The organism is Streptomyces sp. NPDC004609 (assembly GCF_042873655.1).
In the GTDB taxonomy this organism is placed as follows: domain Bacteria; phylum Actinomycetota; class Actinomycetes; order Streptomycetales; family Streptomycetaceae; genus Streptomyces.
This window is the reverse complement of sequence record NZ_JBIALS010000029.1, coordinates 1-56,926: the sequence shown is the minus strand read 5'-3', so window position 1 is coordinate 56,926 and position 56,926 is coordinate 1. Positions and strand designations below refer to the sequence as shown.

Sequence of the window (56,926 nt, the reverse complement as noted above, 5' to 3'; positions counted from 1 at the left end):
AGATCGCGGGCGACGCGATACCCCCCGTCGAATCGGCGCATAAAACCCAGTTGGAGCAGTGTTCCGGCGGACTCGACCTCCCGCAGGGCGCCGAGCGTGCCCGGCAGATCCAGCGCGATCGGCTTCTCGCAGAACGCGGGGAGCCCGGCGCGGGCCGAGCGCCCGATCAGCTCGGCGTGCGCGGCGGTCGCCGAGGCGATCACCACGGCGTCCACGCCCCACGCGAAGATCTCATGCGCGCTGGGCGCCGCCGTCGCTCCCGTCCGCTCGGCGACGGCCGCGGCCCGCGCCGGGTCGGCGTCCGCCACGACCAGCGAGCCGACCTCCCGGTGGCGGCTGAGTACGCCCGCGTGGAAGGTGCCGATCCGGCCCGTACCGATGAGTCCGATGCGCATGCGCCAAAAATGATGCCGGGCCGACCACCCTGTCAAGACTTTGTCCTGACAACCGAACTTCACGACTTCCCGTCAACATGAGAGGCGATTACGCTCACCCCGTGCCCAAGCAGCCCAGATCAGAGACGGACGCGTCCCTGTCGCTCCAGCTGAGCGTGGACCGCACCAGCCCGGTCCCGCTCTACTTCCAGCTGTCCCAGCAGCTGGAATCGGCCATCGAGCGCGGGGCCCTCACTCCCGGCAGCCTGCTCGGCAACGAGATAGAGCTGGCCGGGCGGCTCGGGCTGTCCCGCCCGACCGTGCGCCAGGCCATCCAGTCACTCGTCGACAAGGGCCTGCTGGTGCGGCGCCGAGGGGTGGGCACCCAGGTCGTGCACTCCCAGGTCAAGCGCCCGCTGGAGCTGAGCAGCCTCTACGACGACCTGGAGGCCGCGGGACAGCGGCCCGCGACGGTCGTCCTGCGCAACACCGTCAACCCGGCGGGCACCCGGACCGCCGCCGCCCTCGGTATCGCCGAGAGCGGCGAGGTCCGGTCGATCGAACGGCTGCGGTACGCCCACGGGGAGCCCATGGCCCTCCTGGCGAACCAGCTGCCCGCCGGACTGCTGGCCTGTGGCACCGAACAGCTGGAGGCCACGGGCCTGTACCGGATGATGCGGGCCGCCGGGATCACCCTGCACAGCGCCCGGCAGTCCGTCGGCGCGCGGGCGGCCACCGCCGGCGAGGCCGAGATCCTCGGCGAGGAGGAGGGCGCACCGGTGCTGACGATGGAGCGCGTCACGTTCGACGACACCGGACGGGCCGTCGAGTTCGGCTCGCACATCTACCGCGCCTCGCGGTACGCCTTCGAGTTCCAGCTTCTCGTACGCCCCTGAGCGCGCGCTGTCCCTGAGCGCACCCGCACTGTTCGTAAGCGTGTGCTGCCCGTCAGCTCGCCTGCCCCCTGCGCGCGCTGCCCGTGGGCGCGCCGCCCCCGCCGGTGAGCGCACCGCCGCCGCTCCGGGCCCATCCGGCACCCCGTTGCGCATCGGCCCCGGAAGCCCCCCGCCCCGGTGGGCACGGGCACGAGCGGCCCGGTGTGCGGGAGGATCGGCGCTCCGGCGTGTGGGGGAACGCGTGTGCGACGGTGCCGTACGAGGCGCCCCGCGCACCCCATGCCAACCCTCCGACCTGCCGTGACACATACTTGGGCGGCCGGGGCGCGACCTCTCGCCCCCGGCCGCATCAAGAAGTACGGCAAGAAGGGCACGGCAGCGTGGCAAGGGCAAGAACAGGGGCACGCGTGCTGGGCGCGCTGCTGGCGACGGTGCTCGGGGCAGCTCTCGCGGGATGCAGCAGCACCGGCGGCAAGCGCGCGGCGGACGCCCGTAAGGCCCAGACCACCGCCGGAAAGGCCGCGGTGAGCACGCCCCGCTGGACCTTCGCCATGGTCACCCACTCGGGTGAGGGCGACACCTTCTGGGACATCGTCCAGAAGGGCGCCACCGAGGCAGCGGCCAAGGACAACATCAACTTCCTCTACTCCAAGAGCGACGAGGGCCAGCAGCAGGCCCAGCTCGTCCAGACCGCGATCGACAAGAAGGTCGACGGGCTGATCGTCACCCTCGCCAAGCCGGACGCGATGAAGGACGCCGTGAAGAAGGCGGTCGCCGCCGGAATCCCCGTGATCACGGTGAACTCCGGCTCGCAGCAGTCCGCGGCCTACGGCGCGATCACCCACATCGGCCAGGACGAGACCGTCGCGGGTGAGGCCGTGGGCGACGAGCTGGACGAGCGCGGCCGGAAGAAGGCCCTGTGCGTCCTGCACGAGCAGGGCAACGTCGGCCATGAGCAGCGCTGCGCCGGTGCGAAGAAGACGTTCGGCGGGGAGATGCAGAATCTGTACGTCGACGGCACCAACATGCCCGACGTCCAGGCGTCCATCGAGGCCAAGCTCCAGACCGACCGCTCCATCGACGCGGTCGTCACCCTCGGCGCGCCCTTCGCGGACACGGCCGTCCGGGCGAAGGAGACCGCCCGCAGCAAGGCCGAGATCGCCACCTTCGACCTCAACCCCAAGGTGGCGGCTGCCCTCAAGGCCGGCACCCTCGGCTTCGCCGTCGACCAGCAGCCCTATCTCCAGGGGTACGAGGCCGTCGATCTGCTGTGGCTCCACCGCTACAACGACGATGTCCTCGGCGGCGGGCGGCCCGTCCTCACCGGACCCGAGATCGTCACCAGGAACAGCGCGGCCCGGTTGGAGGACTACACGAAGCGGGGGACCCGATGAGCGCGACCGCACCACCGGCCGGCACGCGTGACACGGGCGGCGACGAGCGCCTGCTGCGGACCTCGCCCCTGCGCGGGCTGATGGGCAGACCCGAGCTGGGCTCCGTCGTCGGAGCCGTCGCCGTCTTCGTCTTCTTCTCGCTCGTCGCCGACTCCTTCCTCCAGGCGTCCAGCTTCTCGACCGTGCTGTACGCGGCCTCCACGATCGGGATCATGGCCGTACCGGTCGCCCTGCTGATGATCGGCGGCGAGTTCGATCTCTCGGCCGGTGTGCTGGTCACCAGCTCCGCCCTGATCTCCTCGATGTTCAGCTATCAGATGACGGCGAACGTCTGGGTCGGCGTCCTGGTGTCCCTGCTGGTCACACTGGCGATCGGCGTCTTCAACGGAGTTCTGCTCGCCCGGACGAAGCTGCCCAGTTTCATCATCACGCTCGGTACGTTCCTGATGCTGACCGGCCTCAACCTCGGCTTCACCAAGCTGATCACCGGCCGGGTCTCCACGGACTCCATCAGCGACATGGCGGGCTTCGCGTCGGCGAAGAAGATCTTCGCCTCCGAACTGGTCATCGGCGATGTCACCCTCAAGGTGACCATCCTCTGGTGGTTCGCCCTGGTCGCGCTGGCGACCTGGATCCTGCTGCGTACCCGGTTCGGCAACTGGATCTTCGCCGTCGGCGGCGGCGCGGACGCGGCGCGCGCGGTCGGTGTTCCGGTCGCCAGGACCAAGATCGGCCTCTATACGGGCGTCGCGTTCGCCGCCTGGGTCTCCGGCCAGCATCTGCTGTTCTCGTTCGACGTGGTGCAGTCGGGCGAGGGCGTCGGCAATGAGCTGACGTACATCATCGCGGCGGTCATCGGCGGCTGTCTGATCACCGGCGGGTACGGCTCCGCCATCGGCTCGGCGGTCGGGGCGTTCATCTTCGGCATGACCAGCAAGGGGATCGTCTACGCGGAGTGGAACCCCGACTGGTTCAAGTTCTTCCTGGGAGCGATGCTGCTCCTGGCCACCCTGCTCAACGCATGGGTCCGCAAGAGGTCGGAGGCGACACGATGAGCGACCGGCCCGCACTGGTCGAACTGGACCGGGTCAGCAAGTACTACGGGAACATCCGTGCCCTGGAGGGTGTCTCGTTGGAGGTCCACGCCGGGGAGATCACCTGCGTCCTCGGCGACAACGGCGCCGGCAAGTCCACGCTCATCAAAATCGTCGCGGGGCTGCACCGGCACGATGCGGGCAGGTTCTCCATCGAGGGCGAGGAGACCGGGCTCTCCTCGCCGCGCGAGGCCCTCGACCGGGGCATCGCCACCGTTTACCAGGACCTGGCGGTGGTCCCCCTGATGCCGGTGTGGCGGAACTTCTTCCTCGGCTCCGAGCCGGTGAAGGGGGCGGGGCCCTTCAGACGCCTCGACGTCCGCACCATGCGGGAGACCACGCGCGCGGAACTGCTCCGGATGGGGATCGACCTCCGCGATGTCGACCAGCCGATCGGAACGCTCTCCGGCGGAGAGCGGCAGTGCGTCGCGATCGCCCGCGCGGTGTACTTCGGCGCGAAGGTCCTCGTGCTGGACGAGCCCACGGCGGCGCTGGGGGTGAAGCAGTCCGGGGTCGTCCTGAAGTACGTCGCGGCGGCGCGGGACGCGGGGCTCGGCGTCGTCCTGATCACGCACAACCCGCATCACGCGTACATGGTCGGCGACCGCTTCGTCCTGCTGAAGCGCGGGACGATGTCGGGAAGCCATACGAAGGACACCGTGACCCTGGACGAGCTCACACGCCAGATGGCGGGCGGCAGCGAGCTGGAGGACCTCCGCCACGAGCTCTCGCGCGCCCCGGCCCCCCGCCAGCTCGGCGGCTCCGCATAGCCCGCGTCCCTCGTCCCGCTACGGGCACGCACGCCCCGCTCCCCGCCTCCCCCCACCCCGGCCCGCCCGGAATCCGAGGACGCACCCGGGCCCCGGGTGCGGGTGGCTCGGGTTGCTCCTCGCTCGGGCCCTGAGAGGGCTGTCCCGCACTCCCCGGCGGGCGCACGACGACAGCTACGGCATCTCGCTGCACTACTGAATCGCCCAGATACGCCCGGTATGAGGTCGACCCGACGCCTTGCGACGCACCGCATCCGACGCCGCGCGCTGATCCACCAGGGATCGCGGGACAGCCCTTAGTGGCAGAATCAGGGCTCCGGTGGGCCCACCCACCACCTACCCCCGACCCCGAGACCCCGCAGGGACATGAGCACCTACCGCGACCTCTCGCACCGCGGCTCCGCCCGCGCAACCGTCCTGCGTACCGTCGGGACGCGCGAGCGGCGGTCGCATCTGACCGCGCCGCGCGTGCCCACCGTCGGGATCGACATCGGCGGGACGAAGGTGATGGCGGGAGTCGTCGACGCCGACGGGATCATCCTGGAGAAGGTCCGTACGGAGACACCGGACAAGTCCAAGAGTCCCAAGGTCGTCGAGGACACGATCTGCGAACTCGTCCTCGATCTCTCCGACCGCCACGACGTCCACGCCGTCGGCATCGGCGCGGCGGGCTGGGTGGACGCGGACCGCTCGAAGGTGCTGTTCGCCCCCCATCTGGCCTGGCGCAACGAGCCCCTGCGCGACGCGCTCTCGGCCCGCCTCGCCGTGCCCGTACTCGTCGACAACGACGCGAACACCGCCGCCTGGGCCGAGTGGCGCTTCGGCGCCGGCCGGGGCGAGGACCATCTGGTCATGATCACGCTCGGTACCGGTATCGGCGGCGCGATCCTGGAGGACGGTCGGGTCAAGCGGGGCAAGTACGGAGTCGCGGGCGAGTTCGGGCATATGCAGGTCGTGCCCGGGGGCCATCGCTGCCCCTGTGGCAACCGGGGCTGCTGGGAGCAGTACAGCTCCGGCAACGCCCTGGTGCGCGAGGCGCGGGAGCTGGCCGCGGCCGACTCACCGGTCGCGCACAGCCTGATCGACCGGGTCGGCGGCAATGTCGGTGACATCACGGGACCGCTGATCACGGAGCTGGCCCGCGAGGGCGACGCCATGTGCGTGGAGCTGTTCCAGGACATCGGGCAGTGGCTGGGCGTCGGTATCGCCAATCTGGCCGCCGCGCTCGACCCGTCGTGCTTTGTCATCGGCGGCGGGGTCAGCGCGGCGGACGACCTGCTCATCGGGCCCGCGCGGGACGCCTTCCGCCGGCATCTGACGGGCCGGGGCTACCGTCCCGAGGCCAGGATCGCCAAGGCGCAGCTGGGCCCCGAGGCCGGTATGGTCGGCGCGGCCGATCTCGCGCGACTGGTGGCCCGCCGCTTCCGCCGCGCCAACCGCCGCCGGGTCGAACGCCATGAGCGGTACGAGCGCTATGCCCAGGCCCTGCGCAACTCCACCACCCCCCGCCCGGCCCGGGAGCCGTAGCCCGTCGGGCGGCCCGCGCCCCGGCGCCGCGGAGCGGCCCCGCCCCGCCCCGGCGCCTCAGCCCCGGAGCGCCCCGCCTCTGGAGCACCCCGGCGCCCCTGCCCGAGCGGCTCGCGTGGACCCCGGTGAACACCCCGGTCGGGAGCCCTCCCCGGGAGCGACGGCGGGAACCGCGCCCGTCTCGCTCGCGCGCTCCCCGTAGACTTCACTTCCACCCGCTCCCACGCAGGAACCCCCCGTCATGACCGTGCCCCGACAGTCCGCGCCGCCCGACGACGGCTTCCGGCCGCCCGAAGGACGGCGGCACATGATCATCCGCCGCTGGCTGACGGCGATCATCATCGTGCTGCTGGTCGGCATTCCGGCCGGATATCTCGTGGTCTCCGCCGAGCAGAGCCGCGCCAGCGGGCGGGACAAGGCGGCCGAGTCCTCGGCCACCGGCCTGGTGGGCAAGTGGCCGTCGCAGATGAAGCGACGGGTCTTCGAGGTCCCGATCCCCCCGAACTCCAAGAAGGTCAAGTACTACGAGACCAGCAACTGGAAGACCAGCAGGCTGTACGTGCAGTTCAGGACGACCTCCGCGGGGCTCGACCTCTTCCTGGAGGACATCGGCAGCAGCCGGGCCGCGCTCCAGGAGGGGGTGGTCGCCATCGCCCCGCGTGACGCGGAGAAGGCGGGCTGGGACTTCTCGCCGGGCCGCCGGGACTGGTTCGGGACCACCAATCCGCAGAAGAAGCCGCGGCCGACCCAGCACATCACCGTCGATCTGACCGAAACCGACCGCCCCTGGGTGTATGTCGTTTCCACCACCACTCCCTGATCGAGTACGACCGTAAGCGATCGGGGATGACCGAGGGGTGGCCTCCGCGCTCCACACCATGAGTCACTACCGTGGAGCGGGTGAGTGAGACGCAGACGCACCCGAAGACCCTGCAGTACCGGATCGACGGCCCCGACGACGCACCCGTGCTCGTCCTCGGGCCCTCGCTCGGGACGACGTGGCACATGTGGGACAGGCAGATCGCCGATCTGGCCCGTGACTGGCGGATCCTGCGGTACGACCTGCCGGGCCACGGTGGTGCCCCCGCCCATCCGGCCGGCGCCGTCGCCGAACTCTCCGACCGGCTGCTCGCGACCCTCGACGGTCTCGGAATCCAGCGCTTCGGCTACACGGGCTGTTCCATCGGTGGCGCGATCGGGATGGACCTGGCGCTGCGCCATCCGCACCGGGTCGCCTCCCTCGCCCTGGTCGCCGCCTCGCCCCGGTTCGGGACGGCCGACGAGTTCCGCCAGCGCGGGGTGGTCGTGCGGACGAACGGCCTCGAACCGATGGCCCGCAGCGCCCCGGAGAACTGGTTCACCGGGGGCTTCGCCGCCGCCCAGCCCGCGATCGTCGAGTGGGCCGTCCAGATGGTGCGGACGACCGACCCCGGCTGCTACATCGCCGCCTGTGAGGCGCTCGCGGCCTTCGACGTCCGGGCCGAGCTCGGGCGTATCGGGGTCCCGACCCTCGTCCTCGTCGGCTCCGAGGACCAGGTGACCGGCCCGGCCGAGGCCCGCACGCTGGTCGCCGGGATCCCGGACGCGCGGCTCGCGCTGGTGCCCGGTGCGTCGCATCTCGCGCCGGTGGAGCAGCCGGCCGCCGTCACCGACCTGCTGGTGGGGCACTTCGCCGGGTCCCCGCAGGACACCCTGTCCGCGATCCCGGTCCAGCAGGGCGTCTCCGTCCCGGTGCCCGCGGTCTCCGCGCCGGTGACCCCGATCGCGGAGATCGCGCCCGCCGCGCCCGAACCGGTGGTGTCCGGCCGCCCGGACCCGTACGAACCGGGCATGAAGGTACGCCGGGAGGTGCTCGGCGACGCCTATGTGGACGGCGCGACCGCCGGGGCCGAGGGGTTCACCGCCGACTTCCAGGACCTGGTCACCCGCTATGCCTGGGGCGAGGTCTGGAGCCGCGAGGGCCTCGACCGGCGCACCCGCAGCGTGATCACCCTGACCGCGCTGGTCTCGGGCGGACATCTGGACGAGCTGGCGGTCCACACCCGCGCCGCCCTGCGCAACGGGCTCACCCCCGGCGAGATCAAGGAGATCCTGATCCATACGTCCGTCTACTGCGGTGTCCCCGCGGCGAACTCCGCCTTCGCCGTCGCCCACGCCGTGATCCAGGAGGAGACCACCCCCAGGCCGTAGCAGGATGGAGGCATGAGGCTCACCAAGAAGAAGCACTCGTGTGTCCGGCTGGAGAAGGACGGGGCGACCCTGGTCGTGGACCCCGGGGGGTTCAGCGAGGAGGACGCCGCAGCGGGCGCGGACGCCGTGCTGATCACCCATGAGCACGCCGACCACTACGACGAGGGCCGGGTCCGCGCGGCCCTGGAGGCCGGGGCCGAGGTCTGGACCCTGCGGAGCGTCGCCGGGAGTCTCTCGGCGGCCTTCCCGGGGCGTGTCCACACCGTCGGCCACGGCGACACGTTCACGGCGGCGGGATTCGACGTCCAGGTCCACGGCGAACTGCACGCGGTCATCCACCCGGATCTCCCGCGGATCACCAACATCGGTTTCCTGGTGGACGGTTCGCTCTTCCACCCCGGGGACGCCCTCACCGTGCCCGGTCACGCGGTGGACACGCTGATGGTCCCCGTGCAGGCGCCGTGGAACAAGATCTCCGAGGTGATCGACTACGTACGGGAGGTGAAACCCCGCCTCACCGTCGACATCCACGACGCCCTGCTCACCGATCTGGCCCGGCCCGTGTACGACCGGCACCTGGGCACCCTAGGCCGCGCGGACCACGAGCGGCTGGACCCGGGGCAGAGCACCGACGTCTGACCGCCCGCGTCGGCCCGTCCGTCCTCCGCCCGCACGGTCGCGTCCCGCGCGCCCGCCGTCTGCCCCGGGCGACCCGGACCCGTCGCCCGGACCCGGCGGTCGGCCCGCCGCCGGACGTGACTGTCGGACCCCGGCATTAGGCTTCACCCATGCGCATCGCCACATGGAACGTCAACTCGATCACCGCCCGGCTGCCCCGCCTGCTGGCCTGGCTGGAGAGCAGCGGCACCGATGTGCTCTGCGTCCAGGAGGCCAAGTGCACCGCCGAGCAGTTCCCCGGCGGTGAGCTGCGCGAGATCGGTTACGAGTGCGCGGTCCAAGCCGACGGCAGGTGGAACGGTGTGGCGCTGATCTCCCGCGTCGGCCTGGAGGACGTGGTCAAGGGCCTGCCCGGCGGTCCGGAGTACGGGGGAGTACAGGAGCCGCGCGCGATCTCCGCGACCTGCGGCCCGGTCCGTCTCTGGTCGGTCTACGTGCCCAACGGGCGCGAGGTCACCCATGATCACTACACGTACAAGCTGAAGTGGCTGGACGCGCTGAAGTCCGCGGTGGGCGAGGACGCGTCCGGCGCCCGCCCGTTCGCGGTGCTCGGCGACTTCAACATCGCCCCGGCCGACGAGGACGTGTGGGACCGCTCCGTCTTCGAGGGCAGTACGCATGTCACCGAGCCCGAGCGGGCCGCGCTCGCCGCGCTGCGGGGGACCGGCCTGTCGGACGTGGTGCCCCGGCCGCTCAAGTACGACCACCCGTTCACGTATTGGGACTACCGTCAGCTGGCCTTCCCGAAGAACCGGGGCATGCGCATCGACCTCGTGTACGGCAACGGACCGTTCGCCGGAGCGGTCAAGGACGGCTATGTGGACCGCGAGGAGCGCAAGGGCAAGGGTGCCTCGGACCATGCGCCGGTCGTGGTGGATCTGGACATCTGACGTTTCCCGGCGCGCGTCCTGTGGTGCGCAGGGCTTGGTGGATGCGAGGCTGACTGGTATGAACATCCCTTTCTTGGACAACTGGCTCAAGCGGCACGGCACCGAGGAGGAGCGTGCCGCTGCCCAGGACGACCCGGAGCGCGCGGCGGCCATCGCCGAACTCTTCGCGGAGTGTGAGCTGCTGCGTGTCCGAGTGGAGCGGCTCGGCCTCGAACTGGACGACTCCCCGGCCTCGTTGGCCGCCCTGGACCAGCTGCCGCCGCGCTGGCGCGACGACCCGGAGGAGCTGCCCTGGATCGGCAATGACGCGGGCCTGTATCTGGGCACCGTGATCGTCCGTACGATCCCGGGCGCTTCCTGGTACGTCTGGCCGGGCGGCCATCCCGTGGTGCGGCTCGCCTCCGGCCGGGAGATCGGCGTCGTCGAGGCCGGACTGGACTGGGCGGTCCACGGCGCGCCCGAACTGTCCCAGGTCTACGCCGAGGCCGCGGAGGCCTGACCCGCCGCGCGCGTGCCCCCGGGCCCTTGCGCGAGCTGCCCGGCCCGTACACGAGCTGATGACGCCCGTGCACGCGCTGATACGGCAGCCAATAAATACGGCTTATGCCCCATTTATGCGTGTCGTGCGTGAAGTCCCTTATTGGGGTGGATAGTTTGCGCTGACCTCGACACCAGCGAGAGTGGGGCAGGGCAGCGTATGGCCGTCGTCGATCCGTTGATCGAGCTGCGGGATGTGAACAAGTACTACGGGCAGTTGCACGTGCTCCAGGACATCAACCTCTCCGTCGGGCGCGGGGAGGTGGTGGTGGTCATCGGCCCCTCCGGCTCGGGCAAGTCGACGCTGTGCCGCACGGTGAACAGGCTGGAGACGATCGAGTCGGGCCGCATCACCATCGACGGAGAACCGCTGCCCGAGGAGGGCAAGGGCCTCGCCCGGCTCCGCGCCGACGTCGGAATGGTCTTCCAGTCCTTCAACCTCTTCGCCCACAGGACCGTGCTGGCCAATGTCTCGCTCGCGCCGGTCAAGGTCCGGGGCCGGCGGAAGGAGGACGCGGACCTGCGCTCCCGCGAGCTGCTGGAACGCGTCGGACTGGCCTCGCAGGCCGACAAGTACCCCGCCCAGCTCTCCGGCGGCCAGCAGCAGCGCGTGGCCATCGCCCGCGCCCTCGCCATGGAACCCAAGGTCATGCTCTTCGACGAGCCCACCTCGGCGCTCGACCCCGAGATGATCAACGAGGTCCTGGAGGTGATGCAGCAGCTCGCCCGGGACGGGATGACCATGGTCGTCGTCACCCACGAGATGGGCTTCGCGCGTTCCGCCGCCAACCGGGTCGTCTTCATGGCCGACGGCCGCATCGTCGAGGACCGGGCCCCGGAGGACTTCTTCACCCACCCGGAGAGCGACCGTGCCAAGGACTTCCTCTCCAAGATCCTCAAGCACTGACGGGGTGGACCGACGATGTTCCGTACCCGACGCGCCCCGCACACCGGACGCGCGCCGCGCGCCCCGCACACCCGGCGCGCCTTCCGCGCACTCGTGACGGCGGTGCTCATCCTCACCGCACTGGCCGCCGTCGCCTGCGGCAAGGAAGGCAGCCCGCCCGTCAAGGGCCCGCAGACCGACAAGCTGCCGCAGTACCAGGTCGACACCTCCTTCCGGCTCGACGACTCCCCGACCTGGCGCGCGGCGAAGAAGCGCGGCTACTTCGTCGTCGGCGTCAAGGAGGACCAGCCCTATCTCGGCGAGAAGGACCCGGCGACCGGCCGCTACTCCGGCTTCGACATCGAGATCGCCCGCATGGTCTCCGCCTCGCTCGGCCTCGACCCCGCGAGGATCAGGTTCCGCACGATCGCCTCGGCCAATCGCGAGACCGCGCTCCAGAACGGCCAGATCGACTACTACGTCGGCACGTACACGATCAACGACAACCGCAAGAAGCTCGTCGGATTCGCGGGCCCGTACTACATGGCCGGACAGTCCCTGCTGGTACGGGCGGACGAGAACGACATCAACGGCCCCCAGGACCTCGCGGGCAAGCGGGTCTGCTCGGCCTCCGGGTCGACCCCCTACCAGCGCATCCAGCAGGACTATCCGCAGGCCGAGCTCGTCTCGTACGACACCTACTCCATCTGCGTCGACAATCTGCTGACCTACCAGGTCGACGCCGTCACCACCGACGACGCCATCCTCATCGGATACGCGGCCAAGGCGCCGAAGGAGCTGAAGGTCGTCGGCAAGCCCTTCTCCGAGGAGCCGTACGGCATCGGCGTCCCGCGCGGTGACAACGCCCTGCGGTTCGCCATCGACGACGCCCTGGAGGCCAACGAGAAGAACGGCAACTGGAAGAAGGCGTACGAGGCGACCCTCGGCCTCTCCGGAGTGCCGGCACCGCAGCCGCCCCCGATCGACCGCTACCCGGCGAGCTGAGGAGAGCCGTGTACGTACTGACCGACAACTTCTCCCTGTACTGGGAGGGCTTCCTCGGCACCGTAGAGCTGACGTTCTACTCCTCCCTGCTCGCCCTGTTCCTCGGCTTCGTGATGGCCTCCTTCCGGGTCGCGCCCGTCGGCTCGCTCCGCGCCTTCGGCACGGTCTGGGTGACCGTGCTGCGCAACACCCCGCTCACCCTGCTGTTCTTCGCCGTGGTGCTGGGGCTGCCCCGCTTCGGGGTCGTCCTGCCCTTCCAGCTCTTCGCCATCCTCGCGCTCGGCTGCTACACCTCCGCCTTCATCTGCGAGGCGCTGCGCTCCGGCATCAACACCGTGCCCACCGGCCAGGGCGAGGCCGCGCGCAGCCTCGGGATGACCTTCGGGCAGACACTGAGCGGTGTCGTCCTGCCGCAGGCGTTCCGCAGCGTCATTCCCCCGATCGGCTCCACGCTCATCGCGCTCGCCAAGAACTCCGCGATCGCGGGCGCGTTCAGCGTCACCGAGCTGCTCGGCACCTACAAGACCCTGAGCGAGCTGGGCTACAACATCATCTGGACCTTCGTCTGGATCGCCGTGGGCTATCTGATCATCACCCTGTCCATCAGTGCGCTGTTCAACGTGCTGGAGAAGCGCTACGGAGTCGCCGGATGACCGATTCCACCGCCCTCTACGACATCGCCGGCCCCAGGACCCGACGGCGGCACCGGCTCTACGGGATCGTCTCGACCCTCGCCATCCTGGCGCTGATCGGCTGGATCCTGTACCTCCTGTTCGACACCGGGCAGTTCACCGCTGCCAGGTGGAGTCCCTTCGAGTACAAGGGAATCCAGGAGCTGTTGCTGAAGGGACTCGGCAACACCCTCAAGGCGTTCGCGTACGCGGCCGTGCTCTCCCTGGCGCTCGGCGGGATCCTCGCCACCGGCAGGCTCTCCGACCACCGGGCCGTGCGCTGGGTGTCGACGGTGGTGGTGGAGTTCTTCCGCGCGATGCCCGTCCTGGTGATGATCTTCTTCATCTTCGTGGCGCTGAAGGTACAGCCGCTGCCCGCGCTCGTCGCCGGGCTGACCCTGTACAACGGGTCGGTGCTCGCCGAGGTCTTCCGCACGGGCGTCAACGCGGTGGACCGGGGCCAGCGGGAGGCCGCGTACGCGCTGGGCCTGCGCAAGACCCAGGTCATGACGTATGTCCTGGTGCCGCAGGGAGTCCGCGCCATGCTCCCCACGATCATCAGCCAGCTGGTGGTCGCGCTCAAGGACACCTCGCTCGGCTATCTCATCACCTACGAGGAATTCCTCCACGCGGGCAAGCTCATCGCGTCGAACCTCGACTACGATTTGCCGTTCATCCCCGTGGTGATGGTGATCTCGCCGATCTACATCGGGATGTGCATGCTGCTCTCCTGGTTCGCCAACTGGATGGCCAGGAGACAGCGCCGCAGTCCGAAGACGGAGGCCGTGGACATCGCCCCGGCCGAACCAGGGACGCTGCTGCCCGGGGGTCCCCCCGCGCCCGGGAGGATGTAGGGGGCAGGACAGCAGTTCATGGGGCACGGCTCAACTCCCCCTGTCACGGGGACCCCGGCGGCAGCCGGTGATCACTTCCGGCGCGGCGGACCGACCGACAAGGCGGTACGCGGCGCACGGGGAGAAGGTCAGCTGCGCGCCGGGCCGGGACGTGCCCGATGGAGAGCGGGTCGACGGTGCCGACGACCACGGCGGGACGGTGGCCGGCCGGGATGCCGCGGACGGTGGGGCACGGCTCCGGGTCCGTGGTGGACGGCCGCCCCCGGCGCCCTGCCGCGGTCGTGTACGGCGCGCGGCCGACCGGCTTGCCGGGGCCGAGCGGGCCCGCGTCGCGTGAGAAGCGACGCGGGTGCCGCTCTCCTTGGTGCCGCTCTCGCTGTCGTCGCTTTTGTTGTCGCCGCTCTCCCCGGTGCCGGTGAGCGGGGTGCGTCTCCGTGCGGTGACCCGTGACCCGTGACCCGGGCCCCTGACCGTACGCCCGGGGCGGTCGCTGCCGGATACCGCCATGCATATGCCGTCATGTGCGGACGCACAGGGCCGCGGTGGCGGACATGTCGTCCGGGGCGGTCCTGACGGCGCCCACGCCGTGCCACTACGCTGCGCCCACTTGCGCCTACTGGAGGTACGGATGCGTCGCTCCACCGCACGGAACGTCTCGGTCCTGGCCGTCGCCGCGGCCGTGATGTCGATCGGTGCCGCTGCCCCGCCGGCCCACTCCCCGCCGCCCGGACCGCCGGTGAAGTCCCCGGTCGCCGTCGGATACGGCGGTGCGATCGCAAGCGTCGACGCCGACGCGTCGGCCGCGGGGATCGAGATCCTGCGCCGCGGCGGGAACGCCGTGGACGCCGCCGTGGCCACCGCCGCCGCGCTCGGTGTCACCGAGCCCTACTCCGCGGGCATCGGAGGCGGCGGCTACCTCGTCCTCTACGACGCCGCGTCCCGGACGGTCCACACCGTCGACGGCCGGGAGACCGCCCCGCGCTCCGCCGACTCCTCGCTCTTCCTGGAGAACGGGCGGCCCATCCCGTTCGAGGAGGGCCAGACCAGCGGACTGGGCGTCGGTACGCCGGGCACCCCGGCCACCTGGGCCGCCGCACTCGACGCCTGGGGCTCCCGGCCACTCGCCCAGCTGCTGAAACCGGCCGAGCGGCTCGCGCGCCACGGCTTCACGGTCGACGCGACCTTCCGCGCCCAGACCGAGGCCAACCAGGCACGTTTCGCCGACTTCCCCGACACCGCCGACCTGTTCCTGCCGGGCGGCCGGCCGCCCGCCGTGGGCTCCGTGCTCAAGAACCCGGACCTGGCCCGTACCTACCGGGAGATCGCCCGCGAAGGCGTCGGCACGCTCTACCGCGGCGCCCTCGCCCGCGACATCGTACGGACCGTCCGCACCCCGCCCGTGGCCGACGGCGCCACCCGGGTCGTACGGCCCGGTGATCTGACGGCCCGTGACCTCGGTGAGTACCGGACGATCCGGCGCGCGCCCGTCAAGGTCTCCTACCGGGGCCTCGACGTCTACGGGATGGCGCCGTCCTCGTCGGGCGGCACAAGCGTCGGCGAGGCGCTCAACATCCTGGAGCGCACCGATCTGTCGAAGGCCGGCCCGGCGGGATATCTGCACCGCGTCATCGAGGCGAGCCGGATCGCCTTCGCGGACCGGGGGCGCTGGGTGGGCGACCCCGCGTTCGAGGACGTACCCGTGAAGGGGCTGCTCTCCCAGCGGTTCGCCGACACGCGCGCCTGCCTGATCAAGGACGACGCGGTGCTCACGAGCCCGCTCGCGCCCGGTGACCCACGAGATCCCCGGGCCTGCGGCACCTCGGGAGCGGCCGCACCCACGACGTACGAGGGGGAGAACACCACCCATCTGACGGCCGCCGACAAGTGGGGCAACGTCGTCGCCTACACGCTGACGATCGAGTCGACCGGCGGCAGCGGCATCACGGTGCCGGGCCGGGGCTTCCTCCTCAACAACGAACTCACCGACTTCTCCTTCGCCCCGGCGAGGGAGGGGGTCCACGACCCGAATCTGCCGGGCCCCGGCAAGCGCCCCCGCTCCTCCATGTCTCCCACAATCGTCCTCGACCACGGCCGCCCGGTGCTCGCCCTGGGCTCGCCGGGCGGCGCGACCATCATCACCACCGTGATCCAGTCGCTGACGGGCCGTCTGGACCGGGGCCTGCCGCTGGTGGAGGCGATCGCCGCGCCGCGCGCCAGCCAGCGCAACCAGGCGACGACGGAGCTGGAGCCGGAGCTGTGGAACAGTCCGCTGCGCGCCGAACTGGAGCGGATCGGCCACGGATTCCGCCGGAACCCGGAGATCGGCGCGGCCACCGGCATCGAACGGCTGCCCGACGGGCGGTGGCTCGCGGCGGCCGAGAAGGTCCGCAGGGGAGGCGGCTCGGCGATGGTCGTCCGCCCCGTCGGCACGGCTCCCTGACGTCGCATCAGCCGCTCCGGCCCCGGGGCGAACCGCGCCGGACGGTACGACCGCCACGACCCGCCCCGCGGCCGGTCCGCCGGACCGCGCAGGTCCGCCACCGGTCCGTGCCGGCCTGCGGATCACGCCGGGCACAAAGGGGGTCCGCGCCGCCGCAGGAACCGCGCGGATCCCCGTACGCCCGTACCCCGTTCGGCCCCCTGTGCGGCGGCGGCCCGTGCGGCATCAACTGCCGGGCGGGCCGTCCCCGTTCGGCCGGGGGCCCGGTCCCGCACCCTCATCAGGGGGGATCGGTTGTTCGGGGGAGGGGGTAAGGACGCTTTTCCGCGCGGAATCCGCACAGAAAGGCGAACCTCCATGCACTCTCGTATGCTCGCCCTCGCCGCCGCCTCCGGCGCAGCCCTTCTCGCCGCCGCACTGCCCGCCACGGCGAGCCCCGCCACCCATGACGTGGTGACACCCGGAGCCGGTGAACCCGTGGAAGGAACGGTCGGCGCCGCCGAACTGCTGGCCAGGGTCAAGGGCTGCACCCAGATCTCCGCCGGTACGTACCGCAAGGACGCCGGGAGCGCGGCGAACGTGCCGGTCTGCGGCATGAACGGTGCCGTCTTCTGGAAGGCCGACATGGACATCGCCTGCGACGGCCAGGTCACCGGCAAGTGCAACAGGAAATCCGACCCCTGGTTCCTCCCCGATACCGCGTTCCACCAGTCCAGCGGCAAACCGCTGAACTCCGAGAAGCTGCCGTACATCGTCGTCCCGAGCCCCAGCGGCATCTGGAGGTACCCCGCGTCCGGCATCAGGGGCGGCGGTGTCGTCGCCGTCGTCCACGACGGCAAGGTCCGCTACGGAGTCGTCGGTGACACCGGCCCCAGCGAGATCATCGGCGAGGCGTCCTACGCCATGGCCGAGTCGCTCGGCGTCAACCCCCACCCCGTCTCCGGCGGAGTCGCCTCCGACGTCACCTACATCCTGTTCAAGAACTCCAGGGTGTCGCCGATCGAGAGCCACAGCGCGGCCGTGACCCTCGGCGACTCGCTGGCGCGGCAGTTCCTGCGGGAGAATGAGCCCACGTCCGCAGACGGGGGAGCGCATGACGGGGTCCGGCAAGACCGGTGACGAAACGCTGGAGCGGCTGCGGATCCTGACGGAACGCCATGTCGTCGGGATCCACGCCGCCGGAGTGTTCTGCGGCACCGGCTTCCTGGCCGCCCCGGACACCGTGCTCACCTGCGCCCATGTCGTCGCGGGACGCCGGGACCTCACCGCCGCCGTCGAGGGGGTGCCCGTCACCGCCGAAGTGGTGCGCATGGCACCGCCGACGCGGGGCGCGGGCGGCATCCACGGCTACCCGGACCTCGCGGAACTGCGGCTGAGCGAACCGGTGGACGGGGCGGCCGGGGTGTGGCTCGACCGCGCGGCCCCCCTCCAGTCGGCGTCCGTCTCCGTGCACGGCTTCAGCGGCCACACCCTGGAGCCCGGGGTCCAGCCCGACACCCTGCGCCTCCAGGTCGCCGGGCGCAGCGGCCGCTATGTGCGCCTCCAGGGGGACCAGGTCGTGCAGGGCTTCAGCGGCGGACCCGTGCTCAACACCGCGACGGGCCGCGTCTGCGGCATCCTCAAGGCGTCCCGCAGTGAGAAGGGCACCCTCGGCGGCTGGCTCATCCCCGTCGAGGCGCTGGAGGAGTGCTCACCGGGGCTCCTGGAGCGCAACCACCGGGCCCACGGGCCCGGCACGGTCTGGTTCGACACCGCCGGCGACCGCGCCCGGCGCCAGAGCGAACTCTTCGGCCCCGACCCCGCCGGCGGCACCGCGGCACACACCACCCCGGCCCGGATGCTCTCGCTCGGCGCGATGCCGTTCGTCGAGCGCCCGGAGCTGGGCGAGCTGCACCGGTGGTGCCGTGAGGCCCCCGGCCAACTGCTCCGGCTGCTGTACGCGCCGGGGGGATCCGGCAAGACCCGGCTGAGTGCCGAACTCGGCCGTGAACTGCGCAACGACGGCTGGATCGCCGGATTCGCCGCCCGGGACACCTTCAAGGACCCGCTCGACCGCGCCCGCTGGCTGGAGACCCTCACCGACACCCTCGCCACCGGATTCCCGGTCCTCGTCGTCTTCGACTACGCCCAGGCACGCCTCGGCGACATCAGCGCCCTGCTGGCCCACGTCCACCGCAACCGGCCCCCGGCCGCGTACACCCTGCGCGTCCTGCTCCTCGCCCGCTCCGAGGAGCCCCTGTGGTCCGCGCTCCGTGAAGAGCTGGAGGAACGGCACATCGAGGACACCGCGCTGCGCGGCGCCAGTGTGCGCGGGCTCCCCGGCCGCATCCCCGGCAAGGAGCCCGGGGCGCTGGCCACGGAGGCGTTCGACGCGTTCTCCCGGCTGCTGGACTGCGCCGGGGTGTCCCGGCCGGCCTCGCTCGCCCGCCGGGCCCGGGAGCAGGACTCGCTGCTCGGAGTGCTGGCGACGGCGCTCGACGCCGTACTGACCCTGCGCCAGGGCGACACCTGGGACGAGAGCGACGATCCGCTCGACCGGATCTGCAGCCACGAGATCAGGGGCTGGCACGCCCTGCTGGAGGACCGGCTCGGCGGCGGACCCTTCGCGGGCCGCGCCGGGCGGGGGCTCGCCCAGGGCATCCTGCTCGTTCCCACCCTCGCCCAGCGGCGCGGGCGCCGCCCGCTCACCCGGCTGCTCGCGCGGGTGCGCGAGGCGGCCTTCCCCGGGCAGCCCGCGCTCAACACCCCCGCTCTGTACGCCTGCTTCCGCGAGCTGTACCCCTCGGACGGGGACCGGGTGGCCCCGCTGGAGCCCGACCGGATCGGCGAGATCCTCGTACGGCGGGTGTTCCGGCAGCCCGAGAGCAGCGGTGACGAGGTCGCCTACCTCCGGGCCGTACTGGACACGGGGGACCTGCGCGCCGACCGTACGGAGAGCGGGTCCGGCGACCGTACGGGATCCGGGGCCGCGACCGGCGCGGGGTCCGACGAGCGTACGGCGGCCGTGCTGGACACCCTCGACGTCCTGGCCCGCGCCCGGGGCTGCACCGCCGTGGGCCGCGTCGCCGAGCACCCCGCGCACCGGATCCTCGACGAGGCGCTGGAGGACGTCCTGCGGGAGAACCCGGAACTCCTGCCCGCCCTGACCGCCACCGGGGCGCGGGTACCGCACGCGGAACCGCTCGCCGAGCTGATGCGGCCCCTGCTGGCGGACTGCGACACCGGGCTGCTCCACCGGATCGAGGACGAACTGCCCGGCTACCCCTCCAGTCTGTCCTCGGTCTCCGCCCTCGTCCTCGCACGGCTGCTCGCGCTGCCCGACGACACCGTCACCGAGGACAACCGTCTCGTCCGGCTGCGCCGGCTGCTGCGCCACAGCCTCCGCCTGGAGGAGTGCGGGCGCGGCCCCGAAGCGCTGAGCGCGGCCGACGAAGCCGTTCTGCTCAGCCGCGATCTGGTCCGGTACGCCGAGAGGCACCGGCCGCACTACGCGGCGGCGCTGCACAATCTCAGCCTGCTGCGCCACCGTGCCGGCGAGACCGAGGCCGCCCTCGAACTCGCCGTCGAGGCCGTCTCCCTCTACCGGCAGGTCACCGACGGCCATCCGATGGAGACCGCAGGGGCCCTCAGCACCCTGGCCCTGCTGCGGCTGATCGACGGTCAGGTCAACGGCGCCGCGGCCGATGCCGCCGAGGGCGTCATGCGCTGTGCGCAGGTGCCCCCGGGCGAGCGCCAGGAGGACGTCCTGCTGACGTGCCTCGAAGTCCTCGCCGAGTGCCGCCACCGCACCGGGCTGCCGGACGAGGCCCTCACCTCCGGTGCCGAAGCGGTGGAGCTGCTGCGCGAGCTGGCCGAACGCAGGCCGGGCCGCTATCTCGCCCGGCTGCCCGACACCCTCCAGCGCCACGGCGTCGGACTCATCAGGGCGGGCCGCCTCACCGAGGCGTATCTCACCCTGAGGGAAGCGGTCCACCGGCGCGCCGCTCTGCCCCTGAGCACCTCACCACGGCTGCGCGACCAGCAGGCGACAGCACTGTCCGTACTGACACAACTGAGCGCCGAACTCGACGGATTCGCACATGAACGCTCATCCTGGCTGGAGATGCAGGCCGCGACCGACGGCCTCTGCAGGTGAGAGGAGCGCTCCCGCATGGGTGACGCCATGTCAGAACACGCCGTGCCCGCCCCCATCAGGCGCCGGCGGGCCGTCAAGGTGTTCGGCAACCGCTTCGGCACGCTGTACGACGACGAGGTGGAGTCGCCCTCCGGCACTGCGGGCCGCTATCTGCGCTGGCAGTGGGCCCAGGAGGGGGTCGTCGTCGTCCCCACCGGACCCCGGGGCTACGCCTTTGTGCCGACCTACCGCTACCCCATCGGCGAGGTCTCCCTGGAATTCCCGCGCGGCGGCTGCGAGCCGGGCGAGGCGCCGGCCCGCGCCGCCGAGCGGGAGATGCGCGAGGAGACCGGCTACGCGTGCGAAGGGCAGCTGCGCCCCCTGGGCGTGATCCACGCGGAGACCGGCCTCATCGAGTCCAGGGTCCATGTGTTCGCCGCCCGGGTCGCCGACGGACCCCCGGCCGCCGCCACTTCGGACCCGATGGAATCGGTCACCGAGCCGGTGTGGGCCTCCCCCGACGAGGTGCTGACCTGGCTCCGCAAGGGCGCGGTCACCTGCGGTGTCACCCTCGCCGCCCTCGCGCTCGCCCAGGGCTCAGCCGCCGTATGACCCGGTGATCACCCGCTGTCTGAGCTGTCTGCCCTCCAGCTCCTCGATCCCGGCCGCGCCGTCCGCGGCCGGGACGCTGCGGTCCACGACCCGCAGATCGAGGAAGGTGTCCCCGTCCCCGTCGCCGTTCCGCAGCGCGGCCGGCACATCGAGCCCGGCGCCGAGCGCCCCCGTCACGGAGTCCTCGGAGATACCGAAGCGCATCAGATTCCGCCGCCCCTCCAGAACGGCCCTCGCCCGCTCGTCCGTGTCCCCGAAGGCACGGGCGAACGCCTCCTGCATCCAGGCGCTGAACTCCGTCATCGCCTCCGCCAGCCGGGCCGGGTCGGGCGAGTCCCCGCGGCGCAGCAGCGCGAACTCCTGGACGACGGCCCTGCGGGACGCCTGCTCGGTCGCCTCCAGAAGCACCTCCACGGGCAGCCGGCCGAGCAGAAACCCGTCGAGCATCCCCGCGGGCAGCCCGGCCCGCTCCAGCAGCGTCCGGTTCGTGGGGGCGGTGGCCTGCGTCCGCGTACTGCGGGGCGCCGCCGTGCCCGCGCCCAGCACGGTGGGCAGCGCCTGCCGGTACGCCTCCCCGGCGGCCCGGTCGACCGCCCCCAGCGCGAGCACCACCTCCGTGCTCCGGTGGCCGGACGCCGCCTGGTAGCTGTCGGCCCAGTCCCTGATGCCTTTGTAGAACAGGGGCTCCTGGCCCGCCATGAACTCCCGCGCGGCCTCCAGGGTGGCGCGGGTCTCCCCCTCGGCCGTCCGTACCTGCCCGTCCATCAGCCGCAGCACCCCCGACTTGAACGCGGCGGCCACCGACCCCAGGTCGTAGGCGACGGCGTGCGCCGCCGTCCGTCGCTCCGTCTCCCGCGCGTACGCCTCGCTCGGCGCGTGCTCCACCCCGCGCGCCACCTGTGAGGCCCGCACCTCGGGCAGCGGCTGACCGTCCCTGCGCGCCACCCGGATGCGCCCGCCGTCCAGCAGCTGCCCCAGGTCCGACCGTACGGACGCGTCCCCCTCGTCCGGCGACACCAGCGCCCGGAACAGGGGGGTGTTGAGGCACTGCGAGTCCCCGATCAGCAGGACGTCCGAGAGCAGGACGTGGAAGAGCACCCTGGCCCGCAGGTCCTCGGCCCTGGCGATGGGGGACTGGCGGTGGATCTCGACGTCCGAAAGGTAGATCTTCTCCATGAACTGCTCCCCGTGCGCAGTGAGTTGACGGACCCCAGCATGACCGTTCGGCACACCCGCCACCCATACTGATCGACAGAAAATGCCGTCTTGTTACGAGGAGACTCACGTGTCCGAGCTTGTCCAGGCCGAGATGCCCGACGGAACGACGATGTGGGTCCGGGTCGGGGACGGCGACGAGGGTCCCCGGGACACGAGCTTCGGCGGAGCGCTGTCCCGGCGGCTGGACGACCTTCCCCGCACCCTGGAGTCCGTGACCCGCAGCGTCCGGGAGGGCCTGCGCAACGCGTCGCCCGACGAGGTCGCGCTGGAGTTCGGCATCGAGGTCGCGGTCAAGAGCGGCCAGTTGGTCAGCGTCCTCACCGAAGCCGGCGGCTCCGCCACACTCAGGGTGACGGTCACCTGGCGCAAGGACGAGCACCCGCAGACCGCGGTGGCGCCGGCGCCCGGAGCGTGACCGGGCGGGTGGGGGGTACGGGGCGCTCGCGGAGGGGCGGCCGCACCCGCCGGCCCGCCGGGCGCGCTCTCCGGTGACGCGGACCCGGTGGACGCCCTCGTCGGGGCGCCCACCGGCCGGTGATCGACCGCCGGGTCGGGCACGACGGCCGGGGCCGGGGGAACGGGCGCCGCGGGCTCGGGTGCCGGCGGAGACCGGGGCGCGGGAACGGCGGGTCCGCGCCGGCGGCCGGGGAGTTCGCGCGGCCCCGGGCCGGGCGCGGGATCTCAGAGCGCCGTCAGTATCCGCGGTCCCGCGTCGGTGATCGCCACCGTGTGCTCCGCGTGCGAGGCGCGGCTGCCGTCGATCGTCCGTACCGTCCAGCCGTCCCGGGCCGTGTAGTGGCCGTCGGTGCCGCCCGCGATCACCATGGGCTCGATCGCCAGCACCATGCCGTGCCGCAGGGGCATGCCGCGCCCGGGGCGCCCCTCGTTCGGCACGCCCGGGTCCTCGTGCATCCGGCGGCCCACGCCGTGGCCGCCGTAGCCGTCGGGCAGTCCGTAGCCCGCCGCGCGGCACACCCGGCCGACGGCGTGCGCGATGTCGCCGATGCGGTTGCCGACCACGGCGGCGGCGATGCCCGCCTCCAGGGCCCGCTCGGCGGTGGCGATGAGACGCAGGTCCCCGGCCCGGGCGCGGCCGACCGTGAAGCTGACGGCCGCGTCGCCCACCCAGCCCTGCCGTATCGCCCCGCAGTCCAGACTCACCAGGTCGCCGTCCCGGAGCCGGTAGCCGTCCGGGACGCCGTGCACGATCGCGTCGTTCACGGAGGCGCACAGCACCGCGGGGAAGGGCACCGGCGCCCAGTCCGGGTGGTAGCCGAGGAACGGTGAACCCGCCCCGGCCTCGTCGAGGACCGCGCGGGCCACCCGGTCCAGTTCCAGCAGGCTGACGCCGACGCCCGCGGCCGCCCGCGCGGCGGTCAGCGCTTGGGCCACCACCCGGCCCGCCTCCCGCATCGCATCCATCGAGGTATCCGTCTTGAGCTCCACCATGCCAATTACTATACCGGTCGATCCGTTATTCAAATACCGGCATTAGAATAACGGCATGGTGCGCACCCCCCTCACCCCCGAAGAGCGCGAGCGCGGCGAGCGGCTCGGCCGGCTCCTCCGTACCGCCCGTGGCGACCGCAGCATGGTGGAGGTCGCCGCCGCGGCCGGACTCTCCGCCGAGACCCTCCGCAAGATCGAGACCGGCCGCGCGCCCACCCCCGCCTTCTTCACCGTCGCCGCGGTCGCCGCCGTCCTCGGTCTGTCCATGGACGAGCTGGTGACCGACTGCGCGCTCCAACCCGCCGCCTGAGCCGGGTTCAGTCCTCCCCGGCGGCCGGGCCCGCCACCGCCAGCTGGATCCGGCGGTGGCGCGGGCTGTCGATCTCGTCCAGCAGGGCGATCGCCAGATCCGCGTGCGAGACGTGCCCGCCGCCGTCGATGATCCGTCCCTCGGCCGTGCGGTAGCGGCCGGTACGCGGAGCCTGCGGATCCAGCTCCACCGGCGGGCAGACCATCAGCCAGTCCAGCGCCCCGGCCGTCTCCCGCAGCGCCTCCCACTCCGCGGCGTGCCCCTGCGAGAACACCCGGTGCGGCTCCGGGAAGTCCGGCGCGTCCATGAAACGTACGCCCGGTGACGTCTCCAGCGTGGCGGCGATCCCCACCGCCAGAAAGCGCCCCACACCCGCCGTGGTCAACCCGCTGACCAGCGCTTGTGCCGTACCGACGAAGAACTCCTCGGACGGGACGTCCAGCCGCGCCGACGCGTTGACCGCGGCCCGGTGCCCGGGCGCGAGCCGCGCCACCGACTCCGCGTCCGTCGCGTCGCCGCGCACGACGCCCACCCCGGCCCGGCCCTCGCCGAGATCCGGGTACTTCGCCGGGTCACGGACCACCGCCGTCACCCCGTGCCCACGCGCCACGGCCTCCGCCAGGACCGCCCGGCCGACTCGTCCACCTGCTCCGAAAACGATGATGTCGCTCATGGCCCGAACGCTAGGACGGCCCCCGCCGGTTACCGCAAAGGTACCGGGACGGTACGGCAGGATGGAGGGATGAAGAGTTCCCCGGCCCCTCTGCGCGCGGACCTGTTCGGGGACCCCGCCTGCGCCGTCCGGCTCCAGCCCTTCCGCTTCGGCGACAAGTGGACCGGCATGGTGATGCGCTGTCTGGAGGACGGCCCGCGCCGCTTCTCCGAACTGCGGGTCCCCCTGCACCACGTCACCCCCAAGGTGCTCACCGAGACCCTCCGCGCCATGGAGCGCAACGGCTTTGTGAGCCGGACCGCCCACGACGAGAACCCGCCCCGCGTGGAGTACGCCCTCACCCCGCTCGGCCGCTCCGCGCTCGAACCGCTCAACGCGGCGTGCGCGTGGGCGGGGGAGCACCTGGAGGAGCTGGCGCGCGCGAGACGGACGTACGAGGGACCCTGAACCGCCGGGCGGGGGGGCCGCACGGCGGTTCCGGTCCGGCGGCGTACGCTCACCGCGTGAACGCCGAGGACTTCGCCGCCGCCAGATACATCAGCGTGACCACGTTCCGGAAGGACGGAACGGGCGTCGCGACACCCGTCTGGTTCGCCGAGGACGGCGGAAAGCTGTACGTCTGGACCAACAGCGACTCCTGGAAGGTCAGACGGCTCCGCAACAACAGCCGGGTCCTGGTGAGCGTCTGCGACATGCGGGGCCGCGTCGCCGAGGGCGCGCCCGGCGCGGAGGGCGCGGGGGAACTCCTCGACCGGGAGGGCACGGACGCCGTCCGGCGGCTCGTGGCCCGCAAGTACAGCTGGCAGTTCTGGCTCGTCGACCTCCCCGCCACCCTCGTCCGGCGCGGAAAGCGCCCCCACACCGGCATCGCGATCACGCTCGGTGCGCGGGGGTGAACGGCGAGGACACCGCCGAGGCCCTCACCGTCCCCGGGCACGCCCACGGCGGCGCGCGCACGGCGTGCCCGAGCGGTACCGGGCCGCCGTCGCCCGACCGGGAGTGACGCGGCACGCCCCGCCCGCCGTGCGGGGCGCCATCGGCGCCCCGCAGGCGCCGGGCGCGTCCGGCCCCGTGGGCGCCCCGGCCGTCCCGCCGCCTGCGCACCGGATCGCGTCCGTACGAGCGCGATCCCGGGCACGCCCTGAGCGTCGCGGGCCGTCCCTTCACCCGGCCGACTGGGCCGTACGGGTGAAACAAGATCGACACTGCGGGTTCCCGGCGATGGTCTTGCCCCAGTGTGTGACGGGGCTTACGTTCTCCATCTACGTATCGCGTCTACGTGCGTAGAGGCTCGCTGACGCCCGGCCGAAGGAGCAGCTCATGGCCAATGTCGTACGCGCCGCACTCGTCCAGGCGACCTGGACCGGCGACACCGAATCGATGATTGCCAAGCACGAGGAGCACGCCCGTGAGGCGGCGCGCCGGGGTGCCCGGGTCATCGGATTCCAAGAGGTGTTCAACGCGCCCTACTTCTGCCAGGTCCAGGAGCCGGAGCACTACCGCTGGGCCGAGCCGGTGCCGGACGGGCCGACCGTCCGCCGGATGCGGGAACTGGCCCGTGAGACCGGCATGGTGATCGTGGTCCCCGTCTTCGAGATCGAGGGCGCGGGCTTCTACTACAACACCGCCGCCGTCATCGACGCCGACGGCACCTATCTCGGCAAGTACCGCAAGCACCACATCCCCCAGGTCAAGGGCTTCTGGGAGAAGTACTACTTCAGGCCGGGCAACGCCGGCTGGCCCGTCTTCGACACCGCGGTCGGCAAGGTCGGCGTCTACATCTGCTACGACCGCCACTTCCCCGAGGGCTGGCGCCAACTCGGCCTCCAGGGGGCCCAGCTGGTCTACAACCCGTCGGCCACCTCGCGCGGTCTGTCCGCCTATCTCTGGCAGCTGGAGCAGCCCGCGGCCGCCGTCGCCAACGAGTACTTCATCGCCGCCATCAACCGCGTCGGCCGGGAGGAGTACGGGGACAACGACTTCTACGGCACGAGCTACTTCGTCGATCCCCGCGGCCAGTTCGTGGGCGACGTCGCCAGCGACACGGCGGAGGAACTGCTCGTACGGGACCTCGACTTCGGGCTGATCGAGACCGTGCGCCAGCAGTGGGCGTTCTACCGCGACCGCCGGCCCGACGCGTACGAGGGGCTGGTGCGGCCGTGAGCAGCCTGTACGACCGCCACCGGGCCGTCATGCCCGAGTGGATGGCGCTCTACTACCGGCAGCCCGTCGAGATCACCCACGGCGAGGGCCGCCATGTGTGGGACGCGGACGGCAACCGCTATCTCGACTTCTTCGGCGGCATCCTCACCACCATGACCGCCCACGCGCTCCCCGAGGTCACCAAGGCGGTGAGCGAGCAGGCCGGGCGGATCATCCACTCCTCGACGCTCTACCTCAACCGTCCCATGGTGGAGCTGGCCGAGCGGATCGCGACCGTCTCCGGGATCCCCGACGCGCGGGTCTTCTTCACCACCTCCGGCACCGAGGCCGTCGACACCGCCCTGCTGCTGGCCACCGCGCACCGCCGGTCCAACCAGGTCCTGGCCATGCGCAACAGCTACCACGGCCGCTCCTTCTCCGCCGTCTCCATCACGGGCAACCGCGCCTGGTCGCCGACGTCCCTCTCCCCGGTGCAGACGCTGTACGTGCACGGCGGCGTCCGCACCCGCGGCCCCTACGCAGGGCTCACCGACACACGCTTCATCGAGGCGTGCGTCGCCGACCTGGAGGATCTGCTCGGCCACACCCGCGATGTCGCCGCGCTGATCGCCGAACCCATCCAGGGCGTCGGCGGGTTCACCTCACCGCCCGACGGGCTGTACGCCGCCTTCCGCGAAGTCCTCGACCGGCACGGCATCCTGTGGATCGCCGACGAGGTGCAGACCGGCTGGGGACGGACCGGCGAGCACTTCTGGGGCTGGGGGGCCCACGCCGGCAACGGCCCTCCCGATCTGCTCACCTTCGCCAAAGGCATCGGCAACGGCATGTCCATCGGCGGGGTCGTCGCCCGCGCCGAGATCATGAACTCGCTGGACGCCCACTCCCTCTCGACCTTCGGCGGCTCCCCGGTCACCATGGCCGCCGGCCTCGCCAATCTCTCGTATCTGCTGGAGCACGACCTCCAGGGCAACGCCCGGCGCGTGGGCGGGCTGCTGATCGAGCGGCTGCGGGCGATCGCCGCGCAGGTGCCCGCCGTACGGGAGGTGCGCGGACGCGGACTGATGATCGGGATCGAGCTGGTCAGGCCGGGCACCGACCGGGCGGCCCCCGAGGCCACGGCGGCCGTGCTGGAGGCGGCCCGCGAGGGCGGGCTGCTGATCGGCAAGGGCGGCGGTCACAACACCAGCGCCCTGCGGATCGCCCCGCCGCTCTCGCTCACCGTCGCCGAGGCGGAAGAGGGCGCGTCGATCCTCGAACAGGCGCTGTACAGCATCCAGTGACGGCCCCGGCCGGGCGGGCGCCCGCCCGGCCCTGCCGTACGCATCGACTCGTACGTACGAGAGGGAGCGCACCAGCATGAGCAGCACCCGCACCCTGATCCGCGGCGGACTCGTCATCACCGCGGCGGACGAGATCCACGCGGACGTCCTCATCGAGGACGGCCGGATCGCCGCGCTCGCGGCGCACGGCTCGGACGCCGCCGCGTCCTGGACCGCGGGCCGGGTCATCGAGGCGGCCGGCAGATACGTCATCCCGGGCGGTGTGGACGCGCACACCCATATGGAGCTGCCGTTCGGCGGGACCTTCTCCTCCGACACCTTCGAGACCGGGACCAGGGCCGCGGCCTGGGGCGGCACGACCACCATCGTCGACTTCGCCGTGCAGACGGTCGGGCACTCCCTGCGCGAGGGCCTGGACGCCTGGTACGCCAAGGCGGACGGCAACTGCGCCGTCGACTACGGCTTCCACATGATCCTCTCCGACGTCCACGAGTCGTCGCTCAAGGAGATGGACCGGCTGGTCGGGGAGGGCATCACCTCCTTCAAGCTCTTCATGGCCTACCCCGGTGTCTTCTACAGCGACGACGGGCAGATCCTGCGGGCCATGCAACGGTCCGCGTCCAACGGCGGGCTGATCATGATGCACGCCGAGAACGGGATCGCGATCGACGTCCTGGTGGAGCAGGCCCTCGCCGGGGGCCGCACCGATCCGCGCCACCACGGCGAGGTGCGCAAGGTCCTGCTGGAGGCCGAGGCCACCCACCGGGCCATCCAGCTCGCACGGGTCGCGGGCGCGCCGCTGTACGTCGTGCACGTCTCCGCCGACGAGGCCGTCGCCGAGATCGCAGCCGCCCGCGACAAGGGGCTCGATGTCTTCGGCGAGACCTGCCCGCAGTATCTGTTCCTGTCCACCGACAATCTCGCCGAGCCCGACTTCGAGGGCGCGAAGTATGTGTGCAGTACGCCGCTGAGGCCCAGGGAGCACCAGGCCGCTCTCTGGCGCGGCCTGCGGACCAACGACCTCCAGGTGGTCTCCACCGACCACTGCCCGTTCTGCTTCTCCGGCCAGAAGGAACTGGGCCGCGGCGACTTCTCCAAGATCCCCAACGGTCTGCCGGGGGTGGAGAACCGCATGGACCTCCTCCATCAGGCCGTGCTGGACGGGCACATCACCCGCCGCCGCTGGATCGAGATCGCCTGCGCCACCCCGGCACGGATGTTCGGCCTCTACCCGAAGAAGGGGACCATCGCGCCGGGTGCGGACGCCGATGTGGTGATCTACGACCCGGGCGCCGAGCAGGTCCTGTCGGCCGAGACCCACCACATGAACGTCGACTACTCCGCCTACGAGGGCCGGCGGATCACCGGGCGGGTGGAGACCGTGCTCTCGCGCGGCGCCGTCGTCATCGACCAGCGGGAGTACACCGGGCGTGCCGGACACGGCCAGTACGTCCCGCGCGGCACCTGTCAGTACCTCGGATAAGGGGCAGGCTCATGGAATTCGGACTCGTCCTCCAGACGGACCCGCCCGCATCCGAAGTGGTCGGGCTGATGCGGCGGGCTGAGCGCAACGGCTTCCGCTACGGCTGGACCTTCGACTCGGCGGTCCTGTGGCAGGAGCCGTTCGTCATCTACAGCCGGATCCTGGAGCACACGGAGAAGCTGATCGTCGGCCCGATGGTCACCAACCCGGGCACCAGGACCTGGGAGGTCACCGCCTCCACCTTCGCCACCCTCAACGACATGTACGGCAACCGCACGGTCTGCGGGATCGGCCGGGGCGACTCGGCGATGCGCGTGGCCGGGCGCAGGCCCAACACCCTCGCGAGGCTCGGCGAGGCCATCGAAGTCATCCGCGACCTGGCGGAGGGCCGCGAGGCGGAGGTCGACGGCAACCCGGTCCGCATCCCCTGGATCAAGGACGGGAAGCTCCCGGTGTGGATGGCGGCGTACGGGCCCAAGGCACTGGCCCTCGCCGGGCAGAAGGCCGACGGCTTCATCCTCCAGCTGGCCGACCCCGTCCTCACCGAGTGGATGGTCAAGGCCGTCCGCCGGGCCGCCGCCGACGCCGGCCGCGACCCCGGCGACCTCACCATCTGCGTCGCCGCCCCCGCGTACGTCACCGCCGACGACTCGCCCGAGGCCCTCGCCCACGCCCGGGACCAGTGCCGCTGGTTCGGCGGGATGGTCGGCAACCACGTCGCCGACCTCGTCGCCAGGTACGGCGAGCACTCCGCCATGGTCCCCGACGAACTCACCACGTACATCAGGGACCGGCACGGTTACGATTACAGCCACCACGGACGCGCCGACAACCCGTCCGCCGACTTCGTCCCCGACGAGATCGTCGACCGTTTCTGCCTCCTCGGCCCCGCCGAAGCCCACATCGACAGACTCCGCCACCTCAACGAGCTCGGCGTCGACCAGTTCGCCGTCTACAACATGCACGACAACCGCGAAGCGACCATCGACGCCTACGGCGCCGACATCATCCCGCCCCTGCGCTGACGAACGTGTCGTGCGCGGGCGCACGGTCCGGGTGACCACGGCCTCAGCGCGATGCGGAGCGGACACGTGGACTCAACTGCCTGTGACCGTACCGGACACCGGGCGCCTCGGCGCAACCGTGGAGGCGGACCGCACCGCGCACTGCGAAGCCCGTGGTGCGGGATGCGGCCTGAAGGGCGTCCCGGCCACGGGGGCAAGGTCTCATGAAGGCGCGACCGCGAGGGTGTCGCGCCGCCGGCCCCGCCTGCTCCACTGACCCTGGACGTGTGCGGCTACGTGGGCCCTGGGGCACATGACGCGCCGACGCGCACTCGGACGAGCCCCGCGCCGGCTCCGCCACCGTTGCGGAGGGCTTCAGTACGGTTGTCATGAACCGGCGCAGCACGGGGCATAGCTCGCTACTGTGATGGTGTGACAGGGGTCTCGTTTCTGTGGTCGCGGCGCCGGATGATCCGCAATCTCCTCCTCATCTGCGCGGCCGTGGTGTTCGTCGGCCTGGCGGTGTGGATGGTGACCGGTGACGCCGGCGCGAACGACGTACGTGCCAGTGTGGCGGGCCTGTTCCTGGGCCTGGTGTCGTTGGCGTTGGCACTGGCCGACTTCTTCCGGCAGGACGTTCCCCGGCCGGATCCGGCCGCGCTGGCGGACGACCTCGCCGGGATTCTGACGGAGCAGTTGACGGAGGAGGCGAGGGCGCGTCGGCTGCGTGACCCGCGGGTGCTGCCGCTGGCGTGGGCGGCGACGGCCCGCAATGTCGCCGCGAGCCCGGCCTCCGTCGCCCGGGGGGCACCGGGCCGGGTCGTGGGCGTCCGCCTGGACGGACGGCTCGACGGCAGGTTCGAGGACGTGATCCACCGTCTGGCGAACAGTTACGGGCGACTGCCGACCCGGCGGCTGGTGGTCCTGGGTGAGCCGGGAGCGGGCAAGACGGTCCTCGCCCTGCTGCTCACCCTGGGCCTGCTCACCACGCGTGAGGCGGGTGGCCCCGTCCCGGTGCTGCTCCCCGTCTCGTCCTGGGATCCGGTCCGAGAGCCCCTCGACCGCTGGATCGTACGGACGGTGGCGGCCACGCAGTACAGCGGCCGACCCGAGATCCCGCACCGGCTGCTGGCGCAAGGGCTGCTGCTGCCCGTCCTGGACGGCCTCGACGAGATTCCCGAATCAGCACGCCGCCCCGCCGTGCGGGCCATCAACGAGGCCATCGGCCAGGAGCGCCCGATCGTGGTCACCTGCCGGGCCGCGGAGTACGAGGACCTGATCCGCGGCGGAGCTCCACGTCTGCGCCAGGCCCCGGTGGTCGAGGTCTCCCCGGTGCCCGCCGAAGACCTCATCGCCTACCTGCGGGACCTCGACTGGCCCGACGGCGTCACCTGGGAGCCGGTCCTGGACCGCATCCGGGCGGCACCCGACGGCCCGGTCGCCGCAGCGCTGTCCACACCGCTGATGGTCTCCTCGGCCCGACTGGTCTACCAGCACGGCGGTGACCCCGCGGAACTCCTCGACACCACGGTGTTCGACTGCCGGTACGCGGTGGAAGACCATCTCATCAACCGGTTGGTCGACGCCGCGTACGCATCCGACCCGGCGCGGACGGGTGGACGGTGGGACGCGGCGCGGGCGCGGCGCTGGCTCGCCTTCCTGGCCCGATACCTCCATGACCACCGGGAACGCGACCTGGCGTGGTGGCGGATGAGCCAGCGGCTGATGCCCTCATGGGCCGCACCAGGGTTCGCGCTCAGTCTGGGAGCGGTCCTGACGACCGCGCTCTCGGTGTCGCTCGCACTCACCAATCCCTCCTTTCGGGAGAGTTTCGTACTGCTGGGCATCCTGTCGTTCACCGCCTTCGCGGGCATCGGCGTAGCGATCCTGGTCCTGATCGTCTGGTACGCCTCGGTGGGCCGGCCGCCCGGACGCCTCTCCCTGTCGAGACACGGTTCCTGGGCCAGACTGCGGAGGGGGTTCAGGACAGGGGTGGGCCTGACCCTGATCTGCGGGGCACCGGTGCTGATGGGCATCGTCACGATCCCCGTGATGGCGCCATGGACCTTCGAGTTCATCGTGCTGTACTGCCGGACGCTCGCGCTGTGCACCGCGGTAGCGGTGGTCGTCAGCCTCGCCCTGGCGGTCCACAGCTGGCTCGACGCCCCTCCGACAGGCGCCGTTCAGACGGGCCCGCTGCGCTCCCTCGCCCAGGACCGCCGGTCCTCCCTCATCGGAGCACTGGCGGCGGGCCTGACCATCGGCGCCACCGGACTCGCCGGATGGACGGCCGGGACCTTTACGGGAAGCCTCATCGGTCAGGCACTCACCGGGTGGCCCGGCTGGCCCGGCAGGTTCGACCTGCCCGTCCTCTGGGAGCACCACTGGAACGGCGTCTTCAGCGCCTTCGACCGCAACATCGTGTCCCTGCTCGGGCTGGCCGTCCTCCTCCCCGCCATGGTCTTCTCCCTCCTGGTACTGCTCACCCGGGCCTGGCCCCGGTTCGTCGTGCTCCGGATGATCCTGGCGGTCCGCGGCCAACTGCCCTGGCGGCTGATGCGCTTCCTGGCCGACGCCCGGGAACGGGAACTCCTGCGCCAGTCGGGCGGGGCGTACCAGTTCCGGCATATCCGCCTCCAGGAGGCCCTCGCCGCCAAACCCCCCGCTCACCCGCCGCCAGGCGGCCGTGTCACGCCCGGTTCCGCGCGCGGTCCCGCCTCCCGGCGCCTCATCCTGTCCGCAGGGGCGGCTGCTTCCCTCACGATGGTCGCAGTGGTCGCCAAGTCACTGCCCAGGAACACGGCCAGGGCCGCTTTGAGCGACCACATCGCTCCCGTGGTGGACCTGGCCTTCCAGCACCGCGGCCCCCTGCTCGCCAGCGCCGGCTGGGACGGCACCGTACGGTTGTGGGACACGCGCACCCGCCGGGCGTACGACACCTTCCAGCTGTCATCGGTCTCCCCCGACGAGTTCCCGGACATCACGCTGGCTTTCCACGGCGGCGACCGCGTCCTCGCCATCGGCACCGCGGACGGCACCGTGGAACTGTGGGACATCAGTGCCCCGCGTCGTATCAAGCGACTCACGAGCACCCCCGAACTGGGAGGCGTCGAGGTGCTGGCCTTCCACCCGAAGGGCCACACCCTCGCGATCGGATACATCGGCGGGGAGACAAGCACCGAAGTGGTTGATGCGGAAGCGCAAACCGCTGGAGTGGTGAGGCTGTGGCAGTGGGAGGCGGGCACCCACAATGTCTTACCCGTGTTCGCCGAAGACGCTGACGAGTACATCAGCGGTATGGCTTTCAGCCCCGCCGACGGCCACAGCCTGGTGATCGGACGCAGCGAGTACGCCCGCGTGTGGGACGGCAAGGAAATCCGTCGACTCGACTTGCCGGACCGACGCGCCCAAGAGATTCCCGAGATGTACACCGGATCCGGCAATCGCCTCACGGTGTTCAACCAGGACGGCAGCCTCCTCGCTTTTGCTCCCGATGGCCTCCTCGCGCTGCGGACCACCGACACCGGCAGGTGGGTCACGCTCCCACCCGTCCCCGTCGAGCATCTGGCGTTCAGCCCGAACGGCCGGACCCTGGCCCTGGTCGGTGAAGACGACAACGCCGTCCGGTTGTGGGACATCACCACCCGCCGGACATTCCGCACGCTCACCGGTCACACCGAGGCCGTCAAAGCACTGGCGTTCAGCCCATCCGGCGGGCTACTCGCCAGCGCCGGCGACGACCACACGGTACGGCTGTGGGACACGTCCACGACATGAACGGGAATCCGGGCCGGGTTCATCTCTTCCCGCCTTCGTTCCGCCCGTTGCCGGGCCGAATGATCGCCGGCGACGGGACGGCGAGGCCGGACGGGGTGGCCCGATTCGTCAGGAGCAGGGGGTGCCGTCGCCGGGGCGGGTGGCGCCGGGCCGGGTGTCGAGTGACCACATGTGCGTGCAGCGAGGGCACTGAAGGTGGACGACCGGCCCCTTGTTGGAGATCAGATAGCGCCAGTGCTCGCCGCAGTTGCGGCGGTCGGCGCAGGTCCCGCAGTGGCGGGCGTCATCACAAACGGGGCACGCGATCCAGGCCCGCCGGGCGGGGTCCGCCTGTGGATCAATGGGCAGGCGCACGGCCCGGCTCCTCCCCCGGCAGGACACCGGCCGCCACCAGCCGGTCGTAGGTGCGCTGCTGCTCGGGGTCCAGCCCCGAGTAGAGGAGGGCGTACGCTTCGTCCTCGCAGCGCAGGACGGCTACCGGGTCCCAGTCGGGCCCGAGCGCGGCCACGACCTCGGCCCGTCGCCGGGCTTCCTCGATGGTCAGGTCGATCGTGAAAGGGATGAGGCCGGTCGCGTTGTCCTGGTTCATGGCGATACTTCCGATGTGTTGAGGGAACCCCGCCATCATGACCGGCACCCGCGGCGGCAGGGAAGGGTGACCTAAGTCGCCTTGGGGCGATCCGGGGCGGCGCTCCGCCCGGCCCTGCGGCGGGACGCCCTCGGATCGGTCGGCAGGGGCGGTCCGTTGGCATGGCGAAGACGCGGGCGGCAGACGTGCACCGCCCATGAAGCTGTGACGTAGTTCACGGCCTTCCGTCTGGGGTGGAGTGGGCTCAGACGCCGGAGCGCGTCGAACACGTACACCGCGGGGCCATGCGCCCGGGGTGCAACCCGGCGACCGGCGGAAGCGGTCCGTATGGACTCCGACGACAGTCCGTGCTCACGCGCCACGGGCCGGAACGGCCGGGGTCTCCGAGACCCGGATGTCTCGCGGACCCGGACCGCCGCCCGACCGTCCTCCTCGTACGTCGTACGACGACCGGGACGCCCGCCTGCTCGCGCGGAGCGGAGGCCCGTGCGGGGAGGCGCGTCCAGGGGCCGGTTCGGAGCCTACGGGGACGCTGAACCGGGTCGGCGGCACCGTCATCCCGATGTGTGATACATCATCATATGGGTCCAGTTGGGTGCGGATCGCGTCGGTACTGTGTCCGCCGTTGAGGCCGGGACCGTCCCGACCAGGGGGAGCGGAACGATGGGCGATCCCACGTACGGCGAAGGCGCCTACGAGGCCGACGGCGTCATCCGGAGCGCCGACTGCACCGGGTATCTGTCGACCAGCGACTATGTGGCCGGTGAGAACGGTATGAGCCCGGACGCGCCGGGGGGCGCCGATACGGACACGGACACCGTGACGGGCCACGGAGGCGGCGGCTGATGGCAGCCGACTGGACCGGTCCCGTCTGGCGGATGAACCTCCCCGAGACATGGATGCCGCGCCCGGGGTCCCCGGGCCCGTGCGCCCGGGCCGCCCCCGGGGCGGTCCGTCGCTGAGGACGGCCGGCGGCCCGGTTGCCAGTGGCCGCGCCCGGGGTGCTCCACAGGAAAGCGGGGGCTTGGGCAACAGAGAACGCGGCAGGAACTCCCGACCGCCGAGCCGGCTCTCCGGAGGCCGTGAGAACAGTCCCTGCCCCGCCAACTCCCCTGTCTGTGCCGGTAGTCCGACCGTCTGGGGCCCCTGCGGGCCGCCCGCCACCCCGGTGAGCCGAGGTGGTTGCCTGCCGGCACCCCGCTGGTTACTCTCCAGTACTGTTTGTTCGAACGAGCAGAAGAGAGGCGGCCCTCGTGTCCACCAGCGACACCACCGACGGGTCCGGGACGGCTGCACCGGCCGCCGACTTCCACGGACTGACCGCGTACGTACAGCAGTTGAGAGACGGTCACACCACCTCCGAATCCCTGGTGGCGAGCACGATCGAGCGGATCGCGGCCAGCCGGGACACCGTCAACGCCTTTCGCTGGGTCCGCGGGAAAAAGGCCCTCGCCGAGGCCCGGGACGCCGACCGCCGGCTCGCCGCGGGGGAGCGGCTGCCGCTCCTCGGGGTGCCGGTCGCCGTCAAGGACGACACCGATGTGGCCGGGCTGCCCACACTCTTCGGCTGCCGCGGCGAGATCGCGCCCGCCACGGCGGACGCCGAGTCGGTGCGGCTGCTGCGCGCGGCCGGAGCGGTGATCGTCGGCAAGACGAACTCCTGCGAGCTGGGCCAGTGGCCGTTCACCGAGGGACCCGCCTTCGGAGCCACCCGTAACCCCTGGTCCACCGAGCACACCCCGGGCGGCTCCTCGGGAGGATCGGCCGCGGCCGTCGCCGCCGGCCTGGTCCCCGCCGCGCTCGGCTCGGACGGCGCGGGCTCCATCCGCATCCCCGCCGCCTGGACCCATCTCGTCGGCATCAAGCCCCAGCGGGGGCGGGTCTCCCTCCACCCGTACACCGACGCCTTCCAGGGGCTGGCCGTCAACGGTCCCCTGGCCCGTACCGTCGCCGACGCCGCCCTCCTGCTCGACGTGGTCCAGGGCCCCCGTTCCCTCCGGGGGCACGATCCGCACCGGCCGGAGGCCGTGGACGCGTCCGCCGCCGCCCGCCGCGACCCGGGAAGGCTGCGGATCGCCCTCGCCTGGCGGCCCCCGCTCACCCTCACCCGCGCCACCCCGCACCCCGAGGTCCGCCGGGCCGTCACCGCCCTCGCCGAAGCACTCGCCCGCCTCGGCCACGAGGTCGAGGAGGCCCGCCCCCGGTACGGGCTCATCGGCCTCGGCTTCCTGCCGCGCGCCGCCGCCGGAATCGCCGAAGCCGGCGCCCTGCACCCCGACCCCGCGCTGCTCGACCCCCGCACCCGCAGCACGATGCGCTCCGGACGGGTGCTCGGCGGACGGGTGGTGCGGGCCGCCCGCGCCCGCGAGAGGAGCCAGCACACCCGGATCGGCGAGATCTTCGAAGGCCGGGGCTTCGATGTCGTCCTCTCCCCGACGACCGCGACCCCGCCACCGCGCGTGGGCACGTTCGACGGCCTCGGCACCTGGCGCACCAACGCGACCATGGCCGCGGCCTGCCCCTACGCCTGGCCCTGGAACGTGCTCGGCTGGCCCGCCGTCAACGTCCCCGCCGGCCTCACCGCGGGCGGACTGCCCGTCGGCGCCCAGCTCCTCGGCCCGGCGGGCAGCGAGGAGAAGCTGATCTCGCTGGCCGCCCAGCTGGAGGCCGACCGGCGCTGGTACGAGAGGCGCCCGCCCGCCTCCACGGTCTCGGGGGGCGCCCCGGCGGAAGAATGACAGCCGTGCCCCGGGTTCCCGCCCCTCACGGCCCCGGCCGTGCGGAGACCGCCGGTACCTGCCGGCCGTCGGCGCGTCGGCATCGGCGGCACGGGTTGCGGACCGCACCGGCTCCGTCATCGCGCGACCCCTGTGCCCCGGACCGCACCCGGCGGCCGGGACGCAGGGGCACGGCCGGACGGCCGGCGCGCGGCGGCGGGATGGCGACCCGCGGGCAGAGCGGGCGTACGGGGGGCTACGGGACCCGCGCCGTCCACTGCTCCGTCGTGAACTTCGTCGCGGCCAGCTCCTGGGCGCGTGCCGTCTCCTGCTCCGTGACCTTCCCGTCGGACAGGCCGTACCGGCCCCGGAACGCGTCGATCATCCGCTCGATGACGGCCTCACGCGGCAGTCCGGTCTGCCGCCGCAGCGGATCCACGCGCTTCTTCGCGCTCTTCGTCCCCTTGTCCGAGAGCTTCTCCCGGCCGATGCGCAGGACGTCGAGCATCTTGTCCGCGTCGATGTCGTACGCCATCGTCACGTGGTGCAGCACGGCGCCGCCACCCTGCCCCACCACCCGCTTCTGTGCCGCGCCCGCGATCTTGCCGGCGTCCGTGGCGATGTCGTTGAGCGGCTGATACCACGCCTTGACGCCCATGCCGGCGAGTGCGCCGAGCACCCAGTCGTCGAGGTAGGCGTAACTGTCGGCGAAGGAGAGCCCGGAGACCAGGGCCTCGGGCACGGAGAGCGAATAGGTGATCGTATTGCCGGGCTCGATGAACATCGCCCCGCCGCCGCTGATCCGGCGCACCACCGTGATGCCGTGCCGTGCGGCGGCCTCCGGGTCGACCTCGTTGCGCAGGGACTGGAAGCTGCCGATCACCACGGCGGGCGCGCCCCACTCCCACACCCGAAGTGTCGGCGGGCGGCGCCCGGCCGCGACCTCCGCGGTGATGACCTCGTCCAGTGCCATGTGCAGCGCGGGCGACTGGGGACCCTCGTGGACGAGCTGCCAGTCGTAGTCGGTCCAGTCGGTGGCGTGCGCCAGGGCGCGGCGTACGGCGACGCCGATGCCCTCGGAGGTCAGACCGTACATCTGGGTGCCCGGGGGCAGGGCCGCGTCGATACGGGCGGCGAGCTGGGCGGCGCCGGTCTCGGCCGGGGCGCCCTCCAGGGCCGCGTCGATCGCGAGGATCGCCTCGTCGGGCTCCAGGAAGAAGTCCCCGGCGACCCGGACGTTGCGCAGCAGGCCGTCCTCCGTGTCGAGATCGACCACCACGAGCTTTCCGCCCGGGACCTTGTACTCGCCGTGCATGCGTCCTCCGCAGTTGTGGGGCTCCGCCCGCGGGAATGTCCCCGTTCCGACTCGTACGGTACGCCGGGCGTGCACGTGTCCTCCGGGCCGCACCGGGACTCCCGTGCGGAGACGGCCTACGGGCGCCGTGACGCGAGGCCATGGGTACGGATACTCATGCGCGGACCGCAGGCGCCGCGTACGTTCTGGCGGGTGCCCGCTCATCCGACACCCCAACGTACCGCCGGCGGCAGACGTGGCCCGTGCTGCTGTCTGCTGTTCGCCGTCCTGCCCGTCGCCTGGCTCCTCGCAGCCCCCGTCCTGCCGGAGCGGGTCTTCTGGTTCCCGATCTGGCTGGCGGCCGTGATCTGGAACGGCGAGGACGGCCGGGGCGGCATCGGCCAGGTGTTCGGCTAGAAGGCCGCCGTCACCGGGCACGAGGGGCGGGCACGGAGTCCGACGGCGGCCCCGGCGGGGCGAGCCCCGTGATCCCCCGTCCGGGGGCGCGGCCGGGGGAGTGACGCATTTCACCGCGGCGGGCGCGAAGGCCGGTATCGGCGGGCCTGTCCTGTCCTGCGAATGGCTCCGAACCGGCCGTCCGCCCCGGGAACGGTGAACGCGCGGTGCCGGGGCCGCGACCTGGCGCGGAACGCCCTCTCGGCCATGCTTAGCTGGACATATGATCGATGACTTTCTGTCCGGTGACCTGTCCGATGTCGAGGAGGCGATCCGCAAGGCGGCCGCCACCGAGATCATGCCGCGGTACCGTCAGCTCGCCGCGCACGAGATCGTCGAGAAGAGCGGTCCGCACGACGTGGTGACCACGGCCGACCGCCTCGCCGAGGAACACCTCACCGCCTCCCTGACCGCCCTGCTCCCCGGCTCCGTGGTGGTCGGCGAGGAAGCGGTCCACGCCGACCCCGCGGTGTACGGGGACCTGCACGGCGACGCGCCCGTCTGGATCGTGGACCCGGTCGACGGCACCCGGCAGTTCGTCCGGGGGGAGGCGCGGTTCTGCACCCTGGTGGCGCTCGCGCAGCGGGGCGAGCTGCTCGCCTCCTGGACCTACGCCCCGGCCCTCGACGAACTGGCCACGGCGGTACGCGGCGGGGGCGCGTACCTGGGCGGCGCACTGCTCCGGCCGGGCGCTCCCGAGCCCGGTGCGGCCCTCACGGTGGCGACCTCCCACCCCGACTTCACCACGCCCGAACAGAAGCGCGCCCTCCTCGGGCTGAACACGGACGGTGTCCGCCCCCGCCCCTGCGGATCGGCGGGCATGGAGTACCTCGCCATCGCCCGGGGCGAGCTGGACGCGATCGCCTTCTCCTGGGAGAACGCCTGGGACCACGCGGCGGGTCTGCTTCTGGTCACCGAGTCCGGCGGGGCGCATCTGACCGTCACGGGCGAGCCCTTCCGTATCGGCGGCGGCAACAGCCTCCCTTTCACGGCGGCGAGGGACGCGGCGACGGCGGAGCGCGTCCGGAGCCTGCTGGCGGCGGGCTGACCCCGGGAGGGACCGGAGCGGGTGTGCCGGGTGCCGGAGAGCGGTGCCCGCCGCGCCCGGCACCACCCGGGTGCCGTACCCGGCCGTGTGCCCCGTGACCGGCCGCCGTGTGCCGGTGATCCGCGCGGCTCTCCCGGGCTCCGTCCCGCCCCGTCCCGCGTCCGGCCCACCCCCTGTCACGCCCCGACCGCACCCGGGGACCGGCCGGACGCGGGCCGGAATATCCTGGGCCTCCGGACGTCGGCCGACGAAGGAGTCCCAAGGTGCCATCGATGCTCGACGCCGTCATCGTGGGGGCCGGCCCCAATGGACTGACCGCCGCGGCGGAACTGGCCCGCCGCGGCTTCTCCGTGGCGCTGTTCGAGGCGCTGGACAGCGTCGGCGGGGGCGCGCGGACCGAGGAGCTGACCCTGCCGGGCTTCCGGCACGACCCCTGCTCCGCCGTGCACCCCCTCGGCATCGGCTCACCCGCCTTCGCCTCGATGCCCCTGGAGCGGCACGGCCTGGAGTGGCTCCCGACCGAGCCCGCGCTGGCGCACCCCTTCCCCGACGGCACCGCCGCCCTCCTCAGCCGGTCGGTGGGGGAGAGCGCGATGTCCCTGGGACCCGAGGACGCCGGGACCTACCGCCGGCTGGTCGCCCCCTACATCGGCCACTGGGACGCCATCGCCGCCGACTTTCTGCGGACGCCCTGGGAGAGGCCGCCCCGTGACCCGTACCGCTTCGTACGCTTCGGGCTGACCGCGATCCAGCCCGCCACGTGGATCGCGCGCCGCTTCCGGGGCGAGAAGGCCCGCGGCCTCTTCGCCGGGCTCGCCGCCCACGCCATCGCGCCCGCCTCCGGCATGGCCACCTCCGGGATCGCCCTGATCTTCGCGCTCGCCGCCCACGCGAACGGCTGGCCCGTCCCGCGCGGCGGATCGCAGTCGATCTCGGACGCCCTCGCCTCGTACCTGCGCGAGCAGGGCGGCACGATCCACACCGGAGTCGAGGTCAAGCGGCTCGACGAACTGCCCCCGGCCCGCGCGTACGTCTTCGACACCTCACCGACCGCGCTCGCCAGGATCGCCGGTCTCGGCAGGGCGTACGACCGCTATCACTACGGTGCCTCCGTCTTCAAGATCGACTATGCGCTGTCGGGGCCCGTCCCCTGGACCGCGAAGGAGGCCCGTGCGGCCGGGACCGTGCACATCGGGCCCACCGCCGGGGAGATCGAGGCCGCACTCGCCGCCGCCGTCACCGGGCGCGACCCGCAGACCCCGTTCCTCATCACCGCGCAGCCCAGCGTCGTCGACCCGTCCCGGGCCCCCGCGGGCAAGCACGTCTTCTGGGCGTACGGCCATGTCCCCGCCCGCTGGGAGGGCGACGCGACCGAGGTGATCGAGCGTCAGCTGGAGCGCTTCGCACCGGGGTTCCGCGACCTCGTCCTCGCCCGCGCGGTCGCCGGGCCGCCGCAACTCGCCGCCCGCAACGCCAATTACGTGGGCGGCGACATCGCCTGCGGGGCCTTCTCCGGGCTCCAGACGATCCTGCGGCCCAAACTCGCCCGGGTGCCGTACGCCACCGCCCACCCCGCCGTCTTCCTCTGCTCGTCCGCGACCCCGCCCGGCCCGGGCGTCCACGGGATGTCCGGCCACCACGCGGCGAGGGCCGTCTGGCGACGCCTGCGCGCCGTCCGCTGAATCATGGCCTGAACACCCCCTGCCGGGTGGGAGGATGACGCCATGACGCAGCAGCCGTCCATCGTTCTCGTGCGCGGTGACATCACCGGGCAGCATGTCGACGCCATCGTCAACGCGGCCAACTCCACCCTCCTCGGCGGCGGCGGTGTCGACGGGGCGATCCACCGCGTGGGCGGTCCCGAGATCCTCGCCGCCTGTCGCGCCCTGCGCGCCTCGCGGTACGCCAAGGGCCTGCCGACCGGACAGGCCGTCGCCACCACCGCCGGCCGGCTCGACGCGGACCATGTGATCCACACGGCGGGACCCGTCTGGTCCCGGGACGACGACCGCAGTGCCCTCCTCGCCTCGTGCTACCGCGAGGCGTTGCGGGTGGCGGCCGGGCTGGGGGCGAAGACGATCGCGTTCCCCGCGATCTCGACCGGCATCTACGGCTGGCCCATGGACGACGGCGCGCGGATCGCGGTGAGCACGGTCCGGAAGGAGGCGGCCGCGCCCGTCACCGAGGTACGGTTCGTGCTGTTCGACGCGTACGCGTACGAGGAGTTCGCGGCGGCGCTCGCGGCCAGGGGCTGAGAGCGGCCGGCCGGGCGACTTCCGGGCCCGGGCCGGCGCGGTGACCGGCCGGGGCAGCGCCACGCGACACCGGACCCGGCACCCCCGGACCGGGGAGCGCGGTTCCGGCGAGCCCGATCCCGGCGGTGTTGATCACCGTGAAACGGTCGGCCCCTGGCAGGCGGATGTCCATGTCGTTTTCTCGCCAGCCCCGCCCGGTCGTATGCCCCATTCTTGAACCATGCACACCGACACCGAGCGCTGCGTACGCGCCGTCCAGTCGAAGGACGCCCGATTCGACGGATGGTTCTTCACTGCCGTGCTGACCACGGGCATCTACTGCCGCCCCAGCTGCCCGGCCGTGCCGCCCAAGCCCGAGAACATGACCTTCTACCCGAGCGCCGCCGCCTGCCAGCAGGCCGGGTTCCGCGCCTGCAAGCGCTGCCGGCCCGACACCAGCCCCGGCTCGCCCGAGTGGAACGCCCGCGCCGACACCGTTGCCCGCGCCATGCGCCTGATCAAGGACGGCGTCGTCGACCGCGAGGGCGTCCCCGGGCTCGCCGCCCGCCTCGGCTACTCCACCCGGCAGGTCGAGCGGCAGCTCCTCGCCGAGCTGGGCGCCGGGCCGCTCGCCCTCGCCCGTGCCCAGCGCGCCCAGACCGCGCGCATCCTGATCGAGACCACCGGCCTCCCCATGGCCGAGGTCGCCTTCGCGGCCGGATTCGCCTCCATCCGCACCTTCAACGACACCGTCCGCGAGGTCTTCGCCCTCGCCCCCGGCGACCTGCGCGCCCGGTCCGCACGGCGCGGCGCCGCCGCGCCCGCGCCGACCCCGGGGGTCATCGCGCTCCGGCTGCCGTACCGCGCGCCCCTCAACCCCGACAACCTCTTCGGACACCTCGCCGCGACCGCCGTACCCGGCGTGGAGGAGTGGCGGGACGGCGCGTACCGCCGGACCCTGCGCCTCCCGTACGGGCACGGCATCGTCGCCCTCACCCCGCACCCCGACCACATCGCGTGCCGGCTCTCCCTCACCGACCCCCGGGATCTCACCCTCGCGATCAGCCGCTGCCGGTGGCTGCTCGACCTCGACTCCGACCCCGTCGCCGTCGACGACAGGCTGCGGACCGATCCGCTGCTCCAGCCGCTGGTGGACAAAGCCCCCGGCCGCCGGGTGCCGAGGACCGTCGACGCGGCGGAGTTCGCCGTACGGGCGGTACTCGGCCAGCAGGTCTCGACGGCCGCCGCACGCACCCACGCCGCGCGCCTGGTCACCGCGCACGGGGAGAAGGCCGAGGACCCGGAGGGCGGACTCACCCGTCTCTTCCCGTCGCCCGCGGCGCTGGCCGCGCTCGATCCCGAGGCCCTCGCGCTGCCCCGCAGCCGCCGCACCACCCTCACCACGCTCGTCGCCGCGCTCGCCGAGGGGACCCTGAGCCTCGGCGTCGACAGCGACTGGGACGAGGCCCGTGCCCGTCTGGGCGCCCTGCCGGGCTTCGGCCCCTGGACCGTCGAGGTCATCGCCATGCGCGCCCTCGGCGACCCCGACGCCTTCCTCCCGACCGACCTCGGCATGCGCCGCGCCGCGGCCCACGTCGGGCTTCCCGCCACGCCCGCGGCACTCACCGCGCACGCGGCGGCCTGGCGGCCCTGGCGGGCGTACGCGGTCCAGTACCTCTGGGCCACCGACGATCACCCCATCAACCACCTTCCCGCACCAGGAGCCGGCTCATGATCAGGCAGCACACCGTCGTCGACAGCCCTTACGGCCCGCTGACGCTCGTCGCGACCGACGGCGTCCTGAGCGGCCTCTACATGACCGACCAGCGCCACCGTCCCGACGAGTCGGCCTTCGGCGCCCGGGCGGACGAGAAGGCCGGGCCGTTCGGCGAGACCGTCCGCCAGCTGGAGGAGTACTTCGACCGTGGACTCACCGACTTCGACCTGCCGTTGAACCTCGCCGGCACGGACTTCCAGCGCCGTGTCTGGGAGCGGCTCGTACGGATCCCCTACGGCGAGACCCGTACCTACGGTGAGCTGGCCGAGGAACTCGGCAACCCGAACGCCTCCCGCGCGGTCGGGCTCGCCAACGGCAGGAACCCGGTGTCGATCATCGTGCCGTGCCACCGGGTGATCGGCTCCACGGGGAGCCTGATCGGCTACGGCGGCGGCCTGGACCGCAAGCAGCGCCTGCTGGCCTTCGAGTCGGGCGCGACCGACGCCGCGCTGTTCTGACACCGGGCCCGGCACCGCAGGCACCGGACGGGCTCGGGCGGTGGTGCCGGGCCACCCGGCCGGTCCGGCGTTCGAGGACGGCCCGGGGGACGTGTGCGGGTCACCGGGGTGGCGCGGGGGCTCAGGCCACCCGGCCCGTCCGGCGTTCGAGGACGGACCCCGGCCGCAGGGGCGGACGCGGGGCCCGGGGCCCCAGGGGCCGGACGCGTCAGGCGAGCTCGCGCAGCAACCGCGGGAGCGCCGTGCCGATCGGCTCGCGGATGATCTCGTCCGCGAGCTCGTCGTACGGCGTCGGCTCCGCGTTCACGATCACCACCCGCGCCCCGCCGTCCGCCGCCATCCCCGTCAGCGACGCCGCCGGCTGCACCTGAAGACTCGTACCGACCGCGATGAAGACCTCGCTCGCCTTGGCGACGGACATCGCCTCCGAGAGGACGGCGGGATCGAGCCGCTGCCCGAACATGACCGTCGCGGACTTGAGGATCCCCCCGCACGCGAGGCACGGCGGATCGTCCTCACCCGCCTCCACACGCGCGAGCGCCTCCCCCATGGGGGAGCGGGCCTCGCAGCGGGTGCAGACGACCGTACGCGCCGTGCCGTGGAGTTCGAGGACCTTGCGCTCGGGCGTCCCGGCGAGCTGATGCAGACCGTCGACGTTCTGGGTGATCACCCGGACGGCGAAGCCGGGGCGCCGCTCCAGCTCCGCCACCGCGAGATGCGCCGCGTTCGGCCGCGCGGACCACGTCGGACTGGAGCGCCGCATCAGCCAGGAGCGCCGGCGGATCTCCGGGTCGGCCATGTAGGAGTCGTAGGTGACGAGCTTCTCGGCCTCCGGATCGCGCCTCCACACCCCGTTCGGCCCCCGGTAGTCGGGAATGCCGGAGTCCGTGGAGACACCGGCGCCGCTGAGAATCGCGACGAGAGTCATACGGCGAGCGTATGCAGTCCGCTTCCCCGGCGGCGAACCGATTTCCCCGCGGGCGCCCGTCGGCAGCCGCGCCGGGTGTCCGGCGCCCGGGTCCGGACACCCGGCGCGGATCAGGCCCCGTCCGGGCGCGGGGCCGTCGCGTGCACCGCGACACCCACCGGAACCCGCTCGCCCACGGCCTTGATCACCGCACTCGCGTGCTCGGGCCGGAACCCTCCGTACAGCTCGATCAGGTCGAGCCGGTCCGCGAGTCCGGCGGCGACCGCCGCCCCGTCCTCCGCGCGCGGCACCGCGACGAACAGCGAACGCGAGGGGCCTTCCTGGATCTCCAGCCGGTCCACCTCGGGGTCGGCGCCCTCCTGCACATGGATGAACAGGGCGGTCTGGGACTCGCCCTCGGTGGCACGCCGCTTGTAGCGGGCGACGTCGAGGAGGGACTCGAAGCCGAAGACCACCGTGCCCACCCGGGCGCGGCCCTTCACCGCGGCCTCGACCTCCGGCACCCAGGTGAATCCCGTGGCGCCGCACAGTTCGATGGTGTCGACGCCCTGCTCGACCAGTTCGGCCGCCAGTTCGGCCGCGGCGGTGGGCGTGGGCACCATCGCGATCACGGTCCCCGCTCCCTCGGGGCCGGTCCGCACCGGCTCCGTCGCGTCCGCCATGAACAGCATGGCCTTGTCACCGGGCATGAGCGCCTCCGCAGTCCGTTCGGTAACTTCCCGTGCCTTCAGCACCTTTCAGTACCCGGTCAACCGGGCGCCCCCGGCGTGTTGTTCCCGCCGGGCGGGAGCGGGATCAGCCGGCCGGGAGGCCGTCCACCAGCTCCACCGGACCCCGCCCGGACGCCAGCGCGTCCAGCGCGGCCAGCACCCGGCCGCCGAGCGACCCCAGCAGCAGGCCCGGGATCTCGTCACGGTCCACCAGCCGCCAGGACAGCAGCTCCTCCTCCTGGAGCCTGATCGACTTGAGCTGCGCCTCGGTCAGCACCCCGCCGTCGTACACATAGGCCACGATCGGCGGGCGCAGCGGACCGCGCGTCCAGTCGACCGCCAGCAGCGCGCCCGGCTCCACATCGAGCCCGATCTCTTCCAGGGTCTCCCTCCGGGCGGCCTGGCGGGGTGTCTCGCCCCCGTCCGACTCGATCGTGCCGCCCGGCAGGGCCCAGCCGTCCCGGTAGTTGGGCTCGACGGCGAGCACCCGGCCCCGGTCGTCGCGGAAGAGCGTGGCGGCACCGGAGAGGACGCGGGGAAGGGTCGCGATATACGCGGAGTAGTCCATGGTCACGCCGGAAGCCTAGACGCCGGGCGCGGCGGGGCGGGCGGACCGGCGGGACCCGGGACGGTCAGGCGGCGGACGCCAACTGAACCGTACGGGCGGCCAGTTCACTGATCCGCGCCCCGTCGAATCCGAACACCGCACTGCGCACCCGGTCCTCCAGGGGCGCGGTCCACCGCGCGGGGATCGCGGACGCGCCGCACAGCACACCCGCCACCGAGCCCGCCGTCGCCCCGTTGGAGTCGGTGTCCAGCCCGCCGCGCACCGTCAGCGCGACCGTGCGGGTGAAGTCACCCCCGCCGTAGAGCAGTCCTGCGGTGATGACTCCGGCATTGGGAACGGCGTGGATCCAGCCGAGGCCCCGGGTGCGGCTCTCCAGCTCCGTGAGCGTGTCGGCCCACCCGGCGCCCGACTCGTGGAGCGCGGCCGTGTGGCGGACCGTCCGCGCGAGACGGCTGCCCGACGGCACCTGAGCGAGGCCCGCCTCGATCGCCTCGCGCGGCCCGCCCGCGGTGAACGCGGCGGCGATCACGGCCGCGGCCCACATCGCGCCGTACACGCCGTTTCCCTGGTGGGAGAGGACCGCGTCCCGTCGGGCGAGCGCGGCGGCGCGGCCCGGGTCGCCGGGGGAGGTCCAGCCGAAGACGTCCGCGCGGATGAGGGCGCCGATCCACTCCTGGTAGGGATTGTCGTACGAGGCGGTCAGCGGGGGCTTCAGCCCGTTGGCGAGATTGCGGTAGGCAGCCCGCTCGGCGGTGAAGGTCTGCAGATACGGCAGCAGGTTCAGCCACAGCCCGCCCACCTGCTCGGTCGTGAAACCGAATCCGTACGTCTCCAGCAGATGCAGACCCAGGATCGCGTAGTCCACGTCGTCGTCCCGGCAGCTGCCTCGGATCCGGCCGCGCACACACTCCGGCCACTCCGGGCGCAGGTCGAACTCACCGGGCGCGGCGTCGGCGGGGGGAGCGGGAAGATAGTCGGTGAGCGGAAGAGCGTCCGTACGGCGCAGGTAGCGGTCGATGCGCTCGCGTGTCCAGTACTCGCCGCGCTCCACGGGTTTGCCGAGCATGTTGCCCGCGATTCTGCCCAGCCAGCCGCCGAGGATCCGGTCAGTCAGTTCCGTCTGGTGTAGGCCCATATGTCTGGTCTACCCCGGAGAGGGGTGGCCCGTGCCGCAACCGGGTGGATAGGGTCGGGACGGCGCGACTGCCTGTTCGAATGCAAAGGAAACACAGTGACGGACGGTGCAGTGATCCGGCCCGCGCGGGTCCTCGTGGCGGCTGACAAGTTCAAGGGCTCTCTCACCGCGGTGCAGGTCGCCGAGCGGGTCACGGCGGGCCTCCGACGGGTGGTGCCCACCCTGGAGGTGGAGGCCCTGCCCGTCGCGGACGGCGGCGACGGCACGGTCGCGGCGGCCGTGGCAGCGGGCTTCGCACGCCGGGAGGTACGGGTCACCGGGCCGCTCGGCGAGCCGGTGACCGCGGCGTACGCCCTGCGGGACGGCACCGCGGTCGTGGAGATGGCGGAGGCGTCCGGGCTCCGGCTGCTGCCGGAGGGCGTCCTCGCGCCCCTGACCGCCACGACCCACGGCTCCGGGGAACTGCTGCGCGCCGCGCTGGACGCGGGGGCCCGGACGATCGTCTTCGGTGTCGGCGGCAGCGCGACGACGGACGGCGGGGCGGGCATGCTCACCGCGCTCGGCGCGCGGTTCCTGGACGCGGAGGGCGTGCCCGTGGGGCCGGGCGGCGGAGGACTGCGCGACCTGGCGACCGCCGATCTCTCCGGGCTCGACCCACGCCTGGGGAGCGTCGATCTGGTTCTCGCCGGTGATGTCGACAATCCGCTGACCGGCCCCACGGGGGCGGCGGCGGTCTACGGCCCGCAGAAGGGGGCCTCGCCGTCCGATGTCGCGGCGCTCGACGCGGCCCTCGCGCACTACGCGTCCGTCCTCGGCCCCGAAGCCGCGGAGTCGCCCGGCGCGGGTGCGGCCGGCGGCATCGGATACGGCGCGCTGGTGGCCCTCGGCGCGCGGTTCCGGCCGGGGATCGAGGTCATGCTCGACGTCCTCGGGTTCGCCGAGGCGCTGTCCGGGGCGACCCTCGTGATCACCGGGGAGGGCTCCCTCGACGAGCAGACCCTCCACGGCAAGGCCCCGGCGGGAGTTGCCGCGGCGGCTCGTGCGCGGGGCGTCGACGTCGTCGCGGTCTGCGGGCGGCTCCTGCTCCCGCCCGCGGCGCTGGGGCGGGCGGGGATCCGCCGCGCGTACCCTCTCCTGGCGGTGGAGCCGGACCCCGCGAGGTGCATGGCGATGGCGGGTGACCTGCTGGAACGGGTCGCGTCCGACATCGCGCGGGACTTTCTCCGCTGAGCGCGGGTGCGGTTCTGTTCTGGGGCGCCGGGCGGGCTCTGGTTGCCTGGGTGCGGGTGTCCTGACGTGTGGCTGTGCAGGGCGCTCGGGTCCGTCCTCAATCGCCGGACGGGCTGAGGTTGCTCGGGCGCGGCTGCCTTGTTGTGTGACCGCCCCTGTGGTCACGGTCCGTCGTCAAGCGCCGGGCGGGCTGGGGGTGCCCGGGTCCGTCCCCAAGCGGCCGGACCACCGGGCCCAGGACCCTCCGCCCGTCGCGGGACCCCGCGCAGGGTCGCGAGGGCGCGTTAGCCTCACCCCGTGTGGATACGGGACGCGCAACCCCACGAGGCCGACGGCATCACCCGACTCCTTCTGCGGTCGAAGGCCCACTGGGGCTACGGACCGGCGTTCATGGAAGCGTGTAGAGGCCATCTGACCGTCACGCCCGACCAGATCGCACCCCGCCGTATCGTCGTCGCGGAGGACGAGGACGCCCGCCTCGCCGGCATCGCCTCTCTGGAGGGCGAGCCCCCGGACGGTGTGCTCGGCCTGCTGTTCGTCGAGCCGGACAGGATCCGGCAGGGCATCGGACGGACCCTGTACGCCCATGTCACCGACAGGGCCCGCGCCCTCGGCTTCCGGCGTCTCCGTATCGAGTCGGACCCGCACGCGGAGGCGTTCTACCGCGGGCTCGGCGCCCGGCCGTGCGGGATCGGCCCCGCCGCCATGCCACGGCTGGACGTCGACCTCCCGCCCCGCGCCGCCTGGGCCCAGGCGTGGACCGGCGGCCGGAGGGCGGTCCACCTCGGCAACGCGGCGGAGTTCCAGGGCCAGTTCGGCGGCACGACACGGGAGTCCCGTGGCGCGGCGGCCCACTACTCCTGTCTCGCCGCGTTCGCGAGCCCGCACCCCGCCGCGCTGGTGCTTCCCCGCCCCGTACCACGGGAGTGGACCGCGCTGGTCGGGCGTCAGCTCGGCTGGGCCCAGGTCGACGTGTACGACGGGCTCACCGAGACGGACCTGCTGGCGCGCCCCGCCCTGATCGCACGGCTGCGCGCCCTCGGCCTGCCCTTCGTGCCGTGGGGGCACACGGCGGCCGCCGGTGAGCTGACCGGCGCCCCGCTCCCGCCCGGAGCCCTCACGTACGAGTCCAAGCGCGCCTCCCACACCCTGTTCCGCACCCTCGCCCCCACGCACCCGGCGATCGCCGTACCCGACCGGTGGACGCCCGCCACCCGCCGCGCCGCGGCCCGGCTGATCGCCGCGAGGGCCCGCTCCGGCGCGGGCACCGTCGTCAAGACCGAGCACGGCGCGGGCGGCTCCGGCACCCGTGTGGTCACCGGCCGTGTGCGGGCCCGCGAACTGCCCCGAGGCCCCCTGCTGCTGGAGGAGTACATCGCGGGCGACGGCACCCGGCCGACGTACGACGGCCTCGTGGACGCCCGGGGCGAGGTCCATGACGTCGGCGTCGCGGCGATGGACGTCGTGGACACGGCCTACCGGGGCGCGACCGCCGGCCCCGGCGCCGTACCGGACACCCTGACCGGGCCCGCCCTGCGGTTCGGGCACGCCGTCGGCCGGGAACTCGCCGCGGCCGGATACCGCGGCTGGTACGACGTCGACTTCGTGACCGGGCCCGGCGGCCGGCTCGCCCCGACGGAGACCAATCTGCGCCTCACCGGACCGTCCGCCGCGTTCATGGTGAAGCTGCGGCTCGACGAGATCCGCGGCGGCGACCATCTCGTACGCTCCCTGGACCGGGTCCCGCTGGGCGCGCGCCTGCCCGACGGGGAGCTGATCGCGTTCCTCACCGACCTGACGGCGAGGTGCGCCGGGATCGACGCCGTGCTCGTACCGTCGATCCCGACCGCCGCCGACGCCCCCGACCCGTATCTCGGGGTGATCCTGGCGGCCCGCACGGCCGCCCGGCTCGACGCCGCCGACGCGCTGGTGCGCACCTCCTGCCGCGCCCTCGCGGACCTCTTCCGGTGATCACTCCCGCGCGGACCCCGGCGCCTTCCCGGGCACGGCCCGGGGCAGGCGCACCGCCCACACCGCGACGATCCCCGCCGCGATCATCAGCGGCACATTGAAGACATAGACCAGGGCGGCCTGCCGCTCCCAGTCCTGTTTGGCCGCCAGCCGGTACAGATTGTCCTGGGGCCACCAGGAGGCCAGGAGATAGACGACCGCGAGATGGGCGGCCGTGGTCAGCCCCCACGAGCCGCCCCGCGCCATCATCGGCCGCCGCCCGGCGATCAGGAACCCCGCACCCGCGGCGAAGGCCAGGCCCTCGGCGACGTACAGCCCGCGGAAGAACCACGCCCAGGGGTCCGGCACGATCGACAGATCCGTCGAACCGGGCCAGAGGACGTCCGTCGCCGTGAACGACATGACCGCCGCCACGAACGCCACGACGCCTCCGACGGCCTGGAGCCCCGCCGGATCGGCCCCGCCCCCGCCGCCCTTGCCGGCCGACGCCCTGCTCCGTGCCTGCCCCGGCGGGCGTACTAGCGCGCGCCGGTCCACCTTGCCCGCCTCGTTGCGTGGCAGCGCGGGAACCGTGACGACGGTCTCCGGGATGTCCGCCCGCGGCACGGCACCCGTCAGATGGCTCCGTACGGTGGTCTTGCCCGGCAGGCTCCCGGGTTCGGGGACGAGGTAGGCGATGAGCCGTCGGCCGCTTGCGCCGACGACGCTGTCGCGGATACCGGGATGCGCGGCCAGTTCGGCCTCGACCCGGTAGGTGTCGACGGTCCGCCCGTCCACCTTGACCCGGTCCGCCATCCGGCCGCGGAACTCCAGCGGGCCGTCGCCGTCCCGCCGCCCCAGGTCCCCGGTGGCCACCGCGTCGCCGCCGCCCGGCGGGGTCAGCCAGATCTGCCCCTTGCGGATGCGGACCCCGCAGCCGGGGAACGGCTGTCCGAGATACACATGCCGCTCGGGGTCCGTCACCGGGCCCGGCAGCTGCCCGGTCTCGAACCAGGTGCCGCAGCCGGCGACCTCGGCCGGCCCGTAGACGCCGATCAGCCGCGAACCCGGCGGAAGCAGCCGCTCCAGCCGTACGTGCTCATCGAGCCGCAGCCGCTCCCCGCCGACCGCGAGCAGCCGCAGTGCGGCGGGCCGGTGCGCGCCGGTGAGGAGGGAGCTCGCGGTCCACGGGTCGGTGTCGGCCACCGTGTACGTCTCGCCGGCCGTCAGCACCACGGTGGCGCCCGAGCAGAGCGCGCGCAGACAGCCCAGGGCGAAGCCGGCCGCACGGGGCCGGGCCGTCACCAGCACCCGGTCGTCCGGGGTGAGCAGGTAGACGCCGGACCAGCCCTCGTGAGCGGCCAGCAGCCGCTGGTGCGAGACCGGAACGGCCTTGGGCGGGCCGGTGGTGCCCGCGGTGAACAGCACGGCCGCCCGCTCGCCCACGGCCGCGTCCAGCGGGCCGTCCGGGTGGCGCTCGACGGCCGCCGCGTCCGCGTCCAGCAGGACGAGAGGCCGGTCCCCGCGGCCTTCGACGCGGCCGAGATGGACGCGGTGGCTGATCACGGCGAGCGCGTCGGCGACGCCCCGGGGCTCCCGTACGTCCGGCGCGACGATCGTGTACGCCCCGCCGGCCTTGAGCACGGCCAGCACGGCGACCAGGACATCCGGCTTGCGGAGGGTGCGTATCGCGACGAGCCCGCCGGCCGGGAGGCGGGCGGACTCGGTGAGATGGCGGGCCAGCCGGTTGGCCCGTGCGTCGAGCTGGCCGTAGCTCAGCCGGACGCGGTCGGTGATCACGGCGGTACGGTCCTGCCCGTTCCGTACCCTGTCCTCGAACAGCTGATGAAGCGTTCCCCCTGACATGGACGCCGATGATCCCAGAAGGCGCGGGACCTGACGAGGGGCCGCGTCCCGCCGGCGGGTCCGGCCGGGCGGCGGAGTCTGCGCTGTCATCTGCTGTCGTCCCGAGCGCCCTGTGCCGGGGGCTCCCGGGGCCCGGATACGGCGAGGGCCCGGGCGCTGTCCGCTGCCCGGGCCCTCGTCCACACACCGTCAGGGCAGCTGAGCCGCCCGCGCCTCCCGGCGATTGTCACGGAAGGTGTTCACCCGGCGGGCCGTCGCGAAGAGCGGGATCACCGCGCCCAGCACCACCTGGAGCGCGCAGCCGGTCTGGAGCAGCAGCTGGCCGCCCGGGGCGTCGAACGCCCACGCCGCCAGCAGCCCCATCGCGGAGACGATCCAGCCGAGCATCGCCACCGCGAGAACTCCCCGCGGCTTCGGGTACTCGACCCGGCTCACCATCAGCCATGCCGTACCGATGATCGCCAGCAGGGTCGGGATGAACGGCAGCTCCAGCAGCACGATCGAGACGACCGTCAGCGCGCCGAAGGGGCTCGGCATGCCCTGGAACATGCCGTCCTTCATGGTCACGCAGGAGAATCTCGCAAGCCGCAGCACCACCGCCAGCAGCACCGCGATCGCGGCCACCGCCGAGACGTTCTGATGGGCGTCGTCCGCGACCATGCCGTAGACGAGCACGAAGTACGCCGGGGCGAGCCCGAAGCTGATCAGGTCCGAGAGATTGTCCAGCTCCGCGCCCATCGGCGAGCTGCGCAGCCTGCGCGCCACGAGCCCGTCGCAGAGGTCGAAGATCGCCGCGAGCAGCATCAGGATCACGGCGGTGGCGGCGCTGTGCCGGGCCATGCCGGTCTCCTGGCTGCCCGTGAGATGCGGGATGAGGATCCCGGTGGTGGTGAAGTACACCGCCATGAATCCACAGGTCGCGTTACCGAGAGTGAGGGTGTCCGCTATCGACAACCGGAGCGAGAGGGGCATCTCCTCCGCTTCGTCCTTGCTGTCCGCCTCGGCGACCCAGCCAGCCTGTGTATCAGGATCAATCACGGTCAATGCGAGTCACCCCCGCGGTCGTGGTCTGCCCGACCTCGACCGCGACCTCGACACCTTCCGGGAGGTAGATGTCGACGCGCGATCCGAAGCGGATCAGACCGATGCGGTCGCCCTGCTCGACCTTCGTGCCCTCGGGGATGTACGGGACGATGCGCCGGGCGACAGCACCCGCGATCTGCACCATCTCGATGTCGCCCAGCTCGGTGTCGAAGTGCCAGACAACACGCTCGTTGTTCTCGCTCTCCTTGTTGAACGCCGGCACGAAGCCGCCCGGGATGTGCTCCACGGAGGTCACCGTGCCCGCCAGCGGCGCCCGGTTGACATGTACGTTCAGCGGGCTCATGAAGATCGCGACGCGGGTGCGGCCGTCCTTCCACGGCATGATGCTCTGCACCACACCGTCGGCGGGCGAGATCACCCGGCCCCGGGCGATCTCGCGCTCGGGGTCGCGGAAGAACCACAGCATGCCCGCCGCGAGCGCGGTGGCGGGCACGGCGATGACCGCGGCTCGCCGGGAGCGGCGCGCACGGGCCAGGCTGATGGCTGCGGTGGCGACGGTCGGCAGAAGCCACGGCGATGCTCCGCGAGCAAGGCGTCCCCTGGGGAAGCCGTCGCGTGGTGCAGAGGTTTGGCTGTGGGGCATGGATGACCTTCGTAGCGGATGATGCCGCGCTGGCAACGGGGACGGCGGCTCTTCCGGCGATGCTAGCGTCTGCGGGCGGCAACTGGGAAAGCCAGAAGTCGAGTCGGCGGCCGGAAGGCAATGACAGGGTGTGATCTTCTTCGCGGCCGAACCGACTCAAAGGTGACAATCAGCCCTGGAGTCGGTACTCCTCCAGCAGCCGGCGGCCAATGATCATTTTCTGGATCTCGGCGGTGCCTTCACCGATCAGCAACATCGGGGCCTCCCGGTAGAGGCGCTCGATCTCGTACTCCTTGGAGAAGCCGTATCCGCCGTGGATACGGAAAGCGTCCTCGACGACCTCCTTGCAGTACTCGGAGGCGAGATATTTCGCCATCCCGGCCTCCAGGTCGTTTCGCTCCCCGGAGTCCTTTTTGCGTGCCGCGCTGACCATCATCGCATGGGCGGCCTCGACCTTGGTAGCCATCTCGGCCAGCTTGAACTGGATGGCCTGGTGCTCGGCGATCGCCCGGCCGAAGGTGTGGCGCTGCTGGGCGTAGGAGATTCCGAGCTCGAAGGCGCGCCGGGCGACCCCGCAGCCGCGCGCGGCCACGTTGACCCGGCCCACCTCGACCCCGTCCATCATGTGGTAAAAACCCCGGCCGGTGGCGCCGCCGAGTACCCGATCGGCCGGAACGCGCAGTCCGTCCATGATGAGCTCGGTGGTGTCCACACCCTTGTAGCCCATCTTGTCGATCTTCCCCGGGATCGTGAGGCCGGGGCGCACCTCGCCGAAGCCGGGCTCCTTCTCGACCAGGAAGGTCGTCATCGACCGGTGCGGCGGTGCGTCCTCGGCGTGTCCTTCGTCACTGCGCACCAGAACGGCCACCAGGTTGGACGTGCCGCCGTTGGTGAGCCACATCTTCTGGCCGTCGAGGACGTACTCGTCCCCGTCCCGGACGGCCTTCGAGGTGATCGCCGACACATCGGAGCCGAGGGCGGGCTCCGACATCGAGAAGGCGCCCCGGACCTCGCCCAGCGCCATCCGGGGCAGGAAGGTGTCCTTCTGCTCCTGGGTCCCGTGCTGCTTGAGCATGTACGCCACGATGAAGTGGGTGTTGATGATGCCCGAGACCGACATCCAGCCGCGGGCGATCTCCTCGACGCACAGGGCGTAGGTGAGCAGCGACTCGCCGAGACCCCCGTACTCCTCCGGGATCATCAGCCCGAACAGCCCCAGCTCCTTGAGGCCCTCGACGATCTGGGTCGGGTACTCGTCGCGATGCTCCAGTCCGGTGGCGACCGGAAGGATCTCCTTGTCGACAAAATCACGGACCGTCGACAGGATCTCCTGCTGAACGTCCGTCAGCCCGTGGGTCTGGGCGAGGCGCGCCATCGCTACTTCACCTGCTCCTTCGGTTCGGGCCTGCCGGGCTGGTCTCCGCCTCGGGCCTTGATGTAGGTCTCGGTGGGGACCATGACTTTGCGGCGGAAGACGCAGACGAGGGTGCCGTCCTGTTTGTAGCCCTTGGTTTCGACGTGGACGATGCCGCGGTCGTTCTTGGTGCGGGAGGGGGTTTTGGCGAGGACGGTGGTTTCGCCGTAGAGGGTGTCGCCGTGGAAGGTGGGGGCGATGTGCCGGAGTGATTCGATTTCGAGGTTGGCGATGGCTTTGCCGGAGACGTCGGGGACGGACATGCCGAGGAGGAGGGAGTAGATGTAGTTGCCGACGACGACGTTCTTTCCGAAGTCGGTGGAGGTTTCGGCGTAGTGGGTGTCCATGTGGAGGGGGTGGTGGTTCATGGTGAGGAGGCAGAACAGGTGGTCGTCGTATTCGGTGACCGTTTTCCCGGGCCAGTGCTTGTAGGTGGCACCGACATTGAATTCCTCATAGGTGCGGCCGAACTGCATGGTTTAGGCCTCCGGGGGGTGGAAGGTGGTGGTGCGGGTCATGCCGGCGGCGCGGCCTTTGCCGGAGATGACGAGGGCCATTTTGCGGGAGGCTTCGTCG

Annotated in this window: 53 protein-coding genes (1 of these 53 cut by a window edge); 37 read left to right on the top strand and 16 right to left on the bottom strand. The window is 72.3% G+C overall.

Annotated features, from left to right (window positions below):
* Positions 1–395: the 5' end (the start) of a Gfo/Idh/MocA family oxidoreductase gene (locus ACFYT4_RS25925; RefSeq protein WP_389273651.1), read on the bottom strand. 610 nt of this gene lie to the left of the window's left edge; only the first 395 of its 1,005 coding nucleotides appear in the window; it begins with the start codon at positions 393–395; the stop codon falls past the left edge of the window.
* 77 nt (positions 396–472) lie between these two features.
* Between ACFYT4_RS25925 and ACFYT4_RS25920 the strand changes: the two genes are divergently transcribed.
* The 18 genes from ACFYT4_RS25920 (at position 473) to ACFYT4_RS25835 (ending at position 20,932) form a co-directional block, all read left to right on the top strand.
* On the top strand, positions 473–1,270 hold the full coding sequence (locus ACFYT4_RS25920; RefSeq protein ID WP_389273648.1) for a GntR family transcriptional regulator: 798 nt from the start codon (positions 473–475) through the stop codon (positions 1,268–1,270).
* Between the two features lie 380 nt (positions 1,271–1,650).
* Complete coding sequence (locus tag ACFYT4_RS25915) at positions 1,651–2,664, top strand: sugar ABC transporter substrate-binding protein (RefSeq protein WP_389273645.1); 1,014 nt, start codon at positions 1,651–1,653, stop codon at positions 2,662–2,664.
* The gene (locus ACFYT4_RS25910; RefSeq protein ID WP_389273642.1) at positions 2,661–3,719 is read left to right on the top strand and encodes an ABC transporter permease; all 1,059 of its coding nucleotides are present in this window, start codon (positions 2,661–2,663) and stop codon (positions 3,717–3,719) included. Before ACFYT4_RS25915 ends, ACFYT4_RS25910 begins: the two co-directional genes overlap by 4 nt.
* On the top strand, positions 3,716–4,528 hold the full coding sequence (locus ACFYT4_RS25905; RefSeq protein ID WP_389273639.1) for an ATP-binding cassette domain-containing protein: 813 nt from the start codon (positions 3,716–3,718) through the stop codon (positions 4,526–4,528). The genes ACFYT4_RS25910 and ACFYT4_RS25905 overlap by 4 nt, the downstream gene beginning before the upstream one ends.
* 366 nt (positions 4,529–4,894) lie before the next feature.
* Positions 4,895–6,055: an ROK family glucokinase gene (locus tag ACFYT4_RS25900; RefSeq protein ID WP_389273636.1), complete on the top strand. Its 1,161-nt coding sequence runs from the start codon at positions 4,895–4,897 to the stop codon at positions 6,053–6,055.
* A gap of 241 nt (positions 6,056–6,296) precedes the next feature.
* On the top strand, positions 6,297–6,875 hold the full coding sequence (locus tag ACFYT4_RS25895; protein WP_389273633.1) for a hypothetical protein: 579 nt from the start codon (positions 6,297–6,299) through the stop codon (positions 6,873–6,875).
* Between the two features lie 71 nt (positions 6,876–6,946).
* On the top strand, positions 6,947–8,245 hold the full coding sequence (locus ACFYT4_RS25890) for an alpha/beta fold hydrolase (RefSeq protein WP_389273629.1): 1,299 nt from the start codon (positions 6,947–6,949) through the stop codon (positions 8,243–8,245).
* Between the two features lie 12 nt (positions 8,246–8,257).
* Positions 8,258–8,884: an MBL fold metallo-hydrolase gene (locus ACFYT4_RS25885; protein WP_389273626.1), complete on the top strand. Its 627-nt coding sequence runs from the start codon at positions 8,258–8,260 to the stop codon at positions 8,882–8,884.
* Between the two features lie 149 nt (positions 8,885–9,033).
* Positions 9,034–9,813 (top strand): exodeoxyribonuclease III, encoded by a 780-nt coding sequence (locus ACFYT4_RS25880; protein WP_389273623.1) that lies wholly within the window; start codon positions 9,034–9,036, stop codon positions 9,811–9,813.
* A 58-nt stretch (positions 9,814–9,871) separates the two neighbouring features.
* Positions 9,872–10,312 carry a DUF6278 family protein gene (locus ACFYT4_RS25875; protein ID WP_389273620.1) on the top strand — a complete coding sequence of 147 codons (441 nt, stop codon included), beginning with the start codon at positions 9,872–9,874 and terminating at the stop codon, positions 10,310–10,312.
* Positions 10,313–10,510: 198 nt separating this feature from the next.
* Positions 10,511–11,257: an amino acid ABC transporter ATP-binding protein gene (locus ACFYT4_RS25870; protein ID WP_389273617.1), complete on the top strand. Its 747-nt coding sequence runs from the start codon at positions 10,511–10,513 to the stop codon at positions 11,255–11,257.
* Positions 11,258–11,272: 15 nt separating this feature from the next.
* Positions 11,273–12,241 (top strand): glutamate ABC transporter substrate-binding protein, encoded by a 969-nt coding sequence (locus ACFYT4_RS25865; RefSeq protein ID WP_389273614.1) that lies wholly within the window; start codon positions 11,273–11,275, stop codon positions 12,239–12,241.
* A gap of 8 nt (positions 12,242–12,249) precedes the next feature.
* Complete coding sequence (locus ACFYT4_RS25860; protein ID WP_389273611.1) at positions 12,250–12,894, top strand: amino acid ABC transporter permease; 645 nt, start codon at positions 12,250–12,252, stop codon at positions 12,892–12,894.
* Positions 12,891–13,766, top strand: coding sequence for an amino acid ABC transporter permease (locus ACFYT4_RS25855; RefSeq protein ID WP_389273608.1), 876 nt, complete (start codon positions 12,891–12,893; stop codon positions 13,764–13,766). Before ACFYT4_RS25860 ends, ACFYT4_RS25855 begins: the two co-directional genes overlap by 4 nt.
* 628 nt (positions 13,767–14,394) lie before the next feature.
* On the top strand, positions 14,395–16,206 hold the full coding sequence (gene ggt / locus ACFYT4_RS25850; protein WP_389273606.1) for a gamma-glutamyltransferase: 1,812 nt from the start codon (positions 14,395–14,397) through the stop codon (positions 16,204–16,206).
* 357 nt (positions 16,207–16,563) lie between these two features.
* On the top strand, positions 16,564–17,325 hold the full coding sequence (locus tag ACFYT4_RS25845) for a glycoside hydrolase family 75 protein (protein ID WP_389273603.1): 762 nt from the start codon (positions 16,564–16,566) through the stop codon (positions 17,323–17,325).
* Positions 17,300–20,341 carry a trypsin-like peptidase domain-containing protein gene (locus tag ACFYT4_RS25840; RefSeq protein ID WP_389273600.1) on the top strand — a complete coding sequence of 1,014 codons (3,042 nt, stop codon included), beginning with the start codon at positions 17,300–17,302 and terminating at the stop codon, positions 20,339–20,341. Before ACFYT4_RS25845 ends, ACFYT4_RS25840 begins: the two co-directional genes overlap by 26 nt.
* Before the next feature lie 15 nt (positions 20,342–20,356).
* On the top strand, positions 20,357–20,932 hold the full coding sequence (locus ACFYT4_RS25835; RefSeq protein WP_389273597.1) for an NUDIX hydrolase: 576 nt from the start codon (positions 20,357–20,359) through the stop codon (positions 20,930–20,932).
* Here ACFYT4_RS25835 and ACFYT4_RS25830 read toward each other — a convergent pair.
* Positions 20,918–22,108, bottom strand: a complete 1,191-nt coding sequence (locus ACFYT4_RS25830; RefSeq protein ID WP_389273594.1) for a hypothetical protein — start codon at positions 22,106–22,108, stop codon at positions 20,918–20,920. The two genes, ACFYT4_RS25835 and ACFYT4_RS25830, sit on opposite strands and share 15 nt — an antisense overlap.
* A 109-nt stretch (positions 22,109–22,217) precedes the next feature.
* Between ACFYT4_RS25830 and ACFYT4_RS25825 the strand changes: the two genes are divergently transcribed.
* Positions 22,218–22,565, top strand: a complete 348-nt coding sequence (locus tag ACFYT4_RS25825; RefSeq protein ID WP_389273591.1) for a CU044_2847 family protein — start codon at positions 22,218–22,220, stop codon at positions 22,563–22,565.
* A 266-nt stretch (positions 22,566–22,831) separates the two neighbouring features.
* Here the strand turns inward: ACFYT4_RS25825 and map are convergent, their stop codons facing one another.
* Positions 22,832–23,599: a type I methionyl aminopeptidase gene (gene map / locus ACFYT4_RS25820; RefSeq protein WP_389273588.1), complete on the bottom strand. Its 768-nt coding sequence runs from the start codon at positions 23,597–23,599 to the stop codon at positions 22,832–22,834.
* Between the two features lie 55 nt (positions 23,600–23,654).
* Between map and ACFYT4_RS25815 the strand changes: the two genes are divergently transcribed.
* Complete coding sequence (locus ACFYT4_RS25815; RefSeq protein WP_389273585.1) at positions 23,655–23,909, top strand: helix-turn-helix domain-containing protein; 255 nt, start codon at positions 23,655–23,657, stop codon at positions 23,907–23,909.
* A gap of 7 nt (positions 23,910–23,916) precedes the next feature.
* Here ACFYT4_RS25815 and ACFYT4_RS25810 read toward each other — a convergent pair whose 3' ends face one another.
* On the bottom strand, positions 23,917–24,582 hold the full coding sequence (locus tag ACFYT4_RS25810; protein ID WP_389273582.1) for an NAD(P)-dependent oxidoreductase: 666 nt from the start codon (positions 24,580–24,582) through the stop codon (positions 23,917–23,919).
* Between the two features lie 69 nt (positions 24,583–24,651).
* Here ACFYT4_RS25810 and ACFYT4_RS25805 point away from each other — a divergent pair, with 69 nt between their 5' ends.
* From ACFYT4_RS25805 to ACFYT4_RS25775, 7 genes are all read left to right on the top strand, one after another.
* The gene (locus tag ACFYT4_RS25805) at positions 24,652–25,029 is read left to right on the top strand and encodes a winged helix-turn-helix transcriptional regulator (RefSeq protein WP_389273579.1); all 378 of its coding nucleotides are present in this window, start codon (positions 24,652–24,654) and stop codon (positions 25,027–25,029) included.
* Between the two features lie 56 nt (positions 25,030–25,085).
* Complete coding sequence (locus ACFYT4_RS25800) at positions 25,086–25,478, top strand: PPOX class F420-dependent oxidoreductase (protein WP_389273576.1); 393 nt, start codon at positions 25,086–25,088, stop codon at positions 25,476–25,478.
* 424 nt (positions 25,479–25,902) lie between these two features.
* On the top strand, positions 25,903–26,745 hold the full coding sequence (locus tag ACFYT4_RS25795; RefSeq protein WP_389273573.1) for a nitrilase-related carbon-nitrogen hydrolase: 843 nt from the start codon (positions 25,903–25,905) through the stop codon (positions 26,743–26,745).
* Positions 26,742–28,025 (top strand): aspartate aminotransferase family protein, encoded by a 1,284-nt coding sequence (locus ACFYT4_RS25790; RefSeq protein WP_389273570.1) that lies wholly within the window; start codon positions 26,742–26,744, stop codon positions 28,023–28,025. The genes ACFYT4_RS25795 and ACFYT4_RS25790 overlap by 4 nt, the downstream gene beginning before the upstream one ends.
* 76 nt (positions 28,026–28,101) lie before the next feature.
* Complete coding sequence (gene hydA / locus ACFYT4_RS25785; RefSeq protein WP_389273567.1) at positions 28,102–29,508, top strand: dihydropyrimidinase; 1,407 nt, start codon at positions 28,102–28,104, stop codon at positions 29,506–29,508.
* A gap of 11 nt (positions 29,509–29,519) precedes the next feature.
* Positions 29,520–30,533, top strand: a complete 1,014-nt coding sequence (locus tag ACFYT4_RS25780; RefSeq protein WP_389273564.1) for a TIGR03842 family LLM class F420-dependent oxidoreductase — start codon at positions 29,520–29,522, stop codon at positions 30,531–30,533.
* Positions 30,534–30,944: 411 nt separating this feature from the next.
* Positions 30,945–34,289: an NACHT domain-containing protein gene (locus ACFYT4_RS25775; RefSeq protein WP_389273561.1), complete on the top strand. Its 3,345-nt coding sequence runs from the start codon at positions 30,945–30,947 to the stop codon at positions 34,287–34,289.
* 108 nt (positions 34,290–34,397) lie between these two features.
* Here ACFYT4_RS25775 and ACFYT4_RS25770 read toward each other — a convergent pair whose 3' ends face one another.
* Together ACFYT4_RS25770 and ACFYT4_RS25765 are read right to left on the bottom strand one after the other, a co-directional pair.
* Positions 34,398–34,643, bottom strand: coding sequence for a hypothetical protein (locus ACFYT4_RS25770; RefSeq protein ID WP_389273558.1), 246 nt, complete (start codon positions 34,641–34,643; stop codon positions 34,398–34,400).
* A complete protein-coding gene (locus ACFYT4_RS25765) occupies positions 34,627–34,878 on the bottom strand; it encodes a DUF6400 family protein (RefSeq protein WP_389273556.1) in 252 nt (83 codons plus the stop codon). The genes ACFYT4_RS25770 and ACFYT4_RS25765 overlap by 17 nt, the downstream gene beginning before the upstream one ends.
* Positions 34,879–35,541: 663 nt before the next feature.
* Between ACFYT4_RS25765 and ACFYT4_RS25760 the strand changes: the two genes are divergently transcribed.
* Complete coding sequence (locus ACFYT4_RS25760; RefSeq protein ID WP_389273553.1) at positions 35,542–35,724, top strand: hypothetical protein; 183 nt, start codon at positions 35,542–35,544, stop codon at positions 35,722–35,724.
* Positions 35,725–36,131: 407 nt separating this feature from the next.
* Positions 36,132–37,616 carry an amidase gene (locus ACFYT4_RS25755; protein WP_389273550.1) on the top strand — a complete coding sequence of 495 codons (1,485 nt, stop codon included), beginning with the start codon at positions 36,132–36,134 and terminating at the stop codon, positions 37,614–37,616.
* 235 nt (positions 37,617–37,851) lie between these two features.
* On the opposite strand, the gene ACFYT4_RS25750 is transcribed toward ACFYT4_RS25755, so the two are convergent.
* On the bottom strand, positions 37,852–38,910 hold the full coding sequence (locus ACFYT4_RS25750; RefSeq protein ID WP_389273548.1) for a biotin/lipoate A/B protein ligase family protein: 1,059 nt from the start codon (positions 38,908–38,910) through the stop codon (positions 37,852–37,854).
* A gap of 192 nt (positions 38,911–39,102) precedes the next feature.
* On the opposite strand from ACFYT4_RS25750, the gene ACFYT4_RS25745 reads away from it, so the two are divergent.
* The 6 genes from ACFYT4_RS25745 (at position 39,103) to ACFYT4_RS25720 (ending at position 44,862) form a co-directional block, all read left to right on the top strand.
* Complete coding sequence (locus ACFYT4_RS25745; protein WP_389273545.1) at positions 39,103–39,306, top strand: hypothetical protein; 204 nt, start codon at positions 39,103–39,105, stop codon at positions 39,304–39,306.
* A 262-nt stretch (positions 39,307–39,568) separates the two neighbouring features.
* Positions 39,569–40,393 (top strand): inositol monophosphatase family protein, encoded by an 825-nt coding sequence (locus ACFYT4_RS25740; protein ID WP_389273542.1) that lies wholly within the window; start codon positions 39,569–39,571, stop codon positions 40,391–40,393.
* Between the two features lie 263 nt (positions 40,394–40,656).
* Positions 40,657–42,075, top strand: a complete 1,419-nt coding sequence (locus tag ACFYT4_RS25735) for a phytoene desaturase family protein (protein ID WP_389273539.1) — start codon at positions 40,657–40,659, stop codon at positions 42,073–42,075.
* Positions 42,076–42,117: 42 nt separating this feature from the next.
* Positions 42,118–42,648, top strand: a complete 531-nt coding sequence (locus ACFYT4_RS25730) for an O-acetyl-ADP-ribose deacetylase (RefSeq protein ID WP_389273536.1) — start codon at positions 42,118–42,120, stop codon at positions 42,646–42,648.
* A gap of 220 nt (positions 42,649–42,868) precedes the next feature.
* On the top strand, positions 42,869–44,362 hold the full coding sequence (locus ACFYT4_RS25725; protein WP_389273533.1) for an AlkA N-terminal domain-containing protein: 1,494 nt from the start codon (positions 42,869–42,871) through the stop codon (positions 44,360–44,362).
* On the top strand, positions 44,359–44,862 hold the full coding sequence (locus ACFYT4_RS25720; protein ID WP_389273530.1) for a methylated-DNA--[protein]-cysteine S-methyltransferase: 504 nt from the start codon (positions 44,359–44,361) through the stop codon (positions 44,860–44,862). Before ACFYT4_RS25725 ends, ACFYT4_RS25720 begins: the two co-directional genes overlap by 4 nt.
* Positions 44,863–45,070: 208 nt before the next feature.
* On the opposite strand, the gene ACFYT4_RS25715 is transcribed toward ACFYT4_RS25720, so the two are convergent.
* The 4 genes from ACFYT4_RS25715 to ACFYT4_RS25700 form a co-directional block, all read right to left on the bottom strand.
* Positions 45,071–45,790 (bottom strand): NAD-dependent deacetylase, encoded by a 720-nt coding sequence (locus ACFYT4_RS25715; RefSeq protein ID WP_389273527.1) that lies wholly within the window; start codon positions 45,788–45,790, stop codon positions 45,071–45,073.
* Between the two features lie 110 nt (positions 45,791–45,900).
* Complete coding sequence (locus ACFYT4_RS25710; RefSeq protein WP_389273525.1) at positions 45,901–46,479, bottom strand: DUF6506 family protein; 579 nt, start codon at positions 46,477–46,479, stop codon at positions 45,901–45,903.
* A gap of 106 nt (positions 46,480–46,585) precedes the next feature.
* Positions 46,586–47,068 carry an NUDIX domain-containing protein gene (locus ACFYT4_RS25705; protein WP_389273771.1) on the bottom strand — a complete coding sequence of 161 codons (483 nt, stop codon included), beginning with the start codon at positions 47,066–47,068 and terminating at the stop codon, positions 46,586–46,588.
* Positions 47,069–47,132: 64 nt separating this feature from the next.
* Complete coding sequence (locus ACFYT4_RS25700) at positions 47,133–48,203, bottom strand: ADP-ribosylglycohydrolase family protein (protein WP_389273522.1); 1,071 nt, start codon at positions 48,201–48,203, stop codon at positions 47,133–47,135.
* Between the two features lie 114 nt (positions 48,204–48,317).
* Between ACFYT4_RS25700 and ACFYT4_RS25695 the strand changes: the two genes are divergently transcribed.
* Complete coding sequence (locus ACFYT4_RS25695) at positions 48,318–49,433, top strand: glycerate kinase (protein WP_389273768.1); 1,116 nt, start codon at positions 48,318–48,320, stop codon at positions 49,431–49,433.
* A gap of 297 nt (positions 49,434–49,730) precedes the next feature.
* A complete protein-coding gene (locus tag ACFYT4_RS25690; protein ID WP_389273519.1) occupies positions 49,731–51,404 on the top strand; it encodes a GNAT family N-acetyltransferase in 1,674 nt (557 codons plus the stop codon).
* Here ACFYT4_RS25690 and ACFYT4_RS25685 read toward each other — a convergent pair whose 3' ends face one another.
* The 5 genes from ACFYT4_RS25685 to ACFYT4_RS25665 all read right to left on the bottom strand — a co-directional run bounded on the left by ACFYT4_RS25685 (position 51,405) and on the right by ACFYT4_RS25665 (position 56,826).
* A complete protein-coding gene (locus ACFYT4_RS25685) occupies positions 51,405–53,249 on the bottom strand; it encodes an AMP-binding protein (RefSeq protein ID WP_389273516.1) in 1,845 nt (614 codons plus the stop codon).
* A gap of 189 nt (positions 53,250–53,438) precedes the next feature.
* Positions 53,439–54,293 (bottom strand): CDP-diacylglycerol--serine O-phosphatidyltransferase, encoded by an 855-nt coding sequence (gene pssA / locus ACFYT4_RS25680; protein WP_389273513.1) that lies wholly within the window; start codon positions 54,291–54,293, stop codon positions 53,439–53,441.
* Positions 54,280–54,936 (bottom strand): phosphatidylserine decarboxylase, encoded by a 657-nt coding sequence (locus ACFYT4_RS25675; RefSeq protein ID WP_389273510.1) that lies wholly within the window; start codon positions 54,934–54,936, stop codon positions 54,280–54,282. The genes pssA and ACFYT4_RS25675 overlap by 14 nt, the downstream gene beginning before the upstream one ends.
* A gap of 169 nt (positions 54,937–55,105) precedes the next feature.
* On the bottom strand, positions 55,106–56,311 hold the full coding sequence (locus ACFYT4_RS25670) for an acyl-CoA dehydrogenase family protein (protein WP_389273507.1): 1,206 nt from the start codon (positions 56,309–56,311) through the stop codon (positions 55,106–55,108).
* A 2-nt stretch (positions 56,312–56,313) separates the two neighbouring features.
* Positions 56,314–56,826, bottom strand: coding sequence for a MaoC family dehydratase (locus ACFYT4_RS25665; RefSeq protein ID WP_389273504.1), 513 nt, complete (start codon positions 56,824–56,826; stop codon positions 56,314–56,316).
* Between the last annotated feature and the right edge of the window lie 100 nt (positions 56,827–56,926).

Bases quoted from the DNA above. Each gene is read 5' to 3' on its own strand.
- ACFYT4_RS25675 (WP_389273510.1), bottom strand. From the start codon at position 54,936: ATGCCCCACAGCCAAACCTCTGCACCACGCGACGGCTTCCCCAGGGGA.
- hydA (WP_389273567.1), top strand. From the start codon at position 28,102: ATGAGCAGCACCCGCACCCTGATCCGCGGCGGACTCGTCATCACCGCG.
- ACFYT4_RS25720 (WP_389273530.1), top strand. From the start codon at position 44,359: ATGATCAGGCAGCACACCGTCGTCGACAGCCCTTACGGCCCGCTGACG.
- ACFYT4_RS25740 (WP_389273542.1), top strand. From the start codon at position 39,569: ATGATCGATGACTTTCTGTCCGGTGACCTGTCCGATGTCGAGGAGGCG.
- ACFYT4_RS25875 (WP_389273620.1), top strand. From the start codon at position 9,872: ATGAACATCCCTTTCTTGGACAACTGGCTCAAGCGGCACGGCACCGAG.
- ACFYT4_RS25830 (WP_389273594.1), bottom strand. From the start codon at position 22,108: ATGGAGAAGATCTACCTTTCGGACGTCGAGATCCACCGCCAGTCCCCC.
- ACFYT4_RS25795 (WP_389273573.1), top strand. From the start codon at position 25,903: ATGGCCAATGTCGTACGCGCCGCACTCGTCCAGGCGACCTGGACCGGC.
- ACFYT4_RS25855 (WP_389273608.1), top strand. From the start codon at position 12,891: ATGACCGATTCCACCGCCCTCTACGACATCGCCGGCCCCAGGACCCGA.
- ACFYT4_RS25840 (WP_389273600.1), top strand. From the start codon at position 17,300: ATGACGGGGTCCGGCAAGACCGGTGACGAAACGCTGGAGCGGCTGCGG.
- ACFYT4_RS25685 (WP_389273516.1), bottom strand. From the start codon at position 53,249: ATGTCAGGGGGAACGCTTCATCAGCTGTTCGAGGACAGGGTACGGAAC.
- map (WP_389273588.1), bottom strand. From the start codon at position 23,599: ATGGTGGAGCTCAAGACGGATACCTCGATGGATGCGATGCGGGAGGCG.
- ACFYT4_RS25765 (WP_389273556.1), bottom strand. From the start codon at position 34,878: ATGAACCAGGACAACGCGACCGGCCTCATCCCTTTCACGATCGACCTG.
- ACFYT4_RS25815 (WP_389273585.1), top strand. From the start codon at position 23,655: ATGGTGCGCACCCCCCTCACCCCCGAAGAGCGCGAGCGCGGCGAGCGG.
- ACFYT4_RS25750 (WP_389273548.1), bottom strand. From the start codon at position 38,910: ATGCACGGCGAGTACAAGGTCCCGGGCGGAAAGCTCGTGGTGGTCGAT.
- ACFYT4_RS25870 (WP_389273617.1), top strand. From the start codon at position 10,511: ATGGCCGTCGTCGATCCGTTGATCGAGCTGCGGGATGTGAACAAGTAC.
- ACFYT4_RS25670 (WP_389273507.1), bottom strand. From the start codon at position 56,311: ATGGCGCGCCTCGCCCAGACCCACGGGCTGACGGACGTTCAGCAGGAG.
- ACFYT4_RS25910 (WP_389273642.1), top strand. From the start codon at position 2,661: ATGAGCGCGACCGCACCACCGGCCGGCACGCGTGACACGGGCGGCGAC.
- ACFYT4_RS25665 (WP_389273504.1), bottom strand. From the start codon at position 56,826: ATGCAGTTCGGCCGCACCTATGAGGAATTCAATGTCGGTGCCACCTAC.
- ACFYT4_RS25715 (WP_389273527.1), bottom strand. From the start codon at position 45,790: ATGACTCTCGTCGCGATTCTCAGCGGCGCCGGTGTCTCCACGGACTCC.
- ACFYT4_RS25920 (WP_389273648.1), top strand. From the start codon at position 473: ATGAGAGGCGATTACGCTCACCCCGTGCCCAAGCAGCCCAGATCAGAG.
- ACFYT4_RS25810 (WP_389273582.1), bottom strand. From the start codon at position 24,582: ATGAGCGACATCATCGTTTTCGGAGCAGGTGGACGAGTCGGCCGGGCG.
- ACFYT4_RS25865 (WP_389273614.1), top strand. From the start codon at position 11,273: ATGTTCCGTACCCGACGCGCCCCGCACACCGGACGCGCGCCGCGCGCC.
- ACFYT4_RS25780 (WP_389273564.1), top strand. From the start codon at position 29,520: ATGGAATTCGGACTCGTCCTCCAGACGGACCCGCCCGCATCCGAAGTG.
- ACFYT4_RS25805 (WP_389273579.1), top strand. From the start codon at position 24,652: ATGAAGAGTTCCCCGGCCCCTCTGCGCGCGGACCTGTTCGGGGACCCC.
- ACFYT4_RS25895 (WP_389273633.1), top strand. From the start codon at position 6,297: ATGACCGTGCCCCGACAGTCCGCGCCGCCCGACGACGGCTTCCGGCCG.
- ACFYT4_RS25880 (WP_389273623.1), top strand. From the start codon at position 9,034: ATGCGCATCGCCACATGGAACGTCAACTCGATCACCGCCCGGCTGCCC.
- ggt (WP_389273606.1), top strand. From the start codon at position 14,395: ATGCGTCGCTCCACCGCACGGAACGTCTCGGTCCTGGCCGTCGCCGCG.
- ACFYT4_RS25900 (WP_389273636.1), top strand. From the start codon at position 4,895: ATGAGCACCTACCGCGACCTCTCGCACCGCGGCTCCGCCCGCGCAACC.
- ACFYT4_RS25725 (WP_389273533.1), top strand. From the start codon at position 42,869: ATGCACACCGACACCGAGCGCTGCGTACGCGCCGTCCAGTCGAAGGAC.
- ACFYT4_RS25885 (WP_389273626.1), top strand. From the start codon at position 8,258: ATGAGGCTCACCAAGAAGAAGCACTCGTGTGTCCGGCTGGAGAAGGAC.
- ACFYT4_RS25705 (WP_389273771.1), bottom strand. From the start codon at position 47,068: ATGGACTACTCCGCGTATATCGCGACCCTTCCCCGCGTCCTCTCCGGT.
- ACFYT4_RS25700 (WP_389273522.1), bottom strand. From the start codon at position 48,203: ATGGGCCTACACCAGACGGAACTGACTGACCGGATCCTCGGCGGCTGG.
- ACFYT4_RS25845 (WP_389273603.1), top strand. From the start codon at position 16,564: ATGCACTCTCGTATGCTCGCCCTCGCCGCCGCCTCCGGCGCAGCCCTT.
- ACFYT4_RS25730 (WP_389273536.1), top strand. From the start codon at position 42,118: ATGACGCAGCAGCCGTCCATCGTTCTCGTGCGCGGTGACATCACCGGG.
- ACFYT4_RS25835 (WP_389273597.1), top strand. From the start codon at position 20,357: ATGGGTGACGCCATGTCAGAACACGCCGTGCCCGCCCCCATCAGGCGC.
- ACFYT4_RS25905 (WP_389273639.1), top strand. From the start codon at position 3,716: ATGAGCGACCGGCCCGCACTGGTCGAACTGGACCGGGTCAGCAAGTAC.
- ACFYT4_RS25760 (WP_389273553.1), top strand. From the start codon at position 35,542: ATGGGCGATCCCACGTACGGCGAAGGCGCCTACGAGGCCGACGGCGTC.
- ACFYT4_RS25710 (WP_389273525.1), bottom strand. From the start codon at position 46,479: ATGCCCGGTGACAAGGCCATGCTGTTCATGGCGGACGCGACGGAGCCG.